Raw genomic sequence first — 53,945 nt, 5'->3', positions numbered from 1 at the left:
ATAAAGCTCTCCCGCATCGCAAACCAGGTGCCCAGCGTGACCAGCGCGGCGGCGCCTGCGACCATGGCGAGGCGCCTGAGATAGGCAGGGCGGTTCAGCCCGCCGCGCGTTGCGAGCACGAGGCTGATGCCCACCAGCGTCAGGAAGGACGCCGCGATCGTCCGGGCGAACCAGCGCCAGGCCGGGTCCTGCGGGATGTCGGTCTCGATCATCCCGAAATGCGAGAGATCATAGGCGAAGTGGAAGACGAACATCGCCAGCAGGGCGATGCCGCGCGCCAGATCGACCAGCGCGATTCGGGTTCGGGATTCGGTCGAAACCGGCGGGCTGGCGGCAGTGTCCATAAGCGCATTCATAGGCAAGCTGCGCAGATGCGGCTACCCAAACCGTGCCCGCCATGGCAGGTGACGCCGATCCCCCGCTGCAAAAGTGATTTTCGCCATGCAGAGCTTTTCATCCGACGGCGTCGGCATCGCCTATATCGACCTCGCTCCCACGAGCGACGTCCCCCGCGGCGAGACGGTCGTGCTGGTCCACGGCTTCGGCTCCAGCCACATGGTCAACTGGGTCAATACACAGTGGACCAAGACGCTGACCCATGCCGGCTATCGCGTCGTCGCGCTCGATAATCGCGGCCACGGCCAGAGCGAGAAGCTCTATGAGCCCGCAGCGTATTCCTCGCATGTCATGGCCGAGGATGTGCGCCGGCTGATGGACCATCTCGAGATCCCGCGCGCGGCGGTGATGGGTTACTCGATGGGGGCTCGGATCTCGGCGCATCTGGCGCTCGCCCATCCGCAGCGCCTCAAGGGCCTGCTGCTCGGCGGGCTCGGTATTCATCTCGTCGAGGGCGTTGGCCTGCCGCTGGGCATCGCCGACGCGATGGAAGCGCCTTCGCTCGATGGGCTCACCGATCCGATGCAGCGCATGTTCCGGGCCTTCGCCGATGCGACCAAAAGCGACCTAAAGGCGCTCGCTGCCTGTATCCGCGGCTCGCGGCAGACGCTGACGGTCGAGCAGGTCGGGCGCATCGCGGTGCCGACCCTCGTCAGCGTCGGCACGAAGGACGATGTCGCAGGCTCCGGGCCGGAGCTGGCGGCGCTGATCCCCGATGCCGAAGCGTTCGACATCGATGGGCGCGACCATAATCTCGCGGTCGGCGACAAGACCCACAAGCAGGCGGTACTTCAGTTCCTCGCTCGACTGTGAAGGCTGGCGGGTAGGGCTGGAAGATCAAGCATCATCAACAGCTTGCCGATGGTTTCTGCCGCGCTGATTCAAGTGCTTGCGTCCTTGAATCAAGTGCCTTGCATCAGAACCTTTGGCGGGTAACCGCGCGGATGTGCTAGAAGACGCATCCATGCGGACAGGAATCCGGAGAACGATCATGGCGTCTGGACGCTCTGTCATAGAATCCCGCGACCCCGCCACGGGCCTCGACCGGCTCGACCCCGTCTGGGCCCGCCTCCGTCGCGAGGCCGAGGCTGCGGTGGCGGCCGAGCCGTCGCTGGCTGGTCTCATCATGGCGTCGGTGCTCAACCAGCCCAGCTTCGAGCTGGCTGTCAGCCATCGCGTCGCGGCCCGCATTGGCCACCCCGCGGTTTTGTCCGACCTGATCGAGCAGGCCTTTGCCGAGGCGTTCGCTGCCGATCCGGAGATCGGGCAGGGCATGCGCGCCGACGTGCTGGCGGTTCTCGACCGCGACCCTGCCTGCTACCGGGTGCTCGAGCCCGTGCTGTTCTTCAAGGGTTTCCACGCCCTGCAGTGCCACCGGTTGGCGCATTGGCTGCATCGGCAGGGCCGGCGCGATTTCGCGCTCTATCTGCAAAGCCGTTCCTCGGAGGTCTTCCAGACCGACATCAATCCAGCTGCGAAGATCGGCAAGGGCGTGTTCCTCGATCACGCGACCGGGCTGGTCGTCGGCGAGACCGCGGTCGTCGAGGACAATGTCTCGATGCTGCACAGCGTGACGCTCGGCGGCACCGGCAAGCAGGGCGGCGACCGCCATCCCAAGATCCGCAAGGGCGTGCTGATCGGCGCGGGCGCAAAGATCCTCGGCAATATCGAGATCGGCCAGTGCTCGCGCGTCGCTGCGGGCTCGGTCGTGCTGCAGAGCGTGCCGCGCAACAAGACGGTCGCTGGCGTGCCGGCGAAGGTTGTCGGCGATGCCGGTTGTGCCGAGCCGTCGCGCTCGATGGACCAGATCCTGCTGGGCGATCTCGGCGGACATATCTGACCGCGTTTTCAGCCTGCCAGCAGGCTGTGCGCGACATCGAGCCGGCCTGAATGGGCGCTCGACCCTGTGTTGAGCGTCAGGGTCAGCGCATCGCCGGTGGGCATGCGTTCCTCGAACGGCGCGACCAGTCTGCCATCGCGCAGATGCGGCTCGATCAGGCTGAGGCGCCCCATGAGCACGCCTGAACCAGCCAGCGCAGCATCGAGTGCAAGGCTGTAGAGCGAGAAGGACGGTCCGCGCGCCGGGTCCACTTTTACGGGGATTCCGACGAAGGCGAGCCAGCGCTGCCAATCCGAGCGCCAGACGGCGTCGTGCAGCAAGGACACGCTCCGCAGGTCCTCGGGCGTCCGCAAACGCGCCGCCAGCGCGGGGGCGCAAACCGGCAGTAGCGAGTCGGGGGTGAGTGCAAGCGCGTCGGGCGGCGCGGCATCGCTGGCGAGATAAAACAGAGAGAGGTCATGCGGCTCGCGGCGTGGGTCCGGTGGTTGCTCCATGGCCGAGACGGAGATCTGAAGGCCGGGAAACGCCGCCTGCAACGCGCTGAGCCGTGGCGAAAGCCAGAGCTGGGCGATGCAGGGCAGGGCCGCGATGGTCAGGGCACGGCCCTCATGGCCGGCGCGGAGATCCTGCACAGCCTGGCCCAGCACATCAAAGCCTCTGGTGAGTTTCGGTAGGGCCTCGCGGGCACCGGAGGTGAGCTCGACGCCCTGCGCCAGGCGGCGAAACAGCGCAAAGCCGAGCCAGGCTTCGAGCTGCCTGATCTGCTGCGTGACAGCGCCGGCCGTGACGCCCAACTCCTCAGCGGCCTTGACGAAACTCTCGCAGCGCGCCGCAGCCTCGAAGGCGCGCAAGGCATTCAGCGAGGGCAGGCGGGCGCGCGGCGGCTTTACGGGCATGCTTCGTCCTTATCCATCGCCAGCCCTCATCCTGAGGCGCGCCGCAGGCGCGTCTCGAAGGATGCTCCAGAAACGTCCGGAGGGCCCTAGCCATCCTTCGGGACGCCGCTTCGCAGCTCCTCAGGATGAGGGCTGCGGATTGGTCGACGCTTCGCTTGAGCCTTAGAAATTCTCTATCTCCCGACGATGAATACTGGTTTGCGGAAGGGCTGGCAAACCGCTCCAATCATGCTGGTTCCGCGGCCTGGCCGCGTTGATGGCGAGGGGATTTTCATGACGGCTCTGGGCAGGCGCGACTGGGTTCCGCAAGCGAGCGAAGACTATGTGCTGCGGATCGCCGGAGAGACGGCCGGCCAGCCCCTCGACGCGATCGAGGCGCGCATCGCAGCGCTTACGACCGAAAACCGCAATATCCACGAGCGCGACTGCGTCAACCTGAACCCCGCCACCAATGTGATGAACCCGCGCGCAGAAGCGGTGCTCGCGGCCGGGCTCGGCGCACGGCCCTCGCTCGGCTATCCCGGCGACAAATACGAGATGGGGCTGGAGGCGATCGAGCAGATCGAGATTATCGCCGCCGAACTTGCAGCCGAGGTCTTTGGCGCGAAATTTGCCGAGATCCGTGTGCCATCCGGCGCGATCGCGAACCTCTATGCCTTCATGATCGCGGCGAAGGCAGGCGATTGCATCATCGCGCCGCCCGGCGAGATCGGCGGGCATGTTACTCATCACGTCGCGGGCGCAGCGGGGCTCTATGGCATCGTCACCCATCCGGCTCCCGTGGACCCGGTCAACTACACCGTCGATCTCGAGAAGCTGCGCGCCGATGCGCTGCGGCTCAGGCCCAAGATGATCTCGATCGGTGGCAGCCTGAACCTGTTCGCGCATCCCATCCGCGAGATCCGCGCGATTGCCGACGAGGTCGGCGCGCTCGTGCTGTTCGACGCCGCGCATATGTCGGGCATGATCGCCGGGCATGGCTGGCAGCAGCCGCTGGAGGAAGGCGCCCATCTGATGACGATGAGCACCTATAAGAGCCTCGGCGGGCCGCCTTCGGGCCTGATCGTGACCAATGACGCGGATATCGCCAGGCGGCTCGACGCGGTCGCCTATCCCGGCCTCACTGCGAATTTCGACGCGGCGAAGTCGGCCTCGCTGGCGCTCACGCTGCTGGACTGGAAGGCCCATGGCCGGGCTTACGCGAAAATGATGGCCGATACCGCCAGGGCGCTCGGCGAGGCGCTCGTCGAGCGGCAGGTGCCGGTCTTCGCCAGGAATCGCGGCATTACGACCTCGCACCAGTTCGCCATCGAGGCGGCGCCCTATGGCGGCGGCCAGGCGGCGGCTAAAAAGCTGCGCGACATCAATATCCTGAGCTGCGGAATCGGCCTGCCGCTGGCGGCTGTGCCGGGCGACGTCAACGGGCTTCGTCTCGGCACGCCCGAGATCGTGCGCTTCGGCATGACGCCGGCCGATATGCCCGAGCTTGCGGGCTATATCGCCGAAGGGCTGAGCGGCTCGCGGCCAGCCGAGGCCGTGGCGAAGGATGTCACCGCCTTCCGCAGCCGCTTCCGGACGCTGCATTTCATGCGCTGAGGTGGCCTGTGCGTTTCAGGAATCGCCGCCGGGCGCGAAGAAGCACAGGAGATCGCCGGCATCGTTGATGCACAGATGCCATTGGCCGTCGGGCGACGGCGTCGCCTTCTTGTAGGGAATGTCGAGGACCAGCGCCTTGCGGCGCTCGGTCGGCCACATCGGATGCGTGCCGGGCTCGACCGTGACGACGAAGCCCGAGCGAGTCTCGCGGACCATCTCGGGCTCGATGCGCGCGCAATCGGCCCCCGAGCAGCAATAGAAGGGATATTCCCAGCCGCTCGCAGCCTGGTGGGGAAGCGCTTGCGTCGCTGCCACGGCCAACGAAGCGGACATGGCGATCGTCGCAAACACGCGCATCAGCCGACCCTCTCAGGCGATGCTGCGTTCGGAAGGCGGCGAATGCGTGGCGGGCGCTGCGCTCGCCCTGCGCGCTTTCCGCCGATTCCAGCTGCCCCTCGGGGTCTGGCCAGATCGCATCGGAATCGCGAGTTACCCCGGAATATCCGGCCATCCAGCCGGCGGTGCCTGCCGTAGAGTAATGCTTGTAAACGACGGGATCATGGTGTCGTTGCTGATCTCCTGCAGGGCGACCTCGACCAGAGCATGATCGCAATCCTGTTCCAGGGTGTCGTCAGCGGCATCGTGCTTGCCTGGCCGGCCCATGCCGTCTGGCCGGAGCCGCCAGCTGCGGCTGATCTCGAGCAGGTCGCGTCTCCACTCCCAGCGCAGGTCGATAATCCGATCGGGCGTGCGCTCGCCAATGCGCTGATCTTGCTGGTCGCGGTCACTATCTGCCTCACCAAGAGCGCGTTCTCGTCGGCGGTCGTCTTCCCGATCACGGTGGCGTCGCTGTTGCTTCAGCTCGATCTGGCGACCTCTGCGCGGGCGGCGACCGGGCTTGTCGTGGTCAATCTGCTGGGCGGTGTCCTGGCCTCGCTGGCGTTCAGCGTCGTCTATGCCGGGGCGCTTACGACGTTCCTGATCCTCTTCGGTACAGGGATATCGCCATTGCCGGCGTCGACACCGGACTCGTTCACGACACGGGTCAGCTTCATGCCGCTAGCCGTCGCCCATACGCTATGCATGACGGCGTTGTTCTGGTTGCGACCTGCGGCGCGGAGGGTCGGCGAGGCGCCGGCCTGTCTCCGCGAGCGGCGGGGCTGTTGCGTCCGTCCAAAGGGGCGAAATCCTCGGGTCTGCTCCGGGCGCGGCCCGAGGATCGTGGCGCCCCGCTACGCCTTCACGGGCTCGCCGTAGCGTCCCGTCATTTCGGCCTGCAGAGCCGCCTCGGTCAGGAGATGACCTCCGCCGAGCCAGACCGATTCGACTTCGCCCTTGCCGTCGCGGATGAGGCGCGCCGTCTCGCCGGGGCTGTTGAAGCCTGAGGCGCGGGTGAAGCGGCCGAGATCGGGCGCTTCGATCCTGAGTTCAGGCGCATCGAGCAGAGGCGTGAAGGTGGCGGGAAGGGCGCAGAGCACCTTGTCTGCGAAGGGCACGAGGTCCGTCGCGCCCCAGAGCGTCCACCAACGGCCCGTCCAGCCTTGCGTCGTCCCGGAGGGCGCTCCGAGCTCGGAGAAGCGCTTGAGGATGTGGATCACGCCGTCGAGCCAGGGATGCGCCAAGCCGTCGCTGGCGTTGGTCAGGACCGAGATGGTCAGGTTCTGCTCGGGCAGGATCGCCGTGCGGGTGATGACGCCCTGGAAGCCGCCGGAATGGCCGAACCAGCGCCAGTCGCCTTCGCCGCCCGATATGGTGCCCAGACCGTAATGGCGGCCGAGGCTGCTTTCGTCGTCGGACCAGAGGCGGCGTGCCATCTCGCGGCGGCTCAGCGGCGAGAGGATGCTGCGCTCCGCCTTGGGCGAGAGCTGCGCGAAAAAGCGCGCGACATCGGCCGCCGTACCGACGAAGCCTGTCGCGGAGGCCATGTCGTTGCCGCGACTGTCGGCCGGGATGACATAGCGACCCCGAATCGGCTGGGCCGCGCTGTGGCCCTTGGCGCGCGGGCGGGCGCCCCAATACTGGATGTCGGGGGTGGCCTCGGTCAGGCCGGCGGCGGCGACGACATTGGTGGCGATCCAGTCGTCATAGCTCTCGCCGGTGACGGCTGCGATGACGAGTCCGAGCAGTCCGAAGCCGTGGTTGGAGTATTTGAAGCGCTGCGAGGCGGGCAGCACAGGAGCCAGGGCGAGATCGGCCAGCAGTTCCGCCTTGCTGAGGAATGGCTTTCGATCCTGGAACTGGCCGCTGTTGGCGCCGTCGCGGGTCAGGCCGGCACTATTTGAGAGCAGGTGCCTCAGCGTGACGGCCGCGACCTCCGGATGAAGGCCATCGACAAAGCTGCCCACGGGATTGTCGAGCCTGAGCTTCCCGTCTTCGACCAGGCGCATGATGCCGGTGGCCGTGAAGGTCTTCGAATGCGAGGCGATGCGGAAGCCGTGGCGGGGCGTCAGGGCCTCGCCTGTCGCGAGGTCGGCCGTGCCGAAGGCGGCTTCGAGCACGATCTCGGAGCCGTGGGCGATCGCGACGGAGCAGCCGGGCTGGCCGTGATGGCGACGCTGGAACGCAAGCCAGCTCGAGACATAGTTCAGGGCAGAAGGCAGCCAGGGCGTCATGTTCAGATCCATGGTAAGGCAGGAGCAGTGCAAGCTTGGCACGATCCCTCACATAACGGCAGGGGGGAGGGCGCGGGGGCATGCGGCGCCGGCGCGACTCCGGTTCAGGAGTGGACGGGCGCGTTTTGCTTGCCCTCGCCCGCCTGCCATGGCATCGGTCCCGCCACTCTGAAAGGACCGAGACCGTGGACAAGACAGAACTCGCCAAGCTTGAAGGCTACCTGCGCCGCACCTTCGCCAACCACGCCATTAGCGTGCGGGCGCGCATGAAGAAGAACGATTCGGCCGAGGTCTACCTGGGCGAAGAGTTCATCGGCATCATCCATGTCGACGACGAGGACGGCGATCGCTCGTTCAACTTCACCATGGCGATCCTCGACGTCGACCTCGAGGATTGAGCCCTCACATGGGAGGTTTTTCTAAACCTCCCCAGCGCTCATGCCGCGAGACGCCGCCCTGAGGCGTCCCGGGTCGGGGCTCAGCTTCGCGAGGCTGTCAGCGCATCATTCCGTCGATGGTGCGCCTGATGCCGCCGAGCATGAGCTCCCAGTCGGCTATGATGCCACGCGGGAAGCGGATGTTCACGTCCAGCCCGCGATGGCGAAACGTGACGCGGCACAGTTCGTCGAGGCTGGCGGTGGCGGCCGTATCCATCGGGCAGCGCGCCGCAAAGCCGCGACCGTCGGGCACAGAGACATAGAGTTCGTCGCCCTCATAGGGCGAACCCTTGCGGAAGCCGCGCACGACGAGACCGCCGGGATTGGACCAGACTGTAGGCGTCAGGAACCGCGCATAGACCGCGAGCTGCGTCGCCGGCTCATTGACCTTGTCGGGCGGGCTCAGCGTGACCAGCAGGCGGCTGCGGCTCTGCGCCTGTGCAGGCCCGAGGCTGGGCCAGTCGAGCCGGAGGCGGATCATCCCGACGAGACGCGAGGCGTCGTCGGGCTCCGTCCCCGTCAGGTTCTGCGGCACTATCAGGCTCACCTGGCCCACACGCGCCGGCTGAAGCGCGACGAGACCGTCATCGGCCTGGCCGCGATGCAGCAGGGCAGCCCCGGTCAGGCCGGCCCCGGCGACAAGGATGGCCAAGGCGACCTTCCACAGGGCCTTGTCGGCACGCGGCAACGGAGCGGGGCGGCGCTTGAGGCGGGCGCGCACCATGCCGGTCAGTTCGGCGGCCAGATGCGCGGTATGCGGATGCGGAAGTGATGCAGTCACGGGAGCGGCGCCTTCAGGATCGAGTAGCGGCAGTCAAGCAGAGCGGCCTTAAAACCTCGTAAACCATGATCGGCTACCCGCATCCCGCCGGCCCAACGGTCAAAAGCGGCGCCTGCAGTTAACCATTGGGCAGGACTTTTCTTCACACTTCCTAAACCATGCGGCATTCTGGCGGTGGTCCCGTCCGGAGTTGCTGTCGTGTCGATCGAACCCGCTGCGTATCAGGCGCTCCAATCGCTCTTCGTGGGTTTCGCCTTCGCTGGTCTGCTGGCCAGCGCTTTCGAGCTGTTCACCGCCAGGCGCGCCGATTTCCGCCTGCTCGAAGCCGGCGGAATAGCAGCAGTCGCGAGCGTGCCGGTCGTGGTCTTCAGCGCGCCCTTCCTGATCCTGCGCAACACGGTGCGCGGACGGCAGATCGAGGGCAGGCCCTTCGCCTTCGTGATGCTGGCGAGCATGATCGCATCGCTGTGGAGCATAGCCTCGGGTCGCGTGGTGCTCGATCTCCTGCAATTTCTCGGCGGCGCTTGACGCGCGCGGGCTCCAGCCTGCAATCCTGCCAGCACCTGCTGGAAGGAGCTTTTGGCCATGCCGCTCTACGCGCTCGACGGAACTGCCCCGGAAACGCCGCCCCAGGGCAGCTGGTGGCTAGCGCCCGATGCACACCTCGTCGGCAGAGTCCGGATCTCGGCCGCCGTCGGGATCTGGTTCGGCGCCGTGCTGCGCGGCGACAATGAGTGGATCGAGATCGGCGAAGGCAGCAACATCCAGGAAGGCTGCGTGCTCCACACTGACATGGGGTTTCCGCTTCGCGTCGGCGCCAACTGCACCATCGGGCATCGCGCCATCCTGCATGGCTGCATCATCGGCGAGAACAGTCTCGTGGGCATGGGGGCGACCGTCCTGAACGGCGCCAAGATCGGCCGCAACAGCCTCGTCGGCGCCAATGCACTCGTCACCGAGGGCAAGGAGTTTCCCGACAACTCGCTGATCGTGGGCTCGCCCGCACGCGCCATCCGCACGCTGGACGACGCGGCGGCTGCGGGGATCACGGCCTCGGCCCGGGCCTATGTCGCGCGCTGGAAACAGTTCGCTGCCGGCATGACGCGGATCGACTGACGGCGCTTCAAAACAGAGCGGGCCGACTCCTCGGGGGGAGGAGCCGGCCCTGTGGCGAAACCCGGCCTGGGGACGGGTGGGGAGGGGACGTGACCAAGTCTCGCCGTCCATTCGAGGTCGCCCTTTGGCGGGCTGGCCTCGTTCCTTGGCCGCAGCCGCCTGGCTGCGGAGAGATGTCGGTCAGCGCACCGAGGCGACGGTCGGCGTCTGGGCGCCACCGAGCGAGGTCCAGCCTGTCTGGAATTGCGACTCGCGCTTGACGTAGACGTAGCCGGTCTGGGCCCAGGGCAGGACCGCGTTGCGCTTGTTGTCGAGAATGTAGTCGCCGCGATCGGTGCGGATCATCAGCACGGCATGGCCGGCATTCTCCTCGTCGATCACGACAGTCATCAGCATGGCGCGGCGCGGCACGCCTGCTTCCGCCAGCCGCTTGCGCTTCAGAAGCGCGAAATCCTCGCAGTCGCCCCTGCCATCCTCGGGCAGGTCCCAGCGATCGACGACGCCCCAATGGTCCTCGTCGGTCACGGCCTCGATCTCGCGATTGATCTTGCCGTTGACGGCGAGGATCGTCTTCCAGAGTTTCGGCGTCATCTCGACGCGATCGGCCTCGGCCGTGTTGACCCGGCATTCAGCGGGGCTGCGCTTGCAGAGGTCGCTCCATGCGTAAGGAGCCCGGGCATCGCCGGAGGCTGCGATCGGCGCGCTCGCCACCGGAATGCCGGCCGTCGACTGGGCCTGGACTGCGGGAGCGGCGATCGTGCCGATGAATAGCGCCAGGGCCGGCCCGATGAATTTCGTGTAGTCGATAGGCATGTTGTCCCCTTTCGTGTCCCTGGGGCGAACATGCGCAGTGCCGATGGATTTCGATTGAAACGAATACAAGCAATTGTATGTAATTCGCCGCTCGCCAAGCGGATCATCCGCCAGACTAAACATCGCGGGAATGGCCTCTTAAGAATCGGCGCGATTGGATATAGGGCCTGTTAACCTTGAGAGTTTCGGATCTTTGGGATTAGTGCGGCTGACTGCCTTCGGTGTCGCGACGCTGCGACGATCGACACGGGTTGGCGGCGCGCGAAGGGAGGTGCCAACCTGGAGCCAAAGGGCAGGTCCTGGCCAGACGATGGGCGCTATGGGCGTTGCATTGCTTCAGAGCGCACGGGCGCCCGGCGCCCCACAGCGTCCGGCGCTTTAGGGCGTCGCTGCCGGCAAGCGCAGCATACCTCAGCGAGGCAGGCTCAAGATCCGGAGGGCGGGTAAGCTGGCGAGGGGGAGGGCGGCGACGAGGCTGAATCCAGCCTTCGGTCGTGCCTCAGAGCTCGAGGTTCTCGTCGAGCAGGTCGGCCGACAGCGGGAAACGGAACTCGGCAGCGAAGCCGCCGTCGAAGCGACGCACGATCTTGGCGGGGGTCGAACCGATCTTGACGGGCGTGCCCATCGGCAGGTCGAGGTCGGTGGAGAGCGCCGCGCCCGAGAGCGAGATGTCGATCACCCGCACGACATGCTCGACGCCATCGTCCATCGTCAGCACCGAGCGCGGATTGCGCGGCACGATGCGCTCATGGCGACGATCCTCGGGCAGCCCGAGGTCCTCGCGGTTGGCGAGCCAGGTCAACTGGGCGGTGAATTTCTCGCGCTTGCGGCTGGTCGCGGTGATGGTCATCGCGAAGCCTTCCATCGTGGTGCGCACTGCGACACCCTCGATGCGGCCGAGATGTTCGAGATAGACGATGACCCGGTCGCCGGGCGCTGCCTTGGCGGGCGCAGCCATGTGCAGGCCGCCGGGCGAGATGTCGATCGACTGGCAGGGATATTCCATGCGGTTGGGCAGCATGTAGCGTCCGAGCAGGACCACCTTCATACGATGATGCCGCCTGCGCTCGGCAGGTCGGGAAGCCGTACGGGGCGTGTGCAGCGCGCTCAACATCTCGGGACCAACCTAATTTCGCGTGATCCTAGAGGTTGTCTGGTTAACGCTCGGTTAGCCTTCATGCCCTCCCGCCGGGGAGAACCATGAATTTCGGCGGGTTCGACCGTAGCGGCGGCGCATGGCGCCGCTGTAGAGGGATCGCAGGCCAAAGCATGCGCAGGGAGATCATACGCACGGAATCCAGCGTGTCGAGACCAAGCCATTCGGGAGTCGTGGTCGGCGACAGCGCACCCAGCACACGGGCATGAGTGCGGCCGCGGTAGCGCAGGGGCAGCAGCAGCAGTTCGAGATAGACCGGTGCGCCGGTCTGGGTCTCGGCCGAGAGCCCGGCGACGGCACCAGCAGTTTCGTCCATGACCGTCTGCACGAGCCGGCGGATCTCGCCTTGCGACTCGACGTCGGGCCACAGGGCCGAGAAGGCACGACCACGAAGCTCGCTTCCGATCAGCGCGCAGATTCGCGTGCCGGCCAGCCGGAAGACCGGGCCGATAGGCTCGTTCTCCAGGACGAAGGTGTCAGCCAATGCATGACGCAAGGCGCCCGGCTCGATCTCGCCGCGCTCGGGGGCAGCGCGCTCTCCACGCAACTCGTCCCAGTACTCGTAGACCAGGCGGGTGCTTGTGTTCTTCATCAGCGCGTCCGTTTTAAGCCAGGCGTCCAGCTTCGCTACGCCAGCGTCCCGCAACGGGGCACAAGCGCTCAAAGCCGAGACAAACCGTCCCTCTTGCGAATCGATGACGCAGGGCGTGTGCCGTCTTGCCATGGGCGGGAGCGGGGCGGCGCGGTTGGGTCCGTTAGGGTTAACGGGAACTTAACGTTGTGGATAACCCGTTAGAATGTAAGCTAAATACGATTAAAATTTGCGGGACTTCAGGGGGCCGTCTTTGGCGTGGGGGAGGGATGTGACCATGGCGCGATCGCATGATCGGGCCGGGCGCAGCCCGGGAAAAGGAGAGCTGAAAGGCTCTCCTTTTTTCGTTCAGTTTCGCAGCCGGGGCCGGGGTCGAGCTTGCCTCCGCTGACGGCTTCGGCAAGGGTTGCGGCACATGTCAGATCCATCCTCCCACGCTGGCGCGCCTCCCGGGCGTGAGCCCATTCTCAACCTTCCGTCCGTCGTCGTCTGGTCGATCGCGCTGCTCGTGCTGATCGAGGCCGGCCGCTCGTTCCTCTCGATCGAGGACGACTACCTGCTGATCTCCTGGCTGTCGTTCGTGCCAGCGCGCTTCACCTTGTGGCTGGCGCCCGATCGCATCGACGAGATCCTCAACGCGCTGACGCAGTCGGGGCAGGGCATGGCGGACCGGCTGCAACTCGCCCGGCTGTTTCTCTCCGATGGCGGGCCCAGGCTCTGGACCCTGCTGAGCTATGGCCTGCTGCACGGCTCCTGGGTCCACCTGATCTCCAACGTGGTCTGGCTTGCGGCTTTCGGCAGTCCCGTGGCGCGCCGTCTCGGCCCAGCGCGGTTCCTCAGCCTGATGGGGCTGTGCACGATCGCGGGTGCGCTGGCGCATTGGTGGTCGCGCGATCTCGACGTGCTGCCGGTGATCGGCGCCTCGGCAGCCGTCTCGGGTGCGACTGCGGCGGCCATCCGCTTCGTCTTTGCGCCGGGGCTGCGCTTCGGCGCGCTCGGCGACGATGCCGTGGTCCGGTCGATTCCCGTCGAGCCGATCGGCCAGCTCTGGCGCAATTCGCGCGCTTTGCTGTTCATCGGGATCTGGTTCGTCACCAATATCCTGTTCGGCTCCGGCCTGGTGCCGATCTTCGGCGAGGAGACCAGCATCGCCTGGGAGGCGCATATCGGCGGGTTCCTCGCCGGCCTGCTGCTGTTCCCGCTGTTCGACCGGGGTGCTGTCAGGCGATCGACGGCAAGGCCCGGCGGGGCCTAGGCTGGAGAGCAGCCTTGCCTGCGCCACGGTCTTCGCCCACACTCGCGACATCGCAAGGGACTGGGACAGCCGCTTCGGCCACGTCGATCCGTCAGCGGCTGGACTCAGGGTCCAGCCGAATCCGTGTGCCGCTCAACGGGCGGCGCCTGACAGGAGGATCGCTACCATGAACGTTGCGCAGCTTCTCGGTGACAAGGGCCATGACGTCGTCTCGGTGCAGCCTCATCGCACCCTGGACGAAGCCATCCAGATTCTGAGCAAGCACCGCATCGGCGCCGTCGTCGTGACCGGGGCGGATGGAGCCTTGATCGGCATATTGTCGGAGCGCGACATCATCCGGGCGATGGGCGAGAGCGGGGCCGCCGCATTGGAGAGCCCGGTGTCGCGAATGATGACGGCCAAGGTCGTGACCTGCCGCCCGCAGACCAGCATCGATGAATTGATGGAGATCATGACGTCGGGCCGCTTCCGCCACCTGCCCGTCGTCGAGAACGGCCGAATCTCGGGCATCGTCTCGATCGGCGACGTGGTGAAGCATCGCGTGGCCGCCATCGAGGCGGAAAGCCGGGCGATGCGCGACTATATCGCGATGGCGTGAAGCCGGAGCGGCTCGCGCCTCAGTCGGTGCCGACGCTGCTGACGGAGAGGATGGTCTCGATCTCTTCGAGCGCGCGCTCGGCCGCCTGGCGGCCGAGTTCGATGGCCTCCTCGGCACGGTGAAAATCGAACAATCCGACGCGGGCCAGCTTGGGGCCGATCATGACGTCGGGCGGATCGCCGGCCAGGCGTGAACGCGAGATGCGATCCTGCGTTATGTTGAAGGCATCCACCATGACTCCGGCGAGGCCCGGACGGTCATTGCTGCGCCCGACCATGCCGCGCACGCGCTTGGCCGCGCCCGTGATGCCGCCGAACCAGCGCGAGGTCGGCCGGACATCGATTTCGGGGAGAATCTCGGGGTCGGGATCGGCGGGGTGGTTCTGGATCGTGGTGCCGCGTCCGGCGAGGTCGCTGTTGAGGTTGACGCAGATCACCACGTCGGCACCGAGTGCGCGGCAGGCCGTGACCGGCACAGGATTGACCAGCGCGCCGTCCATCAGCCAGCGCCCGCCCAGCTTGACCGGGTCGAACACGCCAGGCAACGCATAGGAGGCTCGCAGGGCCTCGACGAGCGGGCCGCGCGTCAGCCAGATCTCGTGGCCAGTGCCGAGCTCGGTGGCGATCGCCACGAAGCGCTGCGGCAGGTCTTCGATGCGCAGGTCGGAGAGGTCACGCTCGAGCAGGCGCTTGAGGCGCCCGCCGGCGATGAGCCCGGCACCGCCAATGTGGAAATCCATCAGCCCGACGACGCGGCGCTTGGTCAGGCTCATGGCGAAATCGCCGAGCTGGGGCAGCTTGCCGGCAGCGAAGCAGCCGCCGACCACTGCACCTATCGAGGTGCCGGCAATGACGTCGGGTCCATAGCCCGCCTCGGTCAGCGCCTGGATCACGCCGATATGGGCCCAGCCGCGGGCCGCTCCACCGCCGAGCGCAAGTCCGATCCGGGGCCTGCTGCGGCGCAGCGGCTCGGCGACCGACATGTCGTTCATGGTTGCCCCACCTCCGCCCAGTCCAAAGGCACGCCTGGCGATGTCATCCCACAACATGGAACCGGTCCTCCGCGGGAGGATCAGGGTCTCAACCGAAGATGACCCAACAATGAATCATCTTGGCTGAAGCTTGCGATTATCGATGGCTTTTGACGGAAACGTGAAAGCTTGGTGAAAGGTTTGCAAAGCCTCGCCCTCAGGCGAATACCAGTGCCGTGCCGTCGGCCCCGCGCAACGGCTGGACGCGGTAGAAGCAGGAGTGGCGTCCGGTGTGGCAGCAGCCGCCATCCCCTGCCACGTTGACCTTGATCCAGATCGCGTCCTGGTCGCAGTCGACCCGCATCTCGACGATCGTCTGGATCTGCCCAGAGGTCGCGCCCTTGTGCCAGAGCTCCTTGCGCGAGCGCGACCAATACCAGGCCTCGCCCGTCTCGACGCTGCGGGCCAGCGCCTCGGCGTTCATATGCGCCACCATCAGCAACTCGCCGGTCGCGGCGTCGGTCGTCACGCAGGTGACGAGGCCGTTGGCGTCGAAGCGGGGGGTGAAGGCAGGCCCTTCTTCGAGGACATGCTTGTCGGTCGCGGTGGATGAGGTGGTCATCGGTTCTTCCGGGGGGCGGGGGGCGGGGCCAAGGCGCGCAAAGCCAGGGATCGAGAGCGCTCAGAGCCCGGGCGACTTGACCATGGTGAAGAACCGGACTTGCTCGGCTGGATCCTTGAACAGGCCGGTATACTGCGTCGTCAGGGTCGACGAGCCCTGCTTCAGCACGCCGCGCATCGACATGCACATGTGCTCGGCCTCGATCAGCACGGCGACGCCGCGCGGCTTCAGGACCTCGTCGATCACCTGCGCGATCTGGGCGGTCATGGTCTCTTGCGTCTGCAGGCGGCGGGCATACAGGTCGACGATGCGCGCAAGCTTCGACAGGCCAACCACGCCCTTGGACGGGTAGTAGCCGATATGCGCCTTGCCGACGAAGGGCACCATGTGGTGCTCGCAATGCGAATAGAATGGGATGTCGCGGACCAGGACCATGTCCTGGTAGCCCTCGACCTCCTCGAAGACACGGTCGAGGATTTCGTGCGGGTCCTCGTCATAGCCTTTGTAAAATTCCTTGAAGGCCTTGGCGACGCGCGCGGGCGTCTGCGCCAGGCCCTCGCGCGACGGGTCGTCACCGGCCCATAGAATGAGGGTGCGGACGGCGGCCTCGACCTCCGCCTGGCTCGGCTGATTGATCAGAAACTTGTCTGCAGAGGGGCTCAGCGCCCGCTCGACGGACAAGGACTTAACCACAGGGTTCATGTGGTGCCTCCCGTTACGATGACTTCGACCTGCGCCATGAATCCCGGGTCAGGCCGGTCGGAGCGAGGCGTTGCGACAAATTCCCTGATCGAGGCGGGTGCCGGGCACCCTCCCGTCAGACGACGATCCATCCTATATTGTGTCGAAGGGTCGGTTACTCCAGACCCATCGAGGCCCAACCATGCTGAGCGACGTCTATAACAAGCGTATTCTCGAACTCGCCGCAAACATTCCGCTGCTCGAGCGCCTGCCAGCGCCGGACGCGACCGCCAAGGCCCATTCGCGTCTCTGCGGCTCGACGGTGACAGTCGACGTCAGCATGGACGGCGACGTCGTAAGCGCTTTCGGCCATGATGTGAAGGCGTGCGCGCTGGGCCAGGCCTCGTCCTCGATCATGGCCGGCCATGTCATCGGCGCCACGGCCGACGAACTGCGGCAGGTCCGCGAGCAGGCCCGCGCCATTCTCAAGGACAATGCCGAGCCGCCCGAGGGTAAATGGGCCGACCTCGCCGTGCTCGTTCCCGTGCGCGACTACAAGGCCCGCCACGCCTCGACCATGCTGACCTTCGATGCGGTGGTCGACGCCATCGGGCAGATCGAAGCCAAGCGCCGCGAGGCGGCGGCCTGAGGGCCAAAACGATCGGCCTTAACGGGCGCTTTATGAGGGTGGCGTCATCCTGGGCGGGATGACGCTGCTTGAGCGTCGAGTGCAGCCTGCGAGAGGCATGGCCTACTTCAGGCCGAACGCCTTGCGGATTTCCGGGAGCGTCTCGTCGAAGCGGGCCCGGAAGGCCGTCTGGGCCAGCAACGCCTTAGCGACGACGCGTCCAGCCTTGTCGCCTGCGACGAGGTCGGAAGGATAATGGAAGCCGCAGACGAGACGGCTTTCGTTATAGGTCTTGACCCGTGCCTCGAACTTGTCGGCGAGTTCCGGCGCGGCCTGCGAAAGCAGTTCGGCAAAGAGCGCAGCGGTCGCGGCATGGCCGGCCGGAAAGGATGATCCGTCTGGACGGCCGCCGGGGCAGGGCTTGACCCTGACCTTGTTCCAGACTGTGAACGGGCGCTGGCGGTTGGTCAGGCGTCGGACGCTGAGCAGCACGATGCCAAGCTCGATCTGGGCCTCGCGGAACATCAGGCGCATCTCGCGCTGCGAGCCCTCGACATAGGAGTGGTCCATGCCGTCGAGGAAGCGCACGAGCGTCTGGTACTGGTCGGCGATCGCGGCCTTCTCGCGCTCGGGCGTGCGGCTCGACGATATCTGCAGCACAGTCTCGAACTCGGCGCGTTGCTCCGGCGAATTCTGCGCAGGCGGAAGTCCGATCACGCTGGCGAGATCGATCTTTCCGGGTTCGAGCCAGATCAGGTAAGAGCGCTGCTGGGCGGAGGCTGGCTGCGCAAAAGCAAAACCAAGCATCAGGCCGAGGCCGGCAGCGACGTGGCGAAAGCGATCAGCGCGCATCATGCCTTGTATCAGTCAAGAGAAGCGGAACAGGTGAGGACGAATCGAAATTCGCCCAGAAAACCATTGTCGCACGATCAAGCTGAAAGAAAGCTTTCGATCGGTCGCACCCTGTCCCGCGCGCCGCGGACGGGCGCCCATCTGCTGATAAGGGGGTACCAACTAAGCCTTTCGATGCTGGTCGGCCGGCACTGCCGGCACTGGCCCAGCTGTTCGGCCTATACCGACGAGGCGATCCAGCGCCATGGCCTGTGGCGCGGCGGCTGGGTGGGTGTCGCCCGCGTCTGTCGCTGCAACCCATGGGGTACGGAAGGCGTCGATCTGGTCTGCGAGGAATTGCCGCCGCAGTCCTCGTGGTATAGGCCGTGGTCCTATGGCCGCTGGCATGGCGTGAACGCGCCGCCCGACCGGGAAAGCCCGGCCATCGATTCCGACGCGCAACCGGCTGCGGGCGACGGAAGCCGCACTCCGCACCCGTAGCCGGCCTTGTCTTACGGGGCTCGTATCCCCGAGTGAGCAGGATTTGTGTCGATGACGATCTCCCTGACATTTCCCGATGGCGCCAAGCGCGAATTCCCTGCCGGTATCACAGGCAAGGCGCTTGCCGGCGGCATCTCACCCTCTCTGCTGAAGCGCACGGTCGCTATGGCGCTCGATGGCGTGGTCGCCGATCTCGCCGATCCCATCGAGACCGACGCGAAGATCGAGTTCCTGACCCGCGACGATCCGCGCGCGCTCGAACTGATCCGTCATGACTGCGCCCACGTCCTCGCCGAGGCGGTGCAAGAGCTGTTCCCCGGCACGCAGGTGACCATCGGCCCGGTGATCGAGGGCGGCTTCTTCTACGACTTCGCCCGCAACGAGCCCTTCACGCCCGAGGACCTGCCGGTCATCGAGAAGAAGATGCGCGAGATCATCGCGCGCGACGCCGCCTTCACCAAGGAAGAGTGGAGCCGCGACAAGGCGAAGGCGTTCTTCGCCGAGAAGGGCGAGGCCTACAAGGTCGAGCTCGTCGACGCGATTCCGGCCGACCAGACGCTGAAGATGTATGCGCAGGGTGACTGGATCGACCTCTGCCGTGGGCCGCACATGACCTCGGTCGGCAAGGTCGGCAATGCCTTCAAGCTGATGAAGGTCGCCGGCGCCTATTGGCGCGGCAACAGCGACAACGCCATGCTGACGCGCATCTACGGCACGGCCTTCGCCAAGCAGGAAGAGCTCGACGCCCACCTCAAGCAGATCGAGGAGGCGGAGAAGCGCGACCATCGCAAGATCGGCCGCGAGATGAACCTGTTCCACTTCCAGGAGGAGGGGCCGGGCGTCGTGTTCTGGCACTCCAAGGGCTGGCGCCTGTTCCAGGAAATCCTGACCTATATGCGTCGCCGGCTCGCAGCCGACTACGAGGAGGTCAACGCGCCGCAGATTCTGGACAAGTCGCTCTGGGAGACCTCTGGCCATTGGGGTTGGTACCAGGACAACATGTTCGCGGTGAAGTCGGCCTCGGCCTTCGAGAACCCCAACGACCCGACGCGCGACCAGAAGGTGTTTGCGCTGAAGCCGATGAACTGCCCCGGCCACGTCCAGATCTTCAAGCACGGCCTGAAAAGTTATCGCGACCTGCCGATCCGGCTGGCGGAATTCGGCGCGGTGCATCGCTATGAGCCGTCGGGTGCGCTGCACGGGCTGATGCGCGTGCGCGGCTTCACCCAGGACGACGCGCATATCTTCTGCGCCGAGGACGATCTGGCGGCCGAGTGCCTGAAGATCAACGAGCTCATCCTATCGGTCTATGCCGATTTCGGCTTTACCGATGATCTCGTCATCAAGCTCTCGACGCGGCCCGAGAAGCGTGTCGGCACCGACGCGATGTGGGACCATGCCGAGGACGTGATGAACCGCGTGCTGGTCGAGATCGCGGCCCAATCCGGCAATCGGATCAAGACCGAGATCAATCCCGGCGAGGGCGCGTTCTACGGGCCGAAGTTCGAATATGTCCTGCGCGACGCCATCGGCCGCGATTGGCAGTGCGGCACGACGCAGGTCGACTTCAACCTGCCCGAGCGTTTTGGCGCGTTCTATATCGGCTCGGACGGCGAGAAGAAGACGCCCAGCATGATCCATCGCGCCATCTGCGGCTCGCTGGAGCGCTTCACCGGCATCCTGATCGAGAACTTCGCCGGGCATTTCCCGCTCTGGCTGGCGCCCGAGCAGGTTCTGGTCTGCCCGATCACCTCGGACGCCGACGACTACGCCGAGCAGGTCACCATCGCGCTGATGAACCAGGGCTTGCGTGCTCGCGCCGATCTTCGAAACGAGAAGATCAGCTACAAGGTGCGCGAGCATTCGCTCGCCAAGGTCCCGGTGATCCTGGCCGTCGGCAAGCGCGAGGCCGAGGAGCGCACGGTGACCGTGCGCCGCCTGGGCAGTCAGGCGCAGACGGTGATGTCGCTCGACGCGGTTCTCGCCGCGTTGACCGACGAGGCGATGCCGCCGGACCTCAAGCGCCGCAAGGCCGCGCAGGCCGAGGCGGTTTGAAAAGACCTCACTGTCATTGCGAGGAGCATCGCGACGAAGCAGTCCAGGAATCGTAGCGCTCGGCCGCTGCTGGATTGCTTCGCTGCACTCGCAATGACGGGATGAGGCTCTGGCGCCTCTCGCCAAAAGCCGATTCGGCGTGCGAGATTGGCGGCCATGCTGACAGGATCCTACCGTAAGCGGCTCGATGCCGATCTCGTCCGCTGGGTGGGCGAAGGCCTGCTTAGCGCCGATAGCGCCACCACGATACGGCGCTCGCTCGCCAAGGACGGTGGCTTCAAGCTTCCTGCTTTGCTGGGAATGTTCGGGGGGCTTCTGATCGCTTCCAGCGTCGCTGCCTTCGTGGCGGCGAACTGGGAAGAGATGCCGCGCCTGCTGAAGCTCGGCATGATCCTGGCCGGAATCATTGCCACGCTCGGCCTGTCCGCCCGGCTCGAGAGCCGTGGCTCGCCCGGCGGCGCCGATGCCGCCTCGACCTGCGGCGTGCTGGTTTTCGCAGCCGGCGTCGCGCTGGTCGGGCAGATGTACCACCTGCCCACGGACTGGCCTGCCGGCGCCTTGCTCGTCGCGATCGGCGCTCTTGCCGTCGCGTTGCTGCAGCGCTCCAACGGGGCGCTCGTGGTCGCGCTGGTCGCGATCTGTGCCTGGAGCGGCGGACGCTGGGAGGAGGCCGGGGGCCTGCCGCATCTCGGCTTCTTCGCGCTGTATCTGCCCGCGCTATGGCTCGCGCTGTCGAGCCGCAACCGTCTCGTCCACCACCTCGCTGTGCTTGCTCTCGCCATTTGGCTGGCCCTCCTGCCGGGCGATTGGTCGAGCAATCTGTTCCGCTTCGACTACGGGCTCCTCGCCTATGGGCTGGGGATCAGCGTCGCCTATGTCGCAATCGGTGCGCTTGCCCTGGACCGCGGCGGGCCCGCGCTGCTGACCGCCTGCCTGCCCTGGGGTCTGCTGGGCATGATGATCGTGCTCGACGTCGAGTTGATCCGCATCCTGGATACCGATGAAGCGCGCGCCGGTACGGCCACCTGGCTGAACTATGCCGCCTATGCCTTTGCAATCGCTGCGACTGCAGCTGTCGTCCTGCTCGGCCGCGAAAGGCGATTCGGCTGGCCGTTGGCGGGAGCGCTACTGCTCGCGCTGCTGGTGCCGGTGGTGTTCTGGAGCGGCAGCGTCGTCGGCTTCCTCGGCAAGGTCGTCGCGGCGAGCCTTATCCTGCTGACAGCAATCGCTCTCGTCGTCGCGGGTGCCACCGGTGGCGTCCGGCGCATCACGCTTGCTGGCTCGGTGCTGTTTGGCATCGCGATCCTGATCCTGCTCTGGCAGACGGTCGGGACGCTGCTAGACCAGTCGCTGTTCTTCCTCGTCGCCGGGGCGGTGCTGCTCGGGCTGGCAAGCGCCGCGCGAAAGCTCTTCGCACGGCTCAGCAAACCTGCCGCGATCGAGGCCATCTGATGCGTTTTCCCTCAGCTACGGTGCTCATCGGCAAGGTTCCGCTGCTCTGGCGCACGCTGGCGGCGATGCTGGTGCTGGCTGGCGCGCTCGCCATGGTGATCGAGGGCCGCGCCCGTATCCTGCGCTCTGGAAGCGAGGTGCGTCTCCGCACGGTGCCGGTCGATCCGCGAGACCTGTTCCGGGGCGACTATGTCGTGCTGAGCTACGCGATCAGCACAGTCAACGCCGCCAAGGCCGAGCGGGAGTTCCGGCGTGGCGACACGGTCTATGTCACGCTCACGCGCGATCCCGACGGCTTTTCGAAGGCTGCGGCTGCGTCGCTGACAAAGCCGCCGGCGAGCGGCAGCGACGTGGTGCTCGCAGGCCGTGTCACGTCCACCAATGGCTGTGGCGTCAACGAGGCTGGCGAATTCGACTGTTCCAGCGGGCGCAACCGCCTCCGGGTCGCCTACGGGCTCGAAAGCTATTTCGTGCCGCAGGGTACTGGCCGGGCCATCGAGACGACCAGCAAGGCACGCATCGAGATCGTCGCGGCGGTCTCCGCATCGGGCGAGGCCGCGATCAAGCGCATGCTGATCGACGGCAAACTCGTCCACGCCGAGCCGCCATACTGACGGCTGCTCCTGCCGCGCCTCCCGCTTCCCCTACGACATGCCTCACTTGGCCACACGCGGTTGTGAGATCGCTGGTGATGACGCGGCTGCGCCTTGGTTATAGGAACGGCAGATGAACGGAAATGATAGGCAGCGTTCATCTTGGCGCTTTGGCCTGGAACGCACTGTCAGGTTCAAGCGTTAGGTCGCTGCAGCCTGTTGGAAGATCTCGTGGATACAAATGCCCAGTCATTGCAACGGTTTCTGATGCTGGGCGACGGTCCGGCGGAAGCGGCGCGGCAGGCTGGTGGACAGCGCGATGCACGCATCGACGTGATCCGCGGGCTGGCCTTGCTGGTCATCTTCATCAACCACATGCCGGGCAACATATTCGCGAGGTTTACCCCGCATAATTTCGGTTTCTCGGATGCCGCCGATGCCTTCGTGCTGCTCTCGGGCGTGTCGGCAGCGCTGGCCTATGGCAACCTGATCGAGCGACGCGGGCTCGCCATCGGTGCGCTGAAACTGTCGGCGCGGCTCTGGACGCTCTACATCGCCCATATCGCTGTCTTCGTGATCGTCTGCGGTGTCGTTGCAACGGCCGTGACGCGCACGCAGAACCCGCTCTATGTCGAGGCGATCAATATCCAGCCATTCTTCAACGACACCTTCGAGGCGGTGATCAACGCGCTGACGCTGCGCTATCAGCCGGACTATCTCGATATCCTGCCGCTCTACATCGTTCTGCTGGCGCTGTTTCCGCTGATCTATTTCGGGGTCCGGGTCAGCCCGATGGCAACGCTCGCGGCGTCGCTCCTGCTCTGGCAGGGAGCCGTCATGCTCGGGCTGAACCTGCCCAATGCCGGCGCCGCGGGATGGTTCTTCAACCCGTTTGCCTGGCAGGTGCTGTTCACACTGGGCGTGGTCATCGGCCGGGCGGCGCAGTTGGGCCTCGCGGCACCGAGGCTGCGCTGGCTGGACGCGGCGGCTGTCGGCTTCCTGCTGTTTGCGCTGGTGGTTAAGCTCTCCTCTGGAAATCCCTTTGCGATCATCGCCCTGAACGACTGGGTGGATTCCGTCCAGCTGGGCTCGGACAAGACCAACCTGGCGTGGAGCCGTGTGCTGCATTCTGCGTCTCTGGCCTGGCTCGCCATCCGCTGGCTGCCGGCGGGGGCTGCCCTGCTCTCGAACGCGGCCGGCCGTGGCCTCGCCGCAATCGGCAGGCATTCCCTGGACGTCTTCTGCGCGGGCATCGTGCTTTCGATCATCGGCCAGGTCGTGCTGGCAGAGGCGGCCTTCGCGATTTGGGCGCAGTTGCTCGTTTGCCTGAGCGGTATTACACTGCTCGCAGGGCTTGGGATTTTCCTTTCGTGGTATCAGTCGTTCACGCTTCCCCGCGCGCCGGCCGCTCCTTCCTTGGCGCATGCCTCGTCGGGTCAGCCCTGACGTTTCCATTTTCTGCCGGACCTGCCATGGCCAATCCGATGAAACTCGGAGCCATGACCGATCTGCGATGCCGGTTCGGCGCGGCCGAGCAGCCCTTCGCGCCCTCGTTGCCGGCGGCCAAGAAGTCCCTTCAGGAGACCGGCGCGCTGACGATCGTCGCGCTCGGTTCTTCGACGACAGCAGGCTCGGGCGCCAGTGCCGACGACAAGAGCTATCCCGCCGTGCTTCAGGCCGAGCTCAAGCGCCGCTTTCCCGCCGCCAGCATCCAGGTGATCAACAAGGGCGTCGGCGGCCAATCCGCCTATGACATGCTGCTGCGCATGGAGCCGGATGTCCTCGATCTGAAACCGTCGATCGTGATCTGGCAGACCGTCGTCAACGACGCCATTCGCGATATCGGCGAGGACAAGGTCGGCAAGATCCTGCGCAAGGGCATCCGCAAGGCGCAGGCGGCGGGTATCGACATGGTCATGATGGACCTGCAATGGCTGCCGCGCGAAGAGCGCTATCCGCGCTATGACGAATACCGGGCCGTGCTCGCCAGGACGACCGAGGAATTCGGCGTTTCGGTGTTTCCGCGCTACGCCATGATGAAGAACTGGGCGAAGTCGAAGCAGTTCACCTCGGAAGAACTCGTCGGAATGGACGGGCTCCACATGGTCGACGCCAGCTATCGCTGCCTCGCGGTCCGTATTGCCGATGGCATCGCAAGCGCCCTCACCGGCGCCAAGCCCGAGTTCGCGGAAGCGGCGAAGACGACGAACTGAGCGATTGCTCGCCCGCGCGGCTAGCGCGCCAGAACCTCGATATCGCGGTCCAACCCGCTCTCGACCTTGAAGTCGCGCGAGTGGATCTGGCCTTCCTGCCGGGCGATCAGGACATAATCGCCCTCGGCGAGAATGACCTGCGGGAAGGCGCCAATCGCCTCGCGGATGACGTCGCCGCCCGGTGTCAGCACGCTGAACGCGGTGCCGGCGAAGGCTTCGCCACCGGGAGCCGCAACCAGCTTCAGCGTCACGCGCGCGGCGCGATGATGCAGGGTGGCGTCGGTGACCTTGCCGGATTCGACCACCACGTCGGCGCGCTGGATCGCGTTGGAGTCACCATAGGTGGAGACCACGTGATAGGTGCCCTCGGGCAGGCGGATGAGTTCGCCTGCCTTTGCGTTGGAGACGACGAGCCGCCCTTCCGAGTTGCCCTGTAGCGGCACGAAAACCGAGAAGTTGAGCTGGGGCGCCGCGATCGGGCTGTCGCCGATCGACCCGGCCAGCGTCAACCCGCCCGCGCTGATCGAGATCCTGTCACGCGCACCCTGGGGACCGAGCGAGATGCGCTTGGTGCCGCTGGCGAAGCCGTACGCCGCATGGAGCAGATAGGCGCCGGGTTCGAGCGTGAATACCGGCGACGCGTCGTTGGAGCGCGCGACGATGCGGGGCGGAGAGCCGTCGGCCGTGTCGGCCAACACGCGCCAGACCAGTCCTGAGCGAATCGTGCTGTTGCTGCCGGCGAACTGGGCCTCGACCGTCAGGGGCGCGGTTCCATTGGCCGTCGGGGCAGGGGCGGGCGTGGAGGGAACCACCGGCAGCGGGGCGACCTGCTCCTGGACCGGGCGCATCGGAGGCAGGACCTGCGCCTCGGCGCGCTGGAGGCCGGGAAGGCTGGCCAGAAGGAGTGCGCAAATGCGCAGCGCCGTCGCGCCGCACTTCACGGCGGTGCGTCCAGCTTGAAAGTCGAGGAATTGAAACATGATCGTGGCCCTCAGCGCCCCTGCATTCGTGTCTGAGCAGGCTTGCTTGTCCTGATCATGGCAAACCACTAGTTCAGGTGCAGTCCCGGCTTGCGGAGCGCCCCGTCCCTCAAGCCCATTGTCTCGCGCCCCGGATGCTTCATGACCGATACGCTCTCCCTGCTCAAGCAGCGCCGATCCGTACCCCCGCAATTCCTGAGCGCTCCGGGCCCTGATGCGGCCCAACTCGACGAGCTCCTGACCATCGCCTCGCGTGTGCCCGACCATGGCAAGCTCGCGCCCTGGCGCTTCATCGTGTTCGCCGGCGAGGGGCGCGCCAAGGCGGCCGAGATCGTGGCGCAGGGCTTCAAGGCCCGCAATCCCGATGCCGACGACGCGAAGATCGAGTTCGAGCGCAAACGCCTCCTGCACGCGCCTGTCATCATCGCGGTCGTCTCGACCGCCGCCCCCCATGCGAAGATCCCGGAATGGGAACAGGAACTCTCCGCCGGCGCGGTCTGCATGAACCTGCTGATCGCGGCGCAGGCGATGGGTTTCGGCGCATCCTGGCTGACCAACTGGTTCTCGTTCGACCGCGCCGTGCTGACCGCGTTCGGGCTCGGGGCGACCGAGCGAGTCGCGGGCTTCGTTCATATCGGCACGGCCGGCAGCGTCCCTGCCGACCGCGAGCGTCCGGTGATTGCAGAGATCACCAGCCATTTCGGAGCTTGAGCTGAGATGATCTACTCGACCGCGTCGCAGGATCACGGGCTGCCGCATGACCCGTTCAAGGCGATCGTGACGCCGCGGCCGATCGGCTGGATCACGGCTCTCAACGCCAGGGGCGAGGTCAATCTCTCGCCCTACAGCTTCTTCAACGCGGTCTCTTCGCGGCCTCACATCGTGATGTTCGGGTCGGAGGACAAGAAGGATGCGGTGTCCTTCGTAGAGGAAACCGGCGAGTTCACCTGCTCGATCGTCAACAAGGCGCTGGCACAGCAGATGAACCTGACTTCGGCGCCACTGCCGCGCGGCCAGAGCGAGTACGCCCATGCCGGGCTCGAAATGTCCCCGTCGAAATTCGTGAAGCCCCCGCGCGTCGCGGGTTGCCCGGCGGCGCTGGAGTGCAAGCTGCTCTCTGTCCAGCAACTCAGGGACCTCGACGGCAAGCTGGTTCCGCGCTGGATGGTTCTCGGTCAGGTCGTCGGCATCTTCATGGATGACGCGCTGATCAAGGACGGTCGCTTCGATACCGCCGGAGCCAATCCGATCGCCCGCTGCGGCTATGCCGACTACGCCGAGGTGGACCACCTGTTTTCGATTACACGTCCTGCGGGCGGCTGAGTCGGACGGCCTCGATATCGCTCCGAACTGCGCCGTCGGACCGGACCAGTTGGCCGGCGCCCTTTCAGGATGAGGGCCGAGGGAACGCGCGCACAGGCCTTGGTCAGCCCGCCTGCATCTCCTTGACGCGATAGTCGCCCATCGTCGCGAGCGCTGCGTTGATCTCCGTCGGTGTCAGCGAGACCCCTTCGGGCAGGGTCAGGCGCGGCGGCTCCAGCGTCACCACCGCCCCGGGTGCGAGCGTCGTCACCGCACGCTGCGCCCGCGAGGCGCAGCCGCCGCAATGCATTCCCGAAATCTCGAAAACCTGAGTCACTTGAATCGCCTCCGGCCGTTCATTCAGCCAATCTGTCAGCGCGCGCCTTGAGACGCTGCGCCCTTACAAGATGGGGACGATCGATCATTTCGCCATCCATGCCGACGACCCCGAGGCCGGGATTGGCGGCAAACATCGCGATGATCGCATCGGCCTTGGCGAGTTCGGCAGGGCCGGGGGCAAAGATCTCGTTGATCGGCTGCACCTGCGCCGGATGGATCGCCATCTTGCCGGTAAAGCCGTCGCGGCGTGCCGCAATGCATTCTGCGCGGAAGGCGGCATCGTCTCGGAAGTTCGTGAAGACGGTGTCAAGCGCGTCGACCTGGGCCGACGAGGCGGCAAACAGCACCAGCGAGCGGGCTAGCCGGTAGGGATCGGCGTAGCTGCCATCGGTCAGGCGGTTGGTTTCAGCCCCGAGATCGGCAGACAGATCCTCCGCACCCCAGGTCAGGGCGCCGAGCCGGTGGCTCGCGCCAGCGTAGCTGCCGAGCCCAAAGATGCCCTTTCCGGTCTCGGTCGCGATCGGGATGATCCGGGTGGCGCCGTCGGGCAGGTCGTTCTCGGCCTCGCGCACCGCGATCTGCGCGGCGAGGTGGCTGACATCGATGCCGCCTTCGGCCTTGGGCAGCATGATTGCGTCCGGCGCGCCCTGCATGACCGCGTCGAGGTCGGCGGCTGTGAGTTCGGTCGAGAGCGCGTTGACTCGGACGATCAGGCGCGGCCGTTTCGCGAGCGTGCGGGTCTCTGTCAGAAAGGCGAGGGTGAGCCTGCGGGCCTCCTGCTTGGCATCGAGCGCGACGGAATCCTCGAGGTCGAGGATCAGGGCATCGGCGCCGCTTTCGAGGCCCTTCTGCTGCTTGCGGGGGCTGTCACCAGGAACGAACAGAAGTGAGCGCATGAGGTTTTCAGGCCGTAACCGTTTCAGAGGGCGGGAGCCGGCGCATGAAGGCCTGGCGGCGGCACTGGGCCACCAGCGTGCCGTCCTGCTTATAGGCTTTGTGGTGGAATTCGACGATTCCCGCATCGGGCCGCGAGCGCGATTCGCGCTTCGAGACGATCTCGGTGGTGCAATTGATCGTGTCACCCTCGAAAAGAGGGGCTGGGAAGGTGACGTCGGTCATGCCGAGATTGCCGATTGTCGTGCCGATGGTGGTGTCGTTGACGGAGATGCCGATCATCAGCCCGAGCGTGAACAGCGAGTTCATCAGCGGCTGGCCCCATTCGGTCTCGGTCGCACAGAAATGTGCATCGATATGAAGGGGTTGCGGGTTCAGCGTCATGTTGGAGAACAGCATGTTGTCCATCTGGGTGACGGTCCGCGTCAGCCCATGCTCGATCACGCTGCCGACCTCAAAGTCCTCGAAATAAATGCCGCCGCGCTTGTGCCGTCTCGTCTGCGTCATCGATCGAGTCTCCCTGATGGCGACAGCGGGCCGAAAACCCCTGTCGATTCCCAAGTTTAACGGTTCGCTTACCATAATCGGTCCAGTCTCCACAGGCGCTTCCGCGACCTGCGGCAGGCACTTGGCGCGAGGCTTGCGCTCGAGATCGTCGATGTTCCTGTTCACCACGCCGCAGACCCGCGAAGCGCAGACCGCCAATCCGGTCGTCTCGGCCATCCGCGAAGGCGCGGACAAGACCGGGGCCGGGTTCGACTATCTGCTGAAGACCGCCCAGCGCGAATCCGCCCTGACGCCCGACGCCAAGGCGAGGACCTCGAGCGCGACAGGCCTGTTCCAGTTCATCGAGCAGACCTGGCTTTCTATGGTGAAGCAGGAGGGGCCCAAGCAGGGCCTGGCGACCTATGCCGATGCCATCAGCACCAATGAGAACGGCCGCCTGACCGTCGCCGATCCGGCTGCCCGCGAAAAGATCCTGCAGATGCGCAACGACCCGCAGGTCGCGGCCGTGATGGCGGGCGCGCTGACGAAGAAGAACGGCGAGCAACTGACCTCATCGCTCGGCCGCCAGCCCAACGCCGGCGAGCTCTACATGGCCCATGTACTCGGCTCGCGCGGCGCCACCGAGCTGATCCAGGCTGCGGCCAACGATCCCGGGCGCGTCGCCGCGAAGGATTTTCCAGACGCAGCCGCTGCCAATCGCAGCATCTTCTATGACAAGGCCGGCCGGGCCCGCACCGCGCAGGAAGTCTATGGCGTGCTGGCCGCCAGCCACGCCAACACGCAGCTTGCCGCGACCACCGCCCCCGCTGCAGCCAGCGCGAGCACGCCGGCGAGAGGGCAGGGCGCCGACCAGCCAGCGGAGATTGCCGCGGCGCTCGCGCCCGGCCGCGCCAAGGGGCTTATCGGATTGTTCTCCACCGAGGGATCGCGCGAGCCGGTTTCAAAGAGCGTCGCCAACCTCTGGACGACGCCGCGCACCGGAGACTCTTCAAGGCTTGCCGCCGTCGAACCCTCGGCACGCTATTTCCCGCGCCAGACCCAGGCGGCCGAGCCATCTGTTGCCGCCACCGGCAGCGCAGTGGCCAGTGGCGCCGCTGCGGCTGCTGCGGCTCCCGTCGCAGCAGCCGCATCCGTCGCCGCTCCGCTGCCGCCGGCGCGACCCGTCGAGTTGACGCAACCCGCTGCTGCGCAGGCCAAGACCGTTTCGCGCTCCCAGCGCCAACCTTTGGACCTGTCCTCCTTCATGATGACCCGGGGCCGCACATGATTGTTCGCCGCTTCCTGCTCTGGGCCCGCACTGCCAATGCCGAAGCGCGCGCCGCCGGCGCTGGCGCACTGGCCGGCGCCTATCTGCGCTCGGGCATGGCAGACGAGGACAGGCTCGAGGCCGAGACTGCGCTGATCGCGCTCGTCGACGACCCTTCGCCGCTCGTACGCCGCGCGGTTGCCGAGGAAATGGCATCGTCGAGCCGCGCACCGCGGACCCTCGTGCTGAGCCTCATCGCCGATCCCGGCGATGTCGCTGCGCTCGTGCTCGCTCATTCGCCGGTCCTGAGCGAAGCCGATCTGGTCGATGCCGCCGCTGTCGGGGACGATCTGGCGCAGCGCGCCATCGCATTGCGGGCGAACCTTCCGGCCGGCGTCTGTGCCGCGCTGGCCGAGGTCGGCTGCGAGGAGGCGCTGATGACGCTGGCCGGCAACCCAACTGCTGACATTCCGGATTTCTCGCTGGAGCGCATGGTCGAGCGCGCGGGTGCCTGTGGGGCGCTGCGCGAAGCGCTGCTCGCCCGCCGCGATCTGCCGACGGGCTTGCGCCAGGCCATCGCCGGAATGGTCTCCGACGCGCTGGTCAGCTTCATCACCGGCTGCGGCTGGCTGACTCCCGAGCGCAGCGCCAGGCTCGCGCGCGAATCGACCGAGCGGGTCGCTGTCGCACTGGCTGCAGGAGGCCACGAGAGCGACGCAGCTGCCATCGTCGAGGTGCTGCGCGCCAATGGCCGGCTGACGTCTGGACTGATGCTGCGCTCGCTGCTTTCAGGTGAGCCGGCCCTGGCCGAGGCAGCGTTCGTGACCCTGTCGGATCTGCCGTCGCGCCGTGTCGCCGCGCTGCTGCGCGACAAGCGTGGAGCGGGGCTGAAGGCGCTCTATCGCAAGGCCGGGCTGCCGGACGCGTTGCAGCCTGCGTTCACCGCGGCGATCACCGCGCTGAACCAGAGGGGATTCGATGTTCCTGGCCGCGGGCGGGGCGTCGACCGCTCCATCCTGCGCGAGGTGCTGATCGCCTGCGAAGCGCTCGACAGCGCGGAATCCCATTCCCTGATGGGCCTGCTGCGACGGATGGATGCCGAGGCCGCCCGCGAAGAGGCGCGCGCCATGGCAGACGGCTTTGCCGACGATGCGGCCTTGGCCTATCTCGTCGAGACCGATCCGGCACTACTCGTGGAACTCGAGATCGGAGATATCCGGCAGGCGGCCTGACGGACTGCTTGCCTGCTGGACGGACATATTCCGACGTGCCAGCGGCGGAGCGCGTCAGAGAGCTCGGCCAGCCCGCGCCAGCCCATGCGCCACCAGGCGGTCGATCACTTCGGCATAGGCCACGCCGCTCGCCGCCATAGCCTTTGCGTACATGCTGATATCCGTGAAACCCGGGATCGTATTGATCTCGTTGACCAGGATGCGCATGTCGGCCGTCACGAAGAAATCGACACGGGCCATGGCGTCGCAGCCCAGCGCGCGAAACGCCTTCTCGGCCATCTCGCGCATCCGGGTCTCGACGTCACTGGGCAGTTCGGCGGGGACTTTCAGCAGCGCGCCGTCAGCGTCGATGTATTTGGCGTCGTAGCTGTAGAAGCCGTGGCTCTCGGCGGGCACGATCTCGCCGGGACGGGACACGAACAATGCACCCGCGGTGTCCTCGAGCACGCTGCACTCGATCTCGCGGGCATCGATGAACTCCTCGGCCAGGAGCTTGCCGTCGTGCTTGAAACCCTCTGCAAGAGCCCGCTCGTAGTCCTGCTCGCTCGCGACCTTGCTGACGCCGACGGAGGAGCCCTGCCGCGCTGGCTTGACGAAGATCGGTAGCCCGAGGTCGCCTTGCAGTTCGGAGAAGGCGGGCAGGCTATCGGGAACGATCGTCACGGAACGGGCGGCGGGCAAGCCAGCGTCGATCAGCAGCCGCTTGGCGATGACCTTGTCGAGGGCTGTCGCCGAACCGAGGATGCCGCAACCCACGAGCGCCACGCACGCGACCTCCGCAAGGCCCTGCACCGCGCCATCCTCGCCGTGCAGCCCGTGCAGGACGGGGAACAGCGCATCGATTTTCGGCAGCTCGTGCATCGCGCCATCCGGCGGGAGCGCGATCATGCGTCCCTCTCCGCCGGGCAGGAGCGAGACCTCAGTGCCGGTCGACGGGCGCGCCAGCACCCCATCCTCGAAGCGGCTCAGCAGCCAGCGGCCATCGCGGGTAATGTAGATTGGGACAGCGTCGTATTTCGCCGGCGCCAGGGCCATCATGACATTGGTCGCCGAAAGCACCGAAACCTCATGTTCGGCTGATCGCCCGCCGAACAGCACTGCCATCCGCACCTTGCCGGCTGTCGTAAACATGGTGTCCCTCAAGCTGAACCGTCGGTCGCCAGCTGTGACGAGACCGCTGGCGCGAGTGTCGGGCGGTGATGGTTAAAAATCCCTGCCAGCCCGGGTTCCCATCGTGCCGCCGCAGGCCATGTCGCGCGCCTCAGTAGCCGAATTGCTCGCGCAGGATTCGCTCGTCGAGGCTGTGGCCGGGGTCGTGGAGCATGACGAGGTCGACAGTACGGTCGATCGCGATGGTGACCGACACGACGTTCTCGATCTGGGTGTGGTCGGCGACTGCGCTGACGGGGCGCTTGCCAGGTTCCAGCACCTCGATCATCACCTTCGCGTGGTCCGGGAGGAGGGCGCCGCGCCAGCGCCGGGGCCGGAAGGCCGAGATAGGCGTGAGCGCGAGCAGGGGGGCATCGAGCGGCAGGATCGGGCCGTTGGCCGAAAGGTTGTAGGCGGTCGAGCCGGCCGGCGTGGCCAGCAGGACGCCATCGGCCACAAGCTCCGTCAGCCGGACCTGCCCATCGACGGAGATGCGCAGCTTGGCCGCCTGATAGGAGCGTCGCAGCAGCGAGACCTCATTGATCGCCATGGCGTGGACTTCGTAGCCGTCCTGGTCGATGGCATGCATCGAGAGGGGGTGGACGACGCTGCGCTGCGCGGCTTCCAGCCGCTTGCTCAGGCCGCGCTCGCGAAACTCGTTCATCAGGAAGCCGACGGAGCCGCGGTTGATGCCGTAGATCGGCTTGCCGGTGCCCAGGAAGCGATGCAGCGTCTGCAGCATCAGCCCGTCGCCGCCGAGCGCGACGATGACGTCGGCTGTCGCGGGATCGGCATCGCCATAGCGTTCGGCGAGCTTGACCAGCGCCGACTGCGCTTCCTCCGTGTCGCTCGCTATGAAGGCAATGGCTTTGAAACGCTCGGTCATCGCGGGCCCTGGATCCAAAGCGCCTGAAGAAGGAGGCCGTGCTTAGCACGTATGACGCGCGCGCCGCGAGACGCCGAAGACGTTAAAAAGGCCGGGGTGATGCCCCGGCCTTGAGGATCCCCGAGGGGAGTTGTTCAGATCGCGGGGGTCCACTGCACCGGTACGAGTTCGTAGCCGTTGCCCGATTTTGCGATGTGGCCGGTCGCCGGGAACGGCGCGTGATAGAACGCCACCTGCATCCTGTCGGCCGAGACCATGTCGAGCAGCTTGCGGCGCGTCGCCACTGCCTGCGGGCCGTCCATGTCGAAGATCGCGGACCATTCCGGATTGCGCACGAAGAGCGCGGGATGGTTGGTCGTGTCCGACATGATCATCAACTTGCCGTTGCCCGATGACACGGCGAAGGCGGTGTGTCCGGGGGTGTGGCCCGGTGCGGCGACTGCGGTGACCCCCGGCAGGACTTCCTTGCCGGCCTCGAACTGCTTCACATCCTTGGCGATGGGCGAGAAGACGCGGCGCACGCCGGCAAAAGCGCCCTTCATACCCTCGGGCGCGGCGCTCATCTTGGCGTCGTCCATCCAGTAGGCCCATTCGGCGGCAGGCACCATGACCTCGGCAATGGGGAATACCGCCGTGCCGTCCTTGAGGCGGAAGCCGTTGATATGGTCGCCGTGGAAATGGCTGAAGACGACGCTCGTGACGTCCTTGGGGTCGAGGCCGGCAGCCTTGAAGTTGTTCATCCAGGTGCCGGAGGTCGGCGCGCCGGAATCGCCATTGCCGGTGTCGATCAGCGAGAGTTTGCCGCCCTGCTGGATCGCCAGGGTGGTGAAGGTGATGTTGAGGGCGTCGGAGGGGAGGAAGGCCTGCTCCATCGCCTTCTTGATGTCGGCGAGTTCCGCATTGCGTACGAAGCCTTCCAGCGGTCGCTTGCCGAAGCCGTCATTGATGGCCGTGAGCGTGATGTCGCCGATCTTGTAGCGATAGAAACCCGGAGCCTGGTTCATGCCTGTTCCTTGCGCAGAGGCCGGACGGAGGCCGGCGGTGGGTTCGAAAGATGCGGTGGCGGCTAGAGCGCCAGCCCCGGCGATGACGGTGCGGCGCGATGGTTGGAAGCGCTTCATGGGTGTTCCTCCTCGGCTGCGTTCAGCCCGGTGCGAACCTAGATGGAGAATTGATCAGGCGTTCAACCATGACGTGATGCCGCATGGTCAACTTTGCGTGATCGTCCGCGGGGGCCGTGCGATCGTCACGGTGCATCCTCGCGTCGTGCGAAGGCCCGCAGCATAGCGGCGCAGAGCGCCAGCGAGCCGATCACGCCATTGCCCGGGCATTCGGCCACGATTGCCTGGAAGGCGGCGACATCCTCGCCGATCAGACATTGCAGGCTCCAGTTCCAGCCGGGAGCCTTCTGGCGCAGGATTGCGACGGCGACATCGATGTCCCCGCTGACGAGCCCGAGCGCCTTCCACAGTGCGCCCTGCTGGTAGATGCCACCCGCCGGCGCGCGGCGGCTGACGAGATGGGTCGGCTTGCGGCGAACGGTGTAGCCCAACGCCTCGTAGATGTCGGCGTCGAGGGCGCGGTCGGGCTTCCGGGCGGTCTCGCAACGCTCCGCGAGGGCGAGAAGGGTCGCCGTCCTGTCCTCGTCCATCGCCTTCTGTCCAACCGATGCGTCGATCACGGGTGCGCGGGCCACGTTCGCATGAGCAGGCCTGGACCGGGCCAGGCGGGGAGAGGGTGGTGCCGGTTGAGGGGATTGAACCCCCGACCTTCGATTTACAAAACCGCTGCTCTACCGCTGAGCTAAACCGGCTTTCCCAAGGACTAGATCATCCTAGGCGACAGGTGAATGGCTCGCGCGAGCGATAGATGGAGCAGGCCCGATTCAACGGTTTACGGCGCTCCCCTTATGGCATCCCATTAGGACCAGCAACCGGCTCCAGCCGTCAGTCCAGCCTCTCGTCGAGACGTTCCACGGCGCCGAGCAGGGCGCGGGCACCGTCCCCGGCCTGGCCGGGCTCGATCAACTCCTCCGGTGCATGGCTGCGCCCTTCGAGGCAGGGCACGAAGATCATTCCGACAGGCCCCATGCGCGAGACGAAGACGCCGTCATGACCGGCTCCGCTCGGCAGGTCGCGTGTGCCCATGCCGAAGGAGAGGGACGCCTCGGCGATCGCCGCGCGTATGGCGGGGGCGCAGGCTACCGGCGCGACATGGCTGATCGGCTCGGCGCGTGCGGACACACGCAGCGCGTCGAGAGCAGGGCGAGCCTCCTTCAGAAGGGTCTCGCCGAAGGCGCGGACGGCGGCCTCGTTGCCGGAACGGACTTCAAGCGTCAGCACGGCTTCGCCCGGTACGGCATTGGCGGCGTTGGGCGAAACGTCGATCTTGCCGAAGGTCGCGACCAACGGCTGGGCTTCGCCCGAGGTCCGCATCGCCTTGTGGTAGGCGAGCTCAATCAGCCTGGCGGCGCCGACCAGCGCATCGCTGCGCAACGGCATGGGGGTGGCGCCGGCGTGGTCCGCGCGACCGGTGACGGTGATGCGCTCGCGCCGGATGCCGACGATGTCGGTGACGATGCCGATCGGCTTGCGTTCGTTTTCGAGAATGCGGCCCTGCTCGATATGGACCTCGACATAGGCCGCGATCGAGCCCGGCCCACGCGCCGTGCCGGCGATGTCATCGGGGCGGCCGCCGACATAGGCGATGCCTTCGCGCAACGTCATGCCGTCAGCGCGGCGAAAGGCCAGGTGCGCGTCAGTGAGGGCGCCGCTCATGGCGCGGCTGCCGATACAGGACAGGGTCAGGAAGTCGCTTGGTTCCTCGGCCAGGAAATCGACGACCTCGATCGGGTGGCGCGGGCGCCTGTCGCTCTCGATCAGCGATTGTGCGACTTCGAGCGCTGCGAGCACGCCCAGTATGCCGTCATAGCGGCCGCCGGAGGGGACGGTGTCGGAATGAGAGCCGATCAGGATCGGCCTGAGGCCCTGCTCGGTGCCGTCGAGGCGTCCGAGAAGGTTGCCGCCGGCATCGATGGTTGTCGCAAGACCGGCCTCGCGGAACAGGGCCTCGAGCCAGGCACGGCCCTCGAGAAAGCGGGGGGTAAAGGCACGGCGCGTCCAGGGGCGATCGGGCTCGGTGATCGCCGACAGCGCTTCTATGCGATTCCAGAGGCGGTCTTGGTTGATCGACATGAATCCTCGGCATGAGGTCGGGCGGGCCAATCATCCGCGCATGAGGCAGGCTGCGCGGCAGCGGAGAGGTCGGCGGCCGACCCTGCGTCGCCAGATGCCACGATCTCCGGGACCAGTCCATGCCGCTCGGCGAGGCATTCCGGCAGGAACGCCTCGCCGGTACTTGCTGCGCTCAGCGTGACATCATCGCCAAAGGCCACATCACGATCTGCGGGAAGATCACCAGCAGGACGAGGACCGTGATCTGCGCGATCATGAAGGGCATGACGCCCTTGATGACACCGGTCATCGGGACCTTGGCGACGCCGCAGACGACGTTGAGCACGGTGCCGACCGGCGGCGTGACCAGGCCGATGGCGTTGTTCATGATGAACAGCACGCCGAAATAGACCGGGTCGATGCCAGCCTGTTTCACCACCGGCATCAGCACAGGCGTCATGATCAGCACGGTCGGTGTGAAGTCGAGCGCCGTGCCGACGATCAGCACCATCAGCATCAGCACCGCCGTCATGAGCATCTTGTTGCCCATGAAGGGCGCGACCATGTCGGCGACCTGCTGCGGGATATTGGCCGTCGTGATGAGCCAGGCCGACACGCCGGCCGCGGCAACCAGGAACATGATCACGGCGGTGGTCTCGGCAGCGCGATACATCAGCCGGAAGAGGTCCGAGAACTTGATCTCCCGATAGATGAAGAGGCCGACGAACAGCGAATAGGCGGCTGCGATCACGGCGGCTTCGGTCGGCGTGAACATGCCGGCCTTGAGACCGCCGATGATGACCACCGGGAGGACCATGGCCCAGAGCGCGTTGCGCGTCTCGACCATCCGCTCGCGCATCGTCCGCTTGGGCTCGACGCGGGGCTTGTCGCGGATGATGCTCCAGCGCCAGGCCAGCATGATCGCGACGCCCATCATGATGCCGGGCACGATGCCCGCAATGAAGAGCTTCGTGATCGAGACACCGCCGGTCACGCCGAAGATGATCATGCCGATCGAGGGCGGGATCACCGGCGCGATGATGCCGCCGCAGGCAATCAGGCCGCAGGAGCGGTTGATGTCGTAGCCGGCATTGCGCATCAGCGGAATCAGGACAGAGGCGAGCGCGGCGGTGTCGGCGACAGCCGAGCCCGAGAGCGACGCCATGATCACGGCGGCGATCACCGCGACATAGCCGAGGCCACCGCGGATATGGCCGATCCAGGCCATCGCCATCGTGATGATGCGGCGTGTCATGCCGCCTGCATTCATCAGTTCGCCGGCCAGCATGAAGAAGGGGACTGCGAGCAGCGGGAAGCTGTTGGCGCCGTCCCACATGTTCTGGATGACGATCTGCGGATCGTCGATGCCCATATAGGCCATCATGGCGAGTCCGCAGCCGATCAGCGCGAAGGCGACCGGCATGCCGAGCGCCATCAGGCCCAGCAGGGAGGTGATGAAGACGAAAACGATCATGGCTTGGCACCTCCGGCCATGTGTGGCGTCTTCAGGTCGCGCTCGGCCTCGAGCCCTTCGGCGAGGCCTTCCTCGTGGACGTCGATCAACTCGTTGTCGGGGACCTTGCCGAGCGCCAGGCGGATCAGGTTGGCGGCGCAGATGATCGCGATGGCTATGCCGGTGACATAGCTGACGCCGTAGACCCAGAGCATGCTGAGCTGCGCGACCGGCGAGGCATTGCCGGCGATGATGTCGTGCTGCATCCAGGTGCCGTAGAAGATGAACAGCGCGCAGACGAACATGATGACCTGGCTGATCGCCCAGCAGACCTTGCGGCCGAAGACCGGAAGCGCCTGGACCACCATGTCGACGCCGAGATGGCTGCGGCGGTGAAGGCCGATGATGCCGCCCAGGAACGTCATCCAGACGAATGCGAAGCGCGGGATCTCCTCCGAGAGGTCGATGCCGGTGTTGAAGAACAGCCGCAGGACGACGTTCCCGAACACCATGACCAACATCACGCTCATACAGAGCACGAGGATGATTTCGATCAGGCGGTAGAACCCGCCCACTATTGTATCGAGCAATTTGCTCATCTGGCTCACCTCACCGGCGTGCGACGGGATCGGCCCTTGGCTGGCCGGCGAGAACGCGGATGCGGCCGGCAAAGGCCGGCCGCATCGCGATGTCGACTTAGTTGGAAGCGCGGACCTTCGCGATCTCGGCGATGAAGCCGGAGACGAACTCGTCGCCGATCTGCGCCTTGAACTTCTCGATCACCGGCTGGACCTTGTCCTGGATCTTCTTGAGTTCCTCGGTCGAGACCTCGTCGACGGTCATGCCGGCTTCCTTGAACTTGGTGATCACCTCGCGGTCACCTTCGTCGAGAAGCTTGCGCTGCAGCAGCCCGGCCTCGTCAGCGGCCTTCTGGAGGCCAGCCTTGTCTTCGGCCTTCAGGCTGTCCCAGAACTTCTTGGAAGCGACAAGCGCCACCGGCGTATAGACGTGGTTGGTCAGCGAGATGTGCTTCTGCACCTCCTGCATCTTGTTCGCGTACATGTGCTGCAGCGGGTTCTCCTGGCCGTCTAGAGCCTTCACCTCGAGCGCGGTGAACACTTCCGAGAAGGCCATCGGGACTGCGTTGGAGCCGATGCTCTTCCAGGTGTCGAGCGCGACCGGGTTGGCCATTACGCGCAGCTTCAGGCCGTTCACGTCAGCGGCGGTCTTCACCGGACGGCGGCTGTTGGACAGGTTACGGAAGCCCATTCCCGTCCAGGTCAGTCCGACGAGTCCGCTCGGGGCGATCTTCTCGAAAATCAGCTTCGACGAGGGGCCGTCGAGAACAGCGTAGACTTCCTTGGTGTTCTGGAAGAGGAACGGCAGGTCCCAGACCTGGACTTCCTTCACGCGCGTCGAGAGGGGGGCGAGCGTCCCGATGTAGAGTTCCTGGCTGCCGGCCTGGACGGCCTGCAACTGCTTCTCGTCGCTGCCGAGCATGGCGGAGTGGAATGCCTGAAGCTTGACGTTTCCGTTGGTGTAGGTGCTGGCGAGCTCGACGAACTTGTTCACCGCGGTGGCCTGCGGGTGGGTATCGGGCATCGCGTGCCCGACCTTGCCCTTGACCTCGGCGAAGGCGGCCGTGGAGGCCAGCAGAGTCGCGGCAAGGGCGGCAATGAAGCCGGATCGCGTCACAGAAGTACCAATCATCGTTTCAACTCCCAATTCGATGCTTGTTGATGGGCGTGCGCTATACCCGGCTTCGCCGGGCCTGCAAATGCGGCCGGTCATTTCCGCTGTTTATTGATCTCGCCGTAGAAGTCCTTGACGAAGGAGGCGCCGATGACCTCGGTGTTCTTCTCGATGACGGGCTGGATCGCCTTGCGGATGGCGTCGAGCTCGGCAGCCGGCATCTCGGTCGCGACCATGCCCTTGGCCTGCAACTCCTTCAGGACCTCGCCGGCCTCCCGCAATTCGACCTCGCGCTGGAAAGTGCGCGTGGACTCGGCGGCTGCCTGGACGGCGGCCTGTTGCTGCGGGCTCAGCGATGTCCAGAAGCGCTTCGAGGCCACCAGCGCCACCGGCGTATAGACGTGGTTGGTGACGGTCAGGTGCTTTTGGACCTCGAACATCTTGTTGGCGTACATGTCAACGAAGGGGTGCTCGTAGCCGTCGAGCGCCTTGGTCTCCAGAGCCGTGTAGACCTCCGTGAAGGCCATCGGCACGGCGTTCATGCCCATGGCATTGAAGCTGGCGAGCGCCATCGGGCTCTGCATGACGCGGACCTTCAGGCCCTTCATGTCGGCGAGCGACGCCACAGGGCGTCTGCTGTTGGACAGGTTGCGGAATGCGCCGCCGGCCCAGACCAGGCCCTGCATGTTCATGTCGGAGAGATTGTCGAGCAGGCGCTTGCCGGCCGGTCCGTCGAGGACGGCAGCGGCCTCCGCATCGCTGGAGAACAGGAAAGGGAAGTCGAAGATCTGCAACTCTTTCTTGCGCGTCGCGATAGGCGAGAGCGCGCCCATGTAGAAGTCGACGGTGCCCGACTGGACGGCGATCAGCATCTTCTCCTCGGAGCCGAGGGTGGCGTTGCTGAAGACCTCGACCTTGACGCTGCCATTGGTGGCCTTGGCGACCTCCTCGGCAAAGCGCTTCATCGCCGTTGCGCGGGGGTGCGAATCCGCGAAGGAGTGCCCCAGCTTTGCTGTCTTCACGTCCTGGGCGAGAGCCGGGATCCCCATCGCAGCGGCCGATACGGCTGCGGCGGACGCAAGAACGGTGCGGCGGGTGAGATTGGTCATACGGTTCCTCCAGTCGTTGAAGCGCGCTCTTCGCGTTGCCCGGCGGCGCCATTCCCGGCCAGATAATGGGACGCCTGTCAGGTTGTCAAACAACTGACAGCGTGCCAGAATCGGAGATCGCGGGGGCGCCATGTTGCTGTCATCTATCGGATCACGACCGAATCTCGCCGCCGACGCAGCAGCCGCCATGGCACGCTCGATCCAGAAGGGGCAATTGCAGCCCGGTGCGCGCCTGCCGTCCGAGACGGAGCTGGCGAGACAGCTCGGGGTCAGCCGGCCCGTGGTTCGAGAAGCGATCGCCTATCTCAAGGCCGACGGTCTTGTCGAGAGCCGGCGGGGCCTGGGCCTGTTCGTCAATCAACAGGATTCTTTCCGCCTGCGCCGCGCTGAGATCGCAGCCTCCGAAAGCTCGATCCTCGTATTTCTGGAATTGCGGCTCGGGCTCGAGGTCGAGGCAGCCCAGCTCGCCAGCCTGCGCCACACTGCCGAGGACCTGGCGCGGATCGAGGCCGCCGCGGCGGCGATGAACGAGGCGGACGACCGGGGCGCCGAGAGCGCCGCGCACGACCTCGCATTTCACATCGCCATCGCGACCGCGGCCCAGAACCACCTGTTCCTGTCGGTTCTCGAATTCGTGTCGAGCCCCTTGCTCAGTACGATCAAGAGCATGCGTGACAAGGACCGCGGGGACCGCAGCAACATCGAGATCCGCCGCGCCGACCATGCGGCCGTGCTCGACCGGATCCGGGCGCGAGACCCTGACGGCGCCGGCGAGGCGATGCGCAAGCATATCGGTGAGTCCTACCGCAGATACGCGGCGCAGATCTTCGAGGCCGGCCACGCTCCGGCTCACCCTGCCTTGCAGTTCGAAGAAGGTTAGAGGCTCCGGACGGGGCCTGCGCGCCAGCGCGAGGCTGCGGCGAGCGGCGCGGCGTCTGTATCTCGGAGCGATCTCGGATGTCGGGGGGTGGTGCCGGCGGAGAGGATTGAACTCCCGACCTTCGGTTTACAAAACCGCTGCACTACCGCTGTGCTACGCCGGCGCCCCACTGTGTGACGAAGCGGTTATCAGCCCATCGCGCCGAGAGCAAGGTCCACCGCCCTTCAAAAGAAAAGCCCCGCCTCGAGGGCGGGGCCTCCGTGCCGGGCGCAAAGGCGCCGGCGGCTTGCGTTACGACTTGTAGATGTCGCGATCCTTGGTCTCGGGCAGGAAGATCAGGCCGACGACGAAGGTCATCAGGGCGATCGTGACCGGGTACCAGAGGCCGGAATAGATGTCGCCGGTCGAGGCCACGATTGCGAACATCGTCGGAGGCAGGAAGCCGCCGAACCAGCCGTTGCCGATATGGTAGGGCAGCGACATGCCGGTGTAGCGGATGCGGGTCGGGAAGAGTTCGACGAGCATCGCGGCGATCGGGCCGTAGACCATCGTGACGTAGATCACGAGGATGAAGAGCAGGCCGATCATCGACCAGAACTGGGCGTTCAGGCCGTTGGTGACGTTGACGATCTTCGGGTCGTTCGCCTTGGGATAGCCGGCGGCCTGGGCGGCTGCGAGGCTGTCGGCGGCGAAGGTCGGGCTCACCGCCACGTTGTTCCCGCCGATGGTGACGGTCGTGGGGGTGCCGGCAGGCGCGTTGACGAGCTGGTAGTTCAGCGAGGAGCGGGCCAGCGCCTGGCGAGTCACATCACAAGGCGACGTGAAGGTCCGCACGTTGACGGGGTCGAACAGCGAGCCGCAGGTCGCGGGATCGGCAGTGACGACGACCTTCACGTTGTCATGGGCATTGTAGAGCGTCGGATTGCCGACCTTGGTCAGGGCGGTGAAGAGCGGGAAGAAGGTCAGCGCCGCGATCAGGCAGCCGCCGAGAATGATCGGCTTGCGGCCGACCTTGTCGGAGAGCGCGCCGAAGAACACGAAGAACGGCGTACCGAGCAGGAGCGAGGCAGCGATCAGGACGTTGGCGGTGGTACCGTCGACCTTGAGGATCTGGGTCAGGAAGAACAGCGCGTAGAACTGGCCGGCATACCAGACGACGGCCTGGCCGGCGGTGCCGCCGATCAGCGCGATGAGGCCGATCTTGGCATTCTTCCACTGGCCGAAGGCTTCGCTGAGCGGGGCCTTCGAGAGCGTGCCCTCGGCCTTCATCTTGGTGAATGCAGGCGATTCCTGCAGCTGGAGGCGGATCCAGATCGAAACGCCAAGCAGCAGGATCGAGAGCAGGAACGGCACGCGCCAGCCCCAGGCTGCGAAGTCGGCAGCCGACATGCTCAGGCGAAGCGCCAGGATGACGATCAGCGACAGGAACAGGCCGAAGGTGGCCGTGATCTGGATGAAGGAGGTGTAGAAGCCGCGGCGATTCTGCGGGGCGTGCTCGGCGACATAGGTCGCGGCGCCGCCATACTCGCCACCGAGCGCCAGGCCCTGAAGCAGGCGGCAGCAGATGAAGGCGATCGGCGCTGCGATGCCGATCGAGGCGTAGCCAGGAAGCAGGCCTACGACGAAGGTCGCGATGCCCATCACCATCATGGTGACGAGGAAGGTATATTTGCGGCCGATCAGGTCACCCAGGCGGCCGAAGAACAGCGCGCCGAACGGACGAACCGCGAAACCGGCGGCGAAGCTCAGCAGCGTGAAGATGAAGCCCGCGGTCGGGTTCACACCCGAGAAGAAGTTAGCCGAGATGTTGGCGGCGAGAGAGCCGGCCAGATAAAAATCGTACCATTCGAAGACGGTACCGGTAGACGACGCAATGATGACCTTTTTCTCTTCTTTGGTCATCGGGCGGTGTGCCGCCCCCACTTCGGAATGTGTTGATGCCACGCTCATTGCGCGTTCTCCCCTGCTCGATCCCCAGCAGCCGGACGATCCAGGCCACCTGCTCGCTTTGGCTCGTTTTCTGACGGACGATGCCAATCACGCCGGAAAGCGGGAAAACCCAGCATTCCAGTCTGGCGCAGACGATTGCGCTGACATGCCCGATTGTGCAATCAGGCACTTGGTCTTGCATCGTTCGTCTTACGACTAAGGGCTGATTGGAGTTTCGCGCGCGTGAGGCAGCGCGTTATTGGCCGATCTGCGGCCAATACTTCAGTCGCTCCAACCCGTTGGCGCGAGGCGTGGCGGGTTGGAGCGGGAAACCTGCGTCAGCGGCGGCGGCTGGCAGCGTAAAGCGCGATCGCGGTCGCGTTGGAAACGTTGAGGCTGGTGATCGTGCCGGGCACCTCGAGGCGCGCGACCTGGTCGCAGAGTTCGCGGGTGCGCTGGCGCAGGCCCTTGCCCTCGGCGCCCATCACCATCACGAGCGGCCGACGCAACTCGACTTCATCGAAGGCGACGTCGCCATCCGAATCAAAGCCGATGCGTTGGAAGCCGCGCTTCCCGAGCTGGTCCAGGGCATCGCCGAGATTGCGCACTGCGATCAACGGCACATGCTCGAGCGCGCCCGATGCCGATTTGGCGAGCACGCCGGTTGCGGCCGGCGAGTGCCGGATGGTGACGATCACCGCCGCGGCCGCAAACGCCGCGGCCGAGCGCAGGATCGCGCCGACATTGTGAGGGTCGGTGATCTGGTCGAGCGCCAGCACGATGGCGTCGTCGGGCAGGCTGTCGAGATCGGGCGAGGGCAGGGGATCGCAGACCAGATAAAGGCCCTGATGGACGGAATCGGGCGTCAGCAGCCGGTCGATCTCCGAGGGCCGCACCAGTTCCGCCTCGACAGGCAGGTCGCCGATCTCGTCGGTCAGGCGCTTCAGAGCATTCTCGGTGGCGAGCAGGCGGCGATGGCGCCGCTTGGGATTGCGCAGGGCCTCGATGACGGGGTGCACGCCGTAGAGCACGGCCTCGTCGATATCGCCGGGACGGTGAGGGAGGGTGCCATCGGCGCGGCGCTGCGGCCGGCCGCCATGGGAGCCGGATGGTTTTCCGGATTTGGGGCGGAACGGCGCGGGCATCGATGATCTCCTGGGAACCAAGGGCTACGCCCTGCCATGGCTATCGGCGCTTGGCCAGTGCGCACGCGCGTGTGCCGGGCACAAACCCGCAAATCGACGCGGCGAGGCAGCTTGCAGACGCGTCGAACCTACAGGGAGACAGGCATGACCGATAGCGAGCGATTCGTGATCGTCACCGGGGGGCCGGGCGCCGGAAAGACCACGCTCATTGCCGAACTGGCGCGACGCGGCCTCGCGACCTCGCCGGAAGCTGGGCGGGCCGTGATCCGGGACCAGCGTGCCGTCGGCGGGGCCGGATTGCCCTGGATCGACCGCGCCTCTTCGCCGAGATGATGGCCGCGTTGGACGTCGAGGCCTATGAGGCAGCGGGCGCGTTGTCCGGCCCCGTGGTCTTCGATCGCGGGTTGCCCGACGTCATCGGCTACCTGCGACTCTGCGATCTCGCCATTCCACCTCACCTCGATGCGGCAGCGAAACGGCTGCGCTATCGGCGCGAGATCTTCGTCGCTCCACCGTGGCGCACAATCTACGAAAATGATGCCGAACGCCGGCAGGATTTTGACGAGGCCTGCCGGACCTATCAGGCGATGATCGCTGTTTATCGCGATTATGGCTATGAATCATGCCTGCTACCGCTGCTGGATGTCCCGGAACGGGCGGAATTCCTCCTCGAACGTATCGGTGCAGGGCGCGATCGTGAGACGGCGTAAGGGTTGACAGGCAAATGCTCGGTCACCATAAGTCCGCCCACGCCAGTCGCCCGGCACGCAAGTGACCCGGGCGGTGCCCGCCGACCTCGTGTCGGCGAGGCGTGGGCGGGGGAATGTCCCGAGCGGCAAAGGGGGCGGACTGTAAATCCGCTGGCTATGCCTTCGCAGGTTCGAGTCCTGCTTCCCCCACCATCCCTCCTTCTGGCCGTCCTTTCGGGGACGCTGCCAGTCGAGAGGCTGAAACGCCGACCTTCGGCAATCTGGTCACAAGCTTCTTTTCAGCAAAACGTTCAGCTGGGACGGCTTGACTTCCGGGCGGTCCGCAGGGAATTTGGCGCCGGTCGCGGGTGTAGCTCAATGGTAGAGCAGCAGCCTTCCAAGCTGAATACCAGGGTTCGATTCCCTGTACCCGCTCCAAACTCTCCAACCAGTCCTGCTGAATTTTTGACGCCGTTGCCGCGATTGCGGCGACGCGCCTCCGGCCGCCTGTCGGCTGATCGCGAATCTTCTCCTCTATAGCCAGTCGGTTTTGCGCTCGATCAAAGCAGCTCTACCCCCGACGCAATAGACGCCTCGTATCGGTAAGGGACATGATGCTGTTGACGATTGCTGTGAGCCTGGGGATGGCCTTTGCCGGTCTGGTTGGCTGGGTTTGCGAGCGGGTCTTCCGGGACAAGGCATGGGCGCAATGCCCCCTTCGCAACGGAAAATCCTGCGATTGCGGCATTCGCAGCGCGAATTTTAGCGATATCTGTCGCGATAGGACGTCAGCGCGCCTGAAGATCACGGCGCGCTGACAATGTCGGCGGAATGCCCGCCTCGGCGCCCTGTGGGGTCTCAGACGGCTTTTCGTCCAGCGCCGTCGAGATGGCCGAGGTCGCGGGTCGGGTCGAGCCGGTCGCGGACGCGCTGCTTCAAAGCCTTGACGTCGGGAAAGCCCTCTTCGGCGACGCGATCCCAGATCAGAACGTCGTCGTAGTGGATCTGGAAGACGCCACCCAGCCCCGGGCGCAAGGCGACCTCGCCGATATCGGCGCCGAAGGTGTGCAGCAGTTCCTGGCTCATCCAGGCGGAACGCAGCAGCCAGTTGCACTGGGTGCAATAGGTGATGGCGATCCGCGGACGACCGTCTTTCAGCACTTCACTCATCGGCTTTCACTCCAGAAGGGCAGGGCGACGAATCGATCCGCGCCGGGATGGCCCATGTTTGCGAGACGCTCTTGCCGCCATCTCCCTTCGGAGACAAGCCGGAACGGCGACCGCGAACGGCGGCGGGCTCGCATTCGAGCCGTGAAGGAGATGGCAGAGCGGGCCGGTTGACGCTATCGACGACGGACCCGCCGCCGCAGCGACACCATGCCTGATCCGATCCGCCTGTCCCAATCGACCCAGCCACCGCCCCTGCCGACACGGTCGTCCGCGGCACTCGGCAGACTGGTCGCCGCGCTCGAGATCCTGGGCGCAATTATCCTCGCCGGGCTCTTCGTCGTGGTGATGTTGGCAGTGCTGCGCCGCTATGTCTTTGGCGGAGGCCTGGTCTGGTCGGATGAACTGGCGATCTGGCTCAACGTTGCGCTCGTCGCGGTAGGGGCGCCGCTTGCCGCGACCAGTGCGCTCGCGATGCGGCTCGATGTGATCGTGCGGCTCCTGCCCGAGCGAGGCCAGCGCATTGCGGCGATCTTTGCCGACGCTGTCGCCGTGCATGGCTCGCTGGTGCTGGCGCTGGGCGGCGCGAGCGTTGCCGCCATGATCGGCGGAACCTCGACCGTGCTCGGCCTGCCCGAGAGCCTCCGCTTCGGGGCCTTTGCGGTCGGCGGCGGCCTCACCGTGCTTGTCGTGCTCTGGCGGGCCGCGCTCGACCGCTCGCTCGCATCGGCGCTGGCATCGCTGGTGCTGGGCGTCGCTCTGTATATGGCGGCGCAGTCGTCCACCGGCCTCTATCTCGCGGCGCCGAGCCTCGTCGCTGCCGCTGCAGCCGGTGTCGGGCTGCTGCTTGGCGCACCGTTGCCCTATGTGCTGCTCGCCGGCGTTTCGCTTAGCGGCGCCTTTGGCGGCATGCTGCCGGAGCCGGCCATCGTCCAGAACACGGTGTCGGGCGTCTCAAAGTTCCTGCTGCTTGCGATTCCATTCTTCCTGCTGGCCGGCGAGCTGCTCACCAGTGGCGGACTTGCCGAGCGGCTGGTGCGCTTTGCCGCCTCGCTGGTTGGGCATATGCGGGCAGGGCTGGCGCAGACCGCGCTGGTGGCAAGCGTGCTGTTCTCAGGCGCCTCTGGCTCCTCCGTCGCCAATGCGGCATTCGGGGCCAAGGTGATGGCCCCGACGCTGGTGGCGCGCGGCTATCCGCCGGCCCATGCGGCGGCGATCGTGGCCGGCGTGTCGATGCTGGACAACATCATCCCACCCTCCATCGCCTTTCTGATCCTGGCGACGGCGACCAACCTCTCGGTCGGCTCGCTGCTCGTCGGCGGCTTCGTGGCTGGCGGTGTGCTGGCGGTGGCGCTCGCGATCGGCATCCACCTCAGCGTCCGCGACGTCGTCGATAGCGCACCGAAGGCGAGCACGCAGGAGCGTGTCTCCTCCTTCGTTGGCGCGCTCCCGGCGATTGGACTCGGCGTCGTCGTGGTCGTGGGAATCCGCTTCGGCGTGGTCACGGTTACGGAGGCGTCTGCGCTGGCGGTGGCCTATGCCCTGGTCACCTGCCTCGCGCTGCGCAGCCTCACTGCCGCGTCCGTCTTCAGCGCGCTGCGCAAATCGGCCACCGAGGCGGCGGCGGTGGGGATGCTGATCGGCGCCTCTGCGCCCTTCGCCTTCCTGCTCGCGCTCGACCGGATTTCGGACCAGATGGCGGGTCTGGTGACCTCTCTCGGCGGCGGCCCCTATGCGGTGATGCTGCTGGCCAATCTGGTGCTGCTGGTCGCCGGGCTGTTCCTCGACATCGGCGCGGCGATCCTGCTGCTGGCGCCGCTGCTTCTGCCGGTCGCGATCGCGGCGGGGCTCGACCCGATCCAGTTCGGCGTCATCCTCGTGGTCAACCTGATGATCCACGGGCTGACGCCGCCGCTGGGTATCCTCGTCTATGTCGTCAGCGGCATCACGCGCGTGCCGGCAAGCGCCGTGTTCCGGGCCGTATTGCCGCTGCTGGGCACGCTGCTGGTTGCGCTGGCCGTGCTGTCGCTGGGCGCAGCGGCCTGGCCGACGCTGCCGGCCTGGCTCAAACTGTCGCTGTGAGCTCTGCCTGCATGAAGGCGTCCAGGGCCTCGTGCTGCTCGGGCGTCAGGCGCAAGCCCAGCTTGCTGCGCCGCCACAGCACGTCGGCAGCGCGACGCGCCCATTCGGCGCGCATCAGGTAGCGCACTTCGCGCTCGTACAGGTCAGCCCCGAAATGCCAGCCGAGATCGGCCGGGCCCGTGGCACCATCAAGGAGGTCGCGCGTCCGTGTACCGTAGGCGCGCACCCAGCGCGCCACGGTCGGCCGCGCCAGCCACGGGTTCTGCGTCGCGATCTCGCTTACGAGCGCCTCAAAACCCGTGACCGGAAAGTCGCCGCCCGGCAGCGTGCCATCGACCGTCCAGGGTGCGCGCGCCGCCCAGGCAGCGTGAGGCGCGAGTTTCTCCAGCGCCGATTCGGCCAGGCGCCGATAGGTCGTGATCTTGCCGCCGAAGACGGAGAGCAGCGGCGCCGAGCCCTCGGGCGCATCGAGCGTCAGCACATAGTCGCGCGTCGCCTCCTGGGCCTTGGAGGCGCCGTCGTCATAGAGCGGGCGGACGCCGGAGTAGGTCCAGACGACCTGATCGGGCGTCACCGGGTCGCGAAAGTACTCGCTCGCCGCGTCGCAGAGATAATCGATCTCGGCAGGAGACGCCTTCGCCTCGGAGGGCTTGCCGCGATAGTCCTGGTCCGTGGTCCCAATCAGCGTGAAGTCGCGCTCATAGGGGATCGCGAAGATGATGCGGCCGTCCGCGTTCTGGAAGATGTAGCAGCGGTCGTGCTCGTAGAGTTTTGGCACGACGATATGGCTGCCCTGCACCATGCGAACCGCCGCCTTGGTGTTGGAGCGCACGATCCCACCGAGCACCTCGCCGACCCAGGGGCCGGCTGCATTGACGAGTGCCTTCGCCAGCACCGCCTCGCGGTCGCTGTCGCTTTCCGTGACGATGCGCCAGAGGTCGCCTTCGCGGTCGGCCGAGACGACTTTCGTGCGGGTCCGGATGACAGCGCCGCGCACCGCCGCGTCGATCGCGTTCAGCACAACGAGCCGGGCGTCCTCGACCCAGCAGTCCGAGTATTCGAAGGCCTTTGCCCGGTCGTCTTTCAGGGGCCGGCCGGCGGGCGCCTCGGCGAGGTCGAGCGTCTTCGTCGCAGGCAGCAGTTTGCGCCCGCCGATATGATCGTAGAGGAACAGGCCCAGCCGCAGCAGCCAGGCGGGGCGCAGGCCCGCGTGATGGGGCAGGACGAAACGCAGCGGCCAGATGATGTGCGGAGCGATCTTCCAGAGCCGTTCGCGCTCCATCAGCGCCTCGCGCACCAGCCGGAACTCGTAGTGCTCGAGATAGCGCAGCCCGCCATGGATCAGCTTGGTCGAGGCTGACGAGGTTGCGCTGGCGAGGTCGTCCTGCTCGAACAGGATGGCCGAGGCGCCACGCCCGGCGGCGTCGCGGGCGATGCCGCAGCCATTGATGCCGCCGCCGATGACGGCGAGATCGTAGATAGGCTCGGCGCTGCTCATGGCCCTATCAAGCCTTGAAGATGGTCGCCGCCGCAAGGCCATGCCGTGCACAGGCATTGCGCGTATCCACCACGAGCTTCGCATGGGCGACGATCAGCCCGTAGTCGACGTCGTCATGATCTGTGGCGATCAGCACGGCATCGACGGATTGGAGCGTCGCTGAATCGAGGTTGACGCTGGCGCGGGCCGCGAGGGCGCCGTGCTTCCGCGACGGGCGGATCTCGGGGATGAAGGGGTCGTGATAGAGTGCGGTGGCGCCGCGCGCCTCGATCAACTCGATCAGCTTGAGGGCAGGGCTCTCGCGCATGTCCTCGATGTTCTTCTTGTAGGCGAGGCCGATCACGAGGATTTTTGCCCCGCTGAAGCTGCGCCCGAGCTCGCGATCGACGAGTTCCGCCAGCCGGTCGACCACGAGATAGGGCATGTCGGTGTTGATCTGGCCGGCGAGCTCGATGAAGCGGGTCGCGATGTCGTATTCGCGCGCCTTCCAGGTCAGGTAGAACGGGTCGATCGGGATGCAGTGCCCGCCCAGCCCGGGGCCGGGATAGAACGGCATAAAGCCGAAGGGCTTTGTCTTGGCGGCGTCGATCACCTCCCAGATGTCGATGCCCATCGCCGCGTAGACCTGCTTCAGTTCGTTGACGAGCGCGATGTTGACCGAGCGAAAGATGTTCTCGGTCAGCTTCACGGCCTCGGCCGTGGCTGTCGAGGAGACCGGGACTGTCCTGACCACGAGGGCACTGTAGAGCGCATCGGCCATGGCGAGCGCGTCGGGGCCGTCGCCGCCGACCACCTTGGGAATGTCCGAGGTGCCGAAATGGGCGTTGCCGGGGTCCTCGCGCTCCGGCGAATAGGCGAGGAAGAAGTCGCGGCCGCTCTTCAGCCCGCTCGTCTCCTCGAGAATCGGCCGCATCAGCTCGTCGGTGGTGCCGGGATAGGTCGTCGATTCCAGCACGATCAGCTGGCCCGGCCGCAGCGTTCGGGCGATCGCCTCCGTCGTCTGGCGGACATAGGACAGGTCCGGCTCGCGATGGCGCGAGAGTGGTGTCGGCACGCAGATCAGCAGGGCGTCCGGCTCGGCCATGCGGCTGAAATCCGTGGTGGCGACGAAGCGCCCGGTGGCGCTGCTCTGCGCGATCAGCTCCATCGGAATGTGCCTGAACGTGCTCGATCCGGCGTTGATCTCGGCGACATGGGCGGCATTGATGTCGAAGCCGACGACGCGCAGGCCCTGCCGCAACGCGGCGAGCGCCAGCGGGATGCCGACATAGCCCAGCCCGACAATGCCGAGCACCGCCTCGCGGTCACGGATGCGGGCGATGAAACGCTGGGCGTCCTGCGAGCGGGGGTCTTGAGAAACTGAGTCCAAATCCGGCTCCCGAACGTCCCGCGCAAGGCTGCGCACCGTCTTCGTGCTCCTTGCCGAGTTGCCTGGACCTGTCAACGCTCCCAGTCCCCATGCGTTAGCGATGCTGACGGCCTGCCTGAAGCGAGGCTGTCAAATCCTAGCGATCTCGCCTAGTCCTGTCACAACCGAGCCCTGTCACCGGACCCGACGCCACCGCCATGATCGTTACCGATATCGCGACGCGAACCTATAATCACGGCTGGCGGCTCGACCCCATCATCCGCAGCCTGCTCGATACCGACTTCTACAAGCTCCTGATGCTGCAGATGATCCGGGCCTTCCATCCGGAGGTCCAGGTCACCTTCTCGCTGATCAACCGCTCAAGGCACATCCGGCTGGCGGAGATCGTCGACGAGGACGAGTTGCGTGCGCAACTCGATCATGCCCGCTCGCTGCGCTTCTCGAAGAAGGAGCTGATCTGGCTGGCCGGCAACAGTTTTTACGGCAAGACCCAGATGTTCTCGCCGGATTTCATCGCCTGGCTCGCCGAGTTCCGCCTGCCCGAATACGATCTGCGTCGCGTAGACGGTCAGTACGAGTTGCATTTCGAGGGGCCATGGACCCACTCGACGATGTGGGAGGTGCCGGCGCTCGCGATCATCAACGAGCTCCGGGCGCGCCGCGTCATGAACGGCCAGAAGCGCTTTTCGCTCGATGTCGTCTATGCCCGCGCCAAGGCCAAGATGTGGGACAAGGTCGAGCGGCTGCAAAAACTGCCGAATCTGCGCATTTCCGACTTCGGCACACGCCGGCGCCACGGCCACCTCTGGCAGCGCTGGTGCGTCCAGGCCCTGAAGGAGGGCTTGGGTCCGGCCTTCACCGGCACATCCAACGTCCTGCTGGCGATGGACAACGATCTCGAGGCGATCGGTACCAACGCACATGAGCTGCCGATGGTGCTGGCCGCGCTTGCCGACACCGACGAGGCGCTGCTGCGTGCGCCCTATCGCGTGCTCGACGAATGGCGCCAGGTCTATGGCGGCAACCTGCTGGTGGCCTTGCCGGACGCTTTCGGCACCACGGGTTTCCTCAGGAATGCGCCGGACTGGGTCGCCGACTGGACCGGCTTCCGGCCCGACAGTGCACCGCCGATCGAAGCCGGCGAGGAGATCATGGCCTGGTGGCGGGACCGTGGGCAGGACCCCAGGGAGAAGCTGCTGGTCTTCTCGGACGGGCTCGATGTCGGCGCGATCGAGCGGGTCTATCACCATTTCGACGGCCGGGTCCGCATGGCATTCGGCTGGGGCACCGACCTGACCAACGATCTCGTCGGCTGCTCTCCCGACGGCTCGCGCGCGCTCGATCCGATGTCGCTGGTCTGCAAGGTCTCCAAGGCCAACGGCCGGCCGGCGGTCAAGCTCTCGGACAATCCCGAAAAGGTCTCTGGCGATGCCGATGCCGTGGCGCGCTATCGCCGCGTCTTCGGGGTGTCCAGTGCGCCGAAGAGTTCGGCGGCGAAGTGATGCGTGCGGCAGGCAGCGCCCGCCTCAGGGCATGATGACGGGGACGGCGCTGCGGTCGATCTGACTTGCCGTGGCGCTGGCCGTGAACGCCGCATCCGGCACGATCTTGTATTTCGGCATCGCGCCCGCCTGGATCTGCGTCATCGACAGGATGCGGGTGCGTTCGCGATTCGAAATGCTCGCGCTGCGCTTGATGTCCTCAAATGCGCTGGGCCGGAGCGTGGAGCCGCTCTCGCGCAGCACGAGGACTCGGTCGGGAAGGACGACGATGTCGCCGCGGCGCAGGGTCTCGTCCTTGAGGTACCAATAGGGATCGGTCGCCGGATCGAGGGTGGACTTCTGCAGTGCGACGGGCGGTGCTTCCTTGGGCACGGCGAGCTTCTTCCGGCTCGCCTTCTTGCGCACCGTGACGCTCAGCGGGTCGGGCTCGGGCTCGATCTGGCGCATCGGCCCTGCAGGCCTGCCGAACAGGGCGTCGAGCAGGCCGGCCTGCACCGGGGCGGTCGCGAGCAGGACGATCGATGCGGCGAGCAGGAGCTTCGAAGGTAGCGACGAGATGGAACGCGACATGTTGTTATCCGAAGCGAAAGCCTGCCGCGATATGCCACGCGCCCGTTAATTTGTAGAGGCTGCAAATCCCGACAATCTTAGCTTTTGCCCAGAATACTGGCCTCCTCCCGTCTTGGCGCGCACACGCGACGCGCCCATGACGGGAGGCGTTTTCTGAGGTCGTTGCGTGACCGCGCCAGCCATATCTTGCATCTGCTTGCAAAACCCCCTAATGCGACCGCGTTTTCCGGCCCGGAGTGGCCGTCTTCGAGGGCAAGGGTGTCATGGCCAAAGAGAAATTCGCGCGCACGAAGCCGCATTGCAACATTGGTACGATTGGTCACGTCGACCATGGCAAGACGTCTTTGACGGCTGCGATCACGAAGGTTTTGGCTGAGTCTGGCGGCGCGTCGTATACGGCGTACGACCAGATCGACAAGGCGCCTGAGGAGAAGGCCCGCGGCATCACGATCTCGACGGCGCACGTCGAGTACGAGACGGCAGCGCGCCACTATGCGCATGTCGACTGCCCCTGCCCC

At 65.9% G+C, this 53,945-nt stretch carries 56 protein-coding genes, 4 tRNA genes and 1 pseudogene (1 of these 61 running past the window's edge); 28 read left to right on the top strand and 33 right to left on the bottom strand.

The window, feature by feature from the left end; all coding sequences use genetic code 11:
- A protein-coding gene (locus AC1D2L_RS19600; protein ID WP_476847575.1) for a heparan-alpha-glucosaminide N-acetyltransferase crosses the window boundary here: on the bottom strand, nt 1–344 show its 5' end (the start). Its footprint begins 640 nt before the window's first position; the window shows 344 of its 984 coding nt (coding positions 1–344); it begins with the start codon at nt 342–344; the stop codon falls past the left edge of the window.
- A 97-nt stretch (nt 345–441) separates the two neighbouring features.
- On the opposite strand from AC1D2L_RS19600, the gene AC1D2L_RS19595 reads away from it, so the two are divergent.
- Together AC1D2L_RS19595 and cysE are read left to right on the top strand one after the other, a co-directional pair.
- The gene (locus AC1D2L_RS19595) at nt 442–1,209 is read left to right on the top strand and encodes an alpha/beta fold hydrolase (RefSeq protein WP_476847574.1); all 768 of its coding nucleotides are present in this window, start codon (nt 442–444) and stop codon (nt 1,207–1,209) included.
- A 178-nt stretch (nt 1,210–1,387) separates the two neighbouring features.
- Entirely contained in the window at nt 1,388–2,236 is an 849-nt protein-coding gene (gene cysE, locus AC1D2L_RS19590; RefSeq protein WP_476847573.1) for a serine O-acetyltransferase, read from the top strand.
- A gap of 8 nt (nt 2,237–2,244) precedes the next feature.
- Here the strand turns inward: cysE and AC1D2L_RS19585 are convergent, their stop codons facing one another.
- The gene (locus AC1D2L_RS19585; protein ID WP_476847572.1) at nt 2,245–3,132 is read right to left on the bottom strand and encodes a LysR substrate-binding domain-containing protein; all 888 of its coding nucleotides are present in this window, start codon (nt 3,130–3,132) and stop codon (nt 2,245–2,247) included.
- A gap of 273 nt (nt 3,133–3,405) precedes the next feature.
- Between AC1D2L_RS19585 and AC1D2L_RS19580 the strand changes: the two genes are divergently transcribed.
- Nucleotides 3,406–4,728 carry an aminotransferase class I/II-fold pyridoxal phosphate-dependent enzyme gene (locus tag AC1D2L_RS19580; protein WP_476847571.1) on the top strand — a complete coding sequence of 441 codons (1,323 nt, stop codon included), beginning with the start codon at nt 3,406–3,408 and terminating at the stop codon, nt 4,726–4,728.
- A 15-nt stretch (nt 4,729–4,743) separates the two neighbouring features.
- Here AC1D2L_RS19580 and AC1D2L_RS19575 read toward each other — a convergent pair whose 3' ends face one another.
- Nucleotides 4,744–5,061, bottom strand: a complete 318-nt coding sequence (locus AC1D2L_RS19575; protein WP_476847570.1) for a hypothetical protein — start codon at nt 5,059–5,061, stop codon at nt 4,744–4,746.
- A gap of 270 nt (nt 5,062–5,331) precedes the next feature.
- Between AC1D2L_RS19575 and AC1D2L_RS19570 the strand changes: the two genes are divergently transcribed.
- Nucleotides 5,332–5,985 (top strand): hypothetical protein, encoded by a 654-nt coding sequence (locus AC1D2L_RS19570; RefSeq protein ID WP_476847569.1) that lies wholly within the window; start codon nt 5,332–5,334, stop codon nt 5,983–5,985.
- Here the strand turns inward: AC1D2L_RS19570 and AC1D2L_RS19565 are convergent.
- Nucleotides 5,961–7,340, bottom strand: coding sequence for a serine hydrolase domain-containing protein (locus AC1D2L_RS19565; RefSeq protein ID WP_476847568.1), 1,380 nt, complete (start codon nt 7,338–7,340; stop codon nt 5,961–5,963). The two genes, AC1D2L_RS19570 and AC1D2L_RS19565, sit on opposite strands and share 25 nt — an antisense overlap.
- 185 nt (nt 7,341–7,525) lie before the next feature.
- Between AC1D2L_RS19565 and AC1D2L_RS19560 the strand changes: the two genes are divergently transcribed.
- On the top strand, nt 7,526–7,738 hold the full coding sequence (locus tag AC1D2L_RS19560) for a DUF3126 family protein (protein ID WP_476847567.1): 213 nt from the start codon (nt 7,526–7,528) through the stop codon (nt 7,736–7,738).
- Between the two features lie 97 nt (nt 7,739–7,835).
- Here AC1D2L_RS19560 and AC1D2L_RS19555 read toward each other — a convergent pair whose 3' ends face one another.
- Nucleotides 7,836–8,558 carry a hypothetical protein gene (locus AC1D2L_RS19555; RefSeq protein WP_476847566.1) on the bottom strand — a complete coding sequence of 241 codons (723 nt, stop codon included), beginning with the start codon at nt 8,556–8,558 and terminating at the stop codon, nt 7,836–7,838.
- 198 nt (nt 8,559–8,756) lie between these two features.
- On the opposite strand from AC1D2L_RS19555, the gene AC1D2L_RS19550 reads away from it, so the two are divergent.
- Together AC1D2L_RS19550 and AC1D2L_RS19545 are read left to right on the top strand one after the other, a co-directional pair.
- Nucleotides 8,757–9,086, top strand: coding sequence for a DUF6949 family protein (locus AC1D2L_RS19550; protein WP_476847565.1), 330 nt, complete (start codon nt 8,757–8,759; stop codon nt 9,084–9,086).
- Nucleotides 9,087–9,143: 57 nt separating this feature from the next.
- Entirely contained in the window at nt 9,144–9,674 is a 531-nt protein-coding gene (locus tag AC1D2L_RS19545) for a gamma carbonic anhydrase family protein (protein WP_476847564.1), read from the top strand.
- A gap of 180 nt (nt 9,675–9,854) precedes the next feature.
- Here AC1D2L_RS19545 and AC1D2L_RS19540 read toward each other — a convergent pair whose 3' ends face one another.
- From AC1D2L_RS19540 to AC1D2L_RS19530, 3 genes are all read right to left on the bottom strand, one after another.
- Nucleotides 9,855–10,487, bottom strand: a complete 633-nt coding sequence (locus AC1D2L_RS19540) for a transglutaminase-like cysteine peptidase (RefSeq protein WP_476847563.1) — start codon at nt 10,485–10,487, stop codon at nt 9,855–9,857.
- 499 nt (nt 10,488–10,986) lie between these two features.
- On the bottom strand, nt 10,987–11,601 hold the full coding sequence (locus AC1D2L_RS19535) for a PilZ domain-containing protein (protein ID WP_476847562.1): 615 nt from the start codon (nt 11,599–11,601) through the stop codon (nt 10,987–10,989).
- A gap of 61 nt (nt 11,602–11,662) precedes the next feature.
- Nucleotides 11,663–12,235: a PAS domain-containing protein gene (locus AC1D2L_RS19530; protein ID WP_476847561.1), complete on the bottom strand. Its 573-nt coding sequence runs from the start codon at nt 12,233–12,235 to the stop codon at nt 11,663–11,665.
- Nucleotides 12,236–12,650: 415 nt separating this feature from the next.
- Between AC1D2L_RS19530 and AC1D2L_RS19525 the strand changes: the two genes are divergently transcribed.
- Nucleotides 12,651–13,490, top strand: a complete 840-nt coding sequence (locus AC1D2L_RS19525; RefSeq protein WP_476847560.1) for a rhomboid family intramembrane serine protease — start codon at nt 12,651–12,653, stop codon at nt 13,488–13,490.
- A 166-nt stretch (nt 13,491–13,656) separates the two neighbouring features.
- The gene (locus tag AC1D2L_RS19520) at nt 13,657–14,088 is read left to right on the top strand and encodes a CBS domain-containing protein (protein WP_476847559.1); all 432 of its coding nucleotides are present in this window, start codon (nt 13,657–13,659) and stop codon (nt 14,086–14,088) included.
- A gap of 19 nt (nt 14,089–14,107) precedes the next feature.
- Here AC1D2L_RS19520 and AC1D2L_RS19515 read toward each other — a convergent pair whose 3' ends face one another.
- The 3 genes from AC1D2L_RS19515 to folE all read right to left on the bottom strand — a co-directional run bounded on the left by AC1D2L_RS19515 (nt 14,108) and on the right by folE (nt 16,382).
- A complete protein-coding gene (locus tag AC1D2L_RS19515) occupies nt 14,108–15,079 on the bottom strand; it encodes a patatin-like phospholipase family protein (RefSeq protein ID WP_476847558.1) in 972 nt (323 codons plus the stop codon).
- Nucleotides 15,080–15,275: 196 nt separating this feature from the next.
- The gene (gene hisI, locus AC1D2L_RS19510) at nt 15,276–15,680 is read right to left on the bottom strand and encodes a phosphoribosyl-AMP cyclohydrolase (RefSeq protein ID WP_476847557.1); all 405 of its coding nucleotides are present in this window, start codon (nt 15,678–15,680) and stop codon (nt 15,276–15,278) included.
- Nucleotides 15,681–15,740: 60 nt separating this feature from the next.
- The gene (folE, locus tag AC1D2L_RS19505) at nt 15,741–16,382 is read right to left on the bottom strand and encodes a GTP cyclohydrolase I FolE (RefSeq protein ID WP_476847556.1); all 642 of its coding nucleotides are present in this window, start codon (nt 16,380–16,382) and stop codon (nt 15,741–15,743) included.
- A gap of 181 nt (nt 16,383–16,563) precedes the next feature.
- Between folE and AC1D2L_RS19500 the strand changes: the two genes are divergently transcribed.
- A complete protein-coding gene (locus AC1D2L_RS19500; protein ID WP_476847555.1) occupies nt 16,564–17,010 on the top strand; it encodes an iron-sulfur cluster assembly scaffold protein in 447 nt (148 codons plus the stop codon).
- A 102-nt stretch (nt 17,011–17,112) separates the two neighbouring features.
- On the opposite strand, the gene AC1D2L_RS19495 is transcribed toward AC1D2L_RS19500, so the two are convergent.
- A complete protein-coding gene (locus tag AC1D2L_RS19495; protein ID WP_476847554.1) occupies nt 17,113–17,844 on the bottom strand; it encodes a phosphatase PAP2 family protein in 732 nt (243 codons plus the stop codon).
- A 108-nt stretch (nt 17,845–17,952) separates the two neighbouring features.
- On the opposite strand from AC1D2L_RS19495, the gene yidD reads away from it, so the two are divergent.
- The 6 genes from yidD (at nt 17,953) to AC1D2L_RS19465 (ending at nt 24,634) form a co-directional block, all read left to right on the top strand.
- Nucleotides 17,953–18,321, top strand: a complete 369-nt coding sequence (gene yidD, locus AC1D2L_RS19490) for a membrane protein insertion efficiency factor YidD (protein ID WP_476847679.1) — start codon at nt 17,953–17,955, stop codon at nt 18,319–18,321.
- A 51-nt stretch (nt 18,322–18,372) separates the two neighbouring features.
- Complete coding sequence (gene thrS, locus AC1D2L_RS19485; RefSeq protein ID WP_476847553.1) at nt 18,373–20,376, top strand: threonine--tRNA ligase; 2,004 nt, start codon at nt 18,373–18,375, stop codon at nt 20,374–20,376.
- A 156-nt stretch (nt 20,377–20,532) separates the two neighbouring features.
- Nucleotides 20,533–21,828: a DUF2157 domain-containing protein gene (locus AC1D2L_RS19480; protein WP_476847552.1), complete on the top strand. Its 1,296-nt coding sequence runs from the start codon at nt 20,533–20,535 to the stop codon at nt 21,826–21,828.
- Complete coding sequence (locus tag AC1D2L_RS19475) at nt 21,828–22,442, top strand: GDYXXLXY domain-containing protein (RefSeq protein ID WP_476847551.1); 615 nt, start codon at nt 21,828–21,830, stop codon at nt 22,440–22,442. The genes AC1D2L_RS19480 and AC1D2L_RS19475 overlap by 1 nt, the downstream gene beginning before the upstream one ends.
- 210 nt (nt 22,443–22,652) lie before the next feature.
- Nucleotides 22,653–23,867: an OpgC family protein gene (locus tag AC1D2L_RS19470; RefSeq protein ID WP_476847550.1), complete on the top strand. Its 1,215-nt coding sequence runs from the start codon at nt 22,653–22,655 to the stop codon at nt 23,865–23,867.
- 53 nt (nt 23,868–23,920) lie between these two features.
- A complete protein-coding gene (locus AC1D2L_RS19465) occupies nt 23,921–24,634 on the top strand; it encodes an SGNH/GDSL hydrolase family protein (protein WP_476847549.1) in 714 nt (237 codons plus the stop codon).
- A gap of 20 nt (nt 24,635–24,654) precedes the next feature.
- Here the strand turns inward: AC1D2L_RS19465 and AC1D2L_RS19460 are convergent, their stop codons facing one another.
- Entirely contained in the window at nt 24,655–25,614 is a 960-nt protein-coding gene (locus AC1D2L_RS19460) for a hypothetical protein (RefSeq protein ID WP_476847548.1), read from the bottom strand.
- A 141-nt stretch (nt 25,615–25,755) separates the two neighbouring features.
- Between AC1D2L_RS19460 and AC1D2L_RS19455 the strand changes: the two genes are divergently transcribed.
- The gene (locus tag AC1D2L_RS19455; protein WP_476847547.1) at nt 25,756–26,325 is read left to right on the top strand and encodes a nitroreductase family protein; all 570 of its coding nucleotides are present in this window, start codon (nt 25,756–25,758) and stop codon (nt 26,323–26,325) included.
- 6 nt (nt 26,326–26,331) lie between these two features.
- Nucleotides 26,332–26,937 (top strand): flavin reductase family protein, encoded by a 606-nt coding sequence (locus tag AC1D2L_RS19450; RefSeq protein WP_476847546.1) that lies wholly within the window; start codon nt 26,332–26,334, stop codon nt 26,935–26,937.
- 103 nt (nt 26,938–27,040) lie between these two features.
- On the opposite strand, the gene AC1D2L_RS19445 is transcribed toward AC1D2L_RS19450, so the two are convergent.
- From AC1D2L_RS19445 to AC1D2L_RS19435, 3 genes are read right to left on the bottom strand one after another with little or no spacing between them, the layout of a single operon-like run.
- Nucleotides 27,041–27,253, bottom strand: a complete 213-nt coding sequence (locus AC1D2L_RS19445) for a heavy-metal-associated domain-containing protein (protein ID WP_476847545.1) — start codon at nt 27,251–27,253, stop codon at nt 27,041–27,043.
- Nucleotides 27,254–27,272: 19 nt separating this feature from the next.
- Nucleotides 27,273–28,151, bottom strand: a complete 879-nt coding sequence (locus tag AC1D2L_RS19440; RefSeq protein ID WP_476847544.1) for an HpcH/HpaI aldolase/citrate lyase family protein — start codon at nt 28,149–28,151, stop codon at nt 27,273–27,275.
- Between the two features lie 7 nt (nt 28,152–28,158).
- Nucleotides 28,159–28,656 carry a MaoC family dehydratase gene (locus AC1D2L_RS19435; protein ID WP_476847543.1) on the bottom strand — a complete coding sequence of 166 codons (498 nt, stop codon included), beginning with the start codon at nt 28,654–28,656 and terminating at the stop codon, nt 28,159–28,161.
- 151 nt (nt 28,657–28,807) lie between these two features.
- Here AC1D2L_RS19435 and AC1D2L_RS19430 point away from each other — a divergent pair, with 151 nt between their 5' ends.
- The gene (locus AC1D2L_RS19430) at nt 28,808–29,923 is read left to right on the top strand and encodes a lytic transglycosylase domain-containing protein (protein WP_476847542.1); all 1,116 of its coding nucleotides are present in this window, start codon (nt 28,808–28,810) and stop codon (nt 29,921–29,923) included.
- Entirely contained in the window at nt 29,920–31,134 is a 1,215-nt protein-coding gene (locus AC1D2L_RS19425; protein WP_476847541.1) for a DUF2336 domain-containing protein, read from the top strand. The genes AC1D2L_RS19430 and AC1D2L_RS19425 overlap by 4 nt, the downstream gene beginning before the upstream one ends.
- Nucleotides 31,135–31,188: 54 nt before the next feature.
- Here AC1D2L_RS19425 and AC1D2L_RS19420 read toward each other — a convergent pair whose 3' ends face one another.
- The 10 genes from AC1D2L_RS19420 to AC1D2L_RS19375 form a co-directional block, all read right to left on the bottom strand.
- Nucleotides 31,189–32,265 carry a D-alanine--D-alanine ligase family protein gene (locus AC1D2L_RS19420; RefSeq protein ID WP_476847540.1) on the bottom strand — a complete coding sequence of 359 codons (1,077 nt, stop codon included), beginning with the start codon at nt 32,263–32,265 and terminating at the stop codon, nt 31,189–31,191.
- A gap of 130 nt (nt 32,266–32,395) precedes the next feature.
- On the bottom strand, nt 32,396–33,169 hold the full coding sequence (locus AC1D2L_RS19415) for an NAD kinase (RefSeq protein WP_476847539.1): 774 nt from the start codon (nt 33,167–33,169) through the stop codon (nt 32,396–32,398).
- Nucleotides 33,170–33,303: 134 nt separating this feature from the next.
- On the bottom strand, nt 33,304–34,290 hold the full coding sequence (locus tag AC1D2L_RS19410; protein WP_476847538.1) for an MBL fold metallo-hydrolase: 987 nt from the start codon (nt 34,288–34,290) through the stop codon (nt 33,304–33,306).
- 125 nt (nt 34,291–34,415) lie between these two features.
- Nucleotides 34,416–34,820: a hypothetical protein gene (locus AC1D2L_RS19405; protein WP_476847537.1), complete on the bottom strand. Its 405-nt coding sequence runs from the start codon at nt 34,818–34,820 to the stop codon at nt 34,416–34,418.
- A gap of 87 nt (nt 34,821–34,907) precedes the next feature.
- Nucleotides 34,908–34,982, bottom strand: a tRNA-Thr gene (locus tag AC1D2L_RS19400).
- A gap of 133 nt (nt 34,983–35,115) precedes the next feature.
- On the bottom strand, nt 35,116–36,363 hold the full coding sequence (locus tag AC1D2L_RS19395) for a hydantoinase/carbamoylase family amidase (protein WP_476847536.1): 1,248 nt from the start codon (nt 36,361–36,363) through the stop codon (nt 35,116–35,118).
- 172 nt (nt 36,364–36,535) lie between these two features.
- Nucleotides 36,536–37,816 carry a TRAP transporter large permease gene (locus tag AC1D2L_RS19390; protein WP_476847535.1) on the bottom strand — a complete coding sequence of 427 codons (1,281 nt, stop codon included), beginning with the start codon at nt 37,814–37,816 and terminating at the stop codon, nt 36,536–36,538.
- Nucleotides 37,813–38,394 (bottom strand): TRAP transporter small permease, encoded by a 582-nt coding sequence (locus tag AC1D2L_RS19385; RefSeq protein WP_476847534.1) that lies wholly within the window; start codon nt 38,392–38,394, stop codon nt 37,813–37,815. The genes AC1D2L_RS19390 and AC1D2L_RS19385 overlap by 4 nt, the downstream gene beginning before the upstream one ends.
- 97 nt (nt 38,395–38,491) lie before the next feature.
- Nucleotides 38,492–39,505 (bottom strand): TRAP transporter substrate-binding protein, encoded by a 1,014-nt coding sequence (locus tag AC1D2L_RS19380; RefSeq protein WP_476847533.1) that lies wholly within the window; start codon nt 39,503–39,505, stop codon nt 38,492–38,494.
- A gap of 77 nt (nt 39,506–39,582) precedes the next feature.
- Nucleotides 39,583–40,596 carry a DctP family TRAP transporter solute-binding subunit gene (locus tag AC1D2L_RS19375; protein WP_476847532.1) on the bottom strand — a complete coding sequence of 338 codons (1,014 nt, stop codon included), beginning with the start codon at nt 40,594–40,596 and terminating at the stop codon, nt 39,583–39,585.
- A 130-nt stretch (nt 40,597–40,726) separates the two neighbouring features.
- Here AC1D2L_RS19375 and AC1D2L_RS19370 point away from each other — a divergent pair, with 130 nt between their 5' ends.
- Nucleotides 40,727–41,476 carry a FadR/GntR family transcriptional regulator gene (locus AC1D2L_RS19370; RefSeq protein ID WP_476847531.1) on the top strand — a complete coding sequence of 250 codons (750 nt, stop codon included), beginning with the start codon at nt 40,727–40,729 and terminating at the stop codon, nt 41,474–41,476.
- Nucleotides 41,477–41,564: 88 nt separating this feature from the next.
- Here AC1D2L_RS19370 and AC1D2L_RS19365 read toward each other — a convergent pair.
- The 3 genes from AC1D2L_RS19365 to rlmB form a co-directional block, all read right to left on the bottom strand.
- A tRNA-Thr gene (locus AC1D2L_RS19365) sits at nt 41,565–41,639 on the bottom strand.
- 128 nt (nt 41,640–41,767) lie between these two features.
- Nucleotides 41,768–43,378: an MFS transporter gene (locus tag AC1D2L_RS19360; protein ID WP_476847530.1), complete on the bottom strand. Its 1,611-nt coding sequence runs from the start codon at nt 43,376–43,378 to the stop codon at nt 41,768–41,770.
- A 365-nt stretch (nt 43,379–43,743) separates the two neighbouring features.
- Complete coding sequence (rlmB, locus tag AC1D2L_RS19355) at nt 43,744–44,550, bottom strand: 23S rRNA (guanosine(2251)-2'-O)-methyltransferase RlmB (RefSeq protein WP_476847529.1); 807 nt, start codon at nt 44,548–44,550, stop codon at nt 43,744–43,746.
- A gap of 36 nt (nt 44,551–44,586) precedes the next feature.
- Between rlmB and AC1D2L_RS19350 the strand changes: the two are divergent.
- From AC1D2L_RS19350 to AC1D2L_RS19335, 4 genes and pseudogenes are all read left to right on the top strand, one after another.
- A pseudogene (locus AC1D2L_RS19350) lies at nt 44,587–45,260 on the top strand (AAA family ATPase).
- 107 nt (nt 45,261–45,367) lie between these two features.
- Nucleotides 45,368–45,452 (top strand) — tRNA-Tyr (locus AC1D2L_RS19345).
- Nucleotides 45,453–45,603: 151 nt separating this feature from the next.
- A tRNA-Gly gene (locus tag AC1D2L_RS19340) sits at nt 45,604–45,677 on the top strand.
- A 173-nt stretch (nt 45,678–45,850) separates the two neighbouring features.
- Nucleotides 45,851–46,057 carry a hypothetical protein gene (locus AC1D2L_RS19335; protein ID WP_476847528.1) on the top strand — a complete coding sequence of 69 codons (207 nt, stop codon included), beginning with the start codon at nt 45,851–45,853 and terminating at the stop codon, nt 46,055–46,057.
- 40 nt (nt 46,058–46,097) lie between these two features.
- On the opposite strand, the gene AC1D2L_RS19330 is transcribed toward AC1D2L_RS19335, so the two are convergent.
- Complete coding sequence (locus tag AC1D2L_RS19330) at nt 46,098–46,409, bottom strand: Rdx family protein (RefSeq protein WP_476847527.1); 312 nt, start codon at nt 46,407–46,409, stop codon at nt 46,098–46,100.
- Between the two features lie 207 nt (nt 46,410–46,616).
- On the opposite strand from AC1D2L_RS19330, the gene AC1D2L_RS19325 reads away from it, so the two are divergent.
- Entirely contained in the window at nt 46,617–48,488 is a 1,872-nt protein-coding gene (locus AC1D2L_RS19325) for a TRAP transporter large permease (RefSeq protein WP_476847526.1), read from the top strand.
- Here AC1D2L_RS19325 and glpD read toward each other — a convergent pair.
- Together glpD and AC1D2L_RS19315 are read right to left on the bottom strand one after the other, a co-directional pair.
- Nucleotides 48,472–49,986, bottom strand: a complete 1,515-nt coding sequence (glpD, locus tag AC1D2L_RS19320) for a glycerol-3-phosphate dehydrogenase (protein WP_476847525.1) — start codon at nt 49,984–49,986, stop codon at nt 48,472–48,474. The genes AC1D2L_RS19325 and glpD overlap by 17 nt on opposite strands.
- 7 nt (nt 49,987–49,993) lie before the next feature.
- The gene (locus AC1D2L_RS19315) at nt 49,994–51,355 is read right to left on the bottom strand and encodes a nucleotide sugar dehydrogenase (protein WP_476847524.1); all 1,362 of its coding nucleotides are present in this window, start codon (nt 51,353–51,355) and stop codon (nt 49,994–49,996) included.
- 197 nt (nt 51,356–51,552) lie between these two features.
- On the opposite strand from AC1D2L_RS19315, the gene pncB reads away from it, so the two are divergent.
- Complete coding sequence (gene pncB, locus AC1D2L_RS19310; RefSeq protein ID WP_476847523.1) at nt 51,553–52,857, top strand: nicotinate phosphoribosyltransferase; 1,305 nt, start codon at nt 51,553–51,555, stop codon at nt 52,855–52,857.
- A 24-nt stretch (nt 52,858–52,881) separates the two neighbouring features.
- On the opposite strand, the gene AC1D2L_RS19305 is transcribed toward pncB, so the two are convergent.
- On the bottom strand, nt 52,882–53,427 hold the full coding sequence (locus AC1D2L_RS19305; RefSeq protein WP_476847522.1) for a hypothetical protein: 546 nt from the start codon (nt 53,425–53,427) through the stop codon (nt 52,882–52,884).
- A 263-nt stretch (nt 53,428–53,690) separates the two neighbouring features.
- Between AC1D2L_RS19305 and AC1D2L_RS19300 the strand changes: the two genes are divergently transcribed.
- A partial coding sequence (locus AC1D2L_RS19300) for a GTP-binding protein (protein WP_476847521.1) occupies nt 53,691–53,945 on the top strand: 255 nt, incomplete at its 3' end.

The organism is Allobosea sp. P1_B10 (assembly GCF_056406735.1).
Note: the sequence above shows the minus strand (reverse complement) of the source record. Positions and strands in the feature narration are given on the sequence as shown.

Excerpts from the sequence above, each read along its gene's own strand:
- AC1D2L_RS19495 (WP_476847554.1), bottom strand. The coding sequence starts at position 17,844 with ATGATGCGCGCTGATCGCTTTCGCCACGTCGCTGCCGGCCTCGGCCTG.
- AC1D2L_RS19545 (WP_476847564.1), top strand. The coding sequence starts at position 9,144 with ATGCCGCTCTACGCGCTCGACGGAACTGCCCCGGAAACGCCGCCCCAG.
- AC1D2L_RS19540 (WP_476847563.1), bottom strand. The coding sequence starts at position 10,487 with ATGCCTATCGACTACACGAAATTCATCGGGCCGGCCCTGGCGCTATTC.
- AC1D2L_RS19405 (WP_476847537.1), bottom strand. The coding sequence starts at position 34,820 with ATGGACGAGGACAGGACGGCGACCCTTCTCGCCCTCGCGGAGCGTTGC.
- AC1D2L_RS19580 (WP_476847571.1), top strand. The coding sequence starts at position 3,406 with ATGACGGCTCTGGGCAGGCGCGACTGGGTTCCGCAAGCGAGCGAAGAC.
- cysE (WP_476847573.1), top strand. The coding sequence starts at position 1,388 with ATGGCGTCTGGACGCTCTGTCATAGAATCCCGCGACCCCGCCACGGGC.
- AC1D2L_RS19535 (WP_476847562.1), bottom strand. The coding sequence starts at position 11,601 with ATGTTGAGCGCGCTGCACACGCCCCGTACGGCTTCCCGACCTGCCGAG.
- AC1D2L_RS19420 (WP_476847540.1), bottom strand. The coding sequence starts at position 32,265 with ATGTTTACGACAGCCGGCAAGGTGCGGATGGCAGTGCTGTTCGGCGGG.
- AC1D2L_RS19530 (WP_476847561.1), bottom strand. The coding sequence starts at position 12,235 with ATGAAGAACACAAGCACCCGCCTGGTCTACGAGTACTGGGACGAGTTG.
- AC1D2L_RS19595 (WP_476847574.1), top strand. The coding sequence starts at position 442 with ATGCAGAGCTTTTCATCCGACGGCGTCGGCATCGCCTATATCGACCTC.
- AC1D2L_RS19515 (WP_476847558.1), bottom strand. The coding sequence starts at position 15,079 with ATGAACGACATGTCGGTCGCCGAGCCGCTGCGCCGCAGCAGGCCCCGG.
- AC1D2L_RS19375 (WP_476847532.1), bottom strand. The coding sequence starts at position 40,596 with ATGACCAATCTCACCCGCCGCACCGTTCTTGCGTCCGCCGCAGCCGTA.
- AC1D2L_RS19425 (WP_476847541.1), top strand. The coding sequence starts at position 29,920 with ATGATTGTTCGCCGCTTCCTGCTCTGGGCCCGCACTGCCAATGCCGAA.
- AC1D2L_RS19455 (WP_476847547.1), top strand. The coding sequence starts at position 25,756 with ATGACCGATACGCTCTCCCTGCTCAAGCAGCGCCGATCCGTACCCCCG.
- thrS (WP_476847553.1), top strand. The coding sequence starts at position 18,373 with ATGACGATCTCCCTGACATTTCCCGATGGCGCCAAGCGCGAATTCCCT.
- AC1D2L_RS19395 (WP_476847536.1), bottom strand. The coding sequence starts at position 36,363 with ATGTCGATCAACCAAGACCGCCTCTGGAATCGCATAGAAGCGCTGTCG.
- AC1D2L_RS19435 (WP_476847543.1), bottom strand. The coding sequence starts at position 28,656 with ATGACGCAGACGAGACGGCACAAGCGCGGCGGCATTTATTTCGAGGAC.
- AC1D2L_RS19575 (WP_476847570.1), bottom strand. The coding sequence starts at position 5,061 with ATGTCCGCTTCGTTGGCCGTGGCAGCGACGCAAGCGCTTCCCCACCAG.
- AC1D2L_RS19520 (WP_476847559.1), top strand. The coding sequence starts at position 13,657 with ATGAACGTTGCGCAGCTTCTCGGTGACAAGGGCCATGACGTCGTCTCG.
- AC1D2L_RS19360 (WP_476847530.1), bottom strand. The coding sequence starts at position 43,378 with ATGACCAAAGAAGAGAAAAAGGTCATCATTGCGTCGTCTACCGGTACC.
- AC1D2L_RS19500 (WP_476847555.1), top strand. The coding sequence starts at position 16,564 with ATGCTGAGCGACGTCTATAACAAGCGTATTCTCGAACTCGCCGCAAAC.
- glpD (WP_476847525.1), bottom strand. The coding sequence starts at position 49,986 with ATGAGCAGCGCCGAGCCTATCTACGATCTCGCCGTCATCGGCGGCGGC.
- AC1D2L_RS19480 (WP_476847552.1), top strand. The coding sequence starts at position 20,533 with ATGCTGACAGGATCCTACCGTAAGCGGCTCGATGCCGATCTCGTCCGC.
- AC1D2L_RS19585 (WP_476847572.1), bottom strand. The coding sequence starts at position 3,132 with ATGCCCGTAAAGCCGCCGCGCGCCCGCCTGCCCTCGCTGAATGCCTTG.
- AC1D2L_RS19460 (WP_476847548.1), bottom strand. The coding sequence starts at position 25,614 with ATGTTTCAATTCCTCGACTTTCAAGCTGGACGCACCGCCGTGAAGTGC.
- AC1D2L_RS19390 (WP_476847535.1), bottom strand. The coding sequence starts at position 37,816 with ATGATCGTTTTCGTCTTCATCACCTCCCTGCTGGGCCTGATGGCGCTC.
- AC1D2L_RS19380 (WP_476847533.1), bottom strand. The coding sequence starts at position 39,505 with ATGATTGGTACTTCTGTGACGCGATCCGGCTTCATTGCCGCCCTTGCC.
- AC1D2L_RS19565 (WP_476847568.1), bottom strand. The coding sequence starts at position 7,340 with ATGACGCCCTGGCTGCCTTCTGCCCTGAACTATGTCTCGAGCTGGCTT.
- AC1D2L_RS19475 (WP_476847551.1), top strand. The coding sequence starts at position 21,828 with ATGCGTTTTCCCTCAGCTACGGTGCTCATCGGCAAGGTTCCGCTGCTC.
- AC1D2L_RS19430 (WP_476847542.1), top strand. The coding sequence starts at position 28,808 with ATGTTCCTGTTCACCACGCCGCAGACCCGCGAAGCGCAGACCGCCAAT.
- AC1D2L_RS19330 (WP_476847527.1), bottom strand. The coding sequence starts at position 46,409 with ATGAGTGAAGTGCTGAAAGACGGTCGTCCGCGGATCGCCATCACCTAT.
- folE (WP_476847556.1), bottom strand. The coding sequence starts at position 16,382 with ATGAACCCTGTGGTTAAGTCCTTGTCCGTCGAGCGGGCGCTGAGCCCC.
- AC1D2L_RS19525 (WP_476847560.1), top strand. The coding sequence starts at position 12,651 with ATGTCAGATCCATCCTCCCACGCTGGCGCGCCTCCCGGGCGTGAGCCC.
- AC1D2L_RS19385 (WP_476847534.1), bottom strand. The coding sequence starts at position 38,394 with ATGAGCAAATTGCTCGATACAATAGTGGGCGGGTTCTACCGCCTGATC.
- AC1D2L_RS19410 (WP_476847538.1), bottom strand. The coding sequence starts at position 34,290 with ATGAAGCGCTTCCAACCATCGCGCCGCACCGTCATCGCCGGGGCTGGC.
- AC1D2L_RS19305 (WP_476847522.1), bottom strand. The coding sequence starts at position 53,427 with ATGTCGCGTTCCATCTCGTCGCTACCTTCGAAGCTCCTGCTCGCCGCA.
- AC1D2L_RS19325 (WP_476847526.1), top strand. The coding sequence starts at position 46,617 with ATGCCTGATCCGATCCGCCTGTCCCAATCGACCCAGCCACCGCCCCTG.
- AC1D2L_RS19570 (WP_476847569.1), top strand. The coding sequence starts at position 5,332 with ATGATCGCAATCCTGTTCCAGGGTGTCGTCAGCGGCATCGTGCTTGCC.
- AC1D2L_RS19415 (WP_476847539.1), bottom strand. The coding sequence starts at position 33,169 with ATGACCGAGCGTTTCAAAGCCATTGCCTTCATAGCGAGCGACACGGAG.
- AC1D2L_RS19450 (WP_476847546.1), top strand. The coding sequence starts at position 26,332 with ATGATCTACTCGACCGCGTCGCAGGATCACGGGCTGCCGCATGACCCG.
- AC1D2L_RS19440 (WP_476847544.1), bottom strand. The coding sequence starts at position 28,151 with ATGCGCTCACTTCTGTTCGTTCCTGGTGACAGCCCCCGCAAGCAGCAG.
- rlmB (WP_476847529.1), bottom strand. The coding sequence starts at position 44,550 with ATGCCCGCGCCGTTCCGCCCCAAATCCGGAAAACCATCCGGCTCCCAT.
- AC1D2L_RS19465 (WP_476847549.1), top strand. The coding sequence starts at position 23,921 with ATGACCGATCTGCGATGCCGGTTCGGCGCGGCCGAGCAGCCCTTCGCG.
- hisI (WP_476847557.1), bottom strand. The coding sequence starts at position 15,680 with ATGACCACCTCATCCACCGCGACCGACAAGCATGTCCTCGAAGAAGGG.
- pncB (WP_476847523.1), top strand. The coding sequence starts at position 51,553 with ATGATCGTTACCGATATCGCGACGCGAACCTATAATCACGGCTGGCGG.
- AC1D2L_RS19370 (WP_476847531.1), top strand. The coding sequence starts at position 40,727 with ATGTTGCTGTCATCTATCGGATCACGACCGAATCTCGCCGCCGACGCA.
- AC1D2L_RS19335 (WP_476847528.1), top strand. The coding sequence starts at position 45,851 with ATGATGCTGTTGACGATTGCTGTGAGCCTGGGGATGGCCTTTGCCGGT.